The following is a 56,705-nucleotide window of genomic DNA, read 5'->3' as shown; positions in this document are numbered from 1 at the left end:
CGACGGCGAGCGCATCACGCGCGCGGAGCCCGTGATCGGCTATATGCACCGGGGCGCGGAGAAGCTCTTCGAGGCCCGCGACTACCGGCAGATCATCATGCTCGCCAACCGCCACGACTGGCTGTCGGCGTTCTCCAACGAGCTGGGCGTCGTCCTGGCGGTGGAGCGCATGCTGGGCATGGAGGTGCCCGAGCGGGCCGTCTGGACCCGGACCCTGCTCGCGGAACTCAACCGGGTGCTCAACCATTTGATGTTCCTGGGGTCCTACCCGCTGGAGCTGGGCGGGATCACGCCGATCTTCTACGCCTTCACCGAGCGCGAGGAACTCCAGCATGTGATGGAGGAGGTCTCCGGTGGGCGCATGCACTACATGTTCAACCGGGTGGGCGGGCTGAAGGAGGACCTGCCCGCCGGGTGGGCCACGCGCGCGCGTGCCGCCGTCGCCGGTGTGCGCTCCCGTATGGACCGGTTCGACGACCTGGTCCTCGGCAACGAGATCTTCCGGGGGCGCACGCGGGGCGTGGGCGTCCTCGCGCCGGAGGCCGTGCACGCGTACGGCGTGAGCGGGCCGATCGCGCGCGGCTCGGGTGTGGACTTCGATCTGCGCCGCGACGAGCCCTATCTCGCCTACGGCGAGCTGGGGGACGTGCTGCGGGTCGTGACGCGGGAGGAGGGCGACTGCCTCGCGCGCTTCGAGTGCCTGCTGGAGCAGACCCACAATGCGCTGGATCTTGCCGACGCCTGCCTCGACCGGCTCGCCGAGCTGGCGCCCGGGCCGATCAACCAGCGGCTGCCCAAGGTGCTGAAGGCGCCCGAGGGGCACACGTACGCGTGGACCGAGAATCCCCTCGGCATCAACGGCTACTACCTCGTCAGCAAGGGCGAGAAAACCCCGTACCGGCTGAAGCTGCGCTCCGCCTCGTACAACAACATCCAGGCCCTGGTCGAGTTGCTGCCGGGGACGCTGGTCGCGGACATGGTGGCGATTCTGGGGTCGATGTTCTTCGTGGTCGGGGACATCGACAAGTAGGCAGACAGGCAGTGAGTCAGTGCGGGCGGGCCGCGCCCTGTCCCTGCACCAGTACGTTTGGAATTCCAACCGGCTGGATGAGCCAGCCGAAGTCGCCCAGGCCGCCCGTCGCCGTCAGCTCGGCCGCCTGGCCCGCGGTCGCCAGGGCCCGTACGTACTCCGCGGGGCTGGTGGACGCCAGCTCCAGAGGCGGGCGTGTGCCGGTGAGGCCGAGGGTGTGCAGGGCGGCGCGCTGGGTCAGCAGGGCCGCTCCGGGCCGGGCGCAGGCGTCCAGGGCCACATGTGCCGTGATGTCGCAGGAGCCGTCCGGTACGGGCGTCGTCTCGCGGCCCTCGCGGAAGCCGGTGAGGGTGCCGAAGGGCGGCCGGGTCGCCGACGTGTGCGCGTAGTCCACGGCGACCGCGAGGCCACGGTCCAGCGTCGCGACCGCGGCGGCCCAGGCCTCGTCCCTCGGCAGGCCGATCTCGGCCCGCGCCCCCGCCACGCCCCCCAGCGGCCACCACCGCTCCAGCCACTCCGCCTCCGCCCCGGCGACGGGCTCCCCGAGGCGCTCGGTGCCGTCCCGTCGTACGAGGACCCGGCGCGCCACGCCCGCGGGATCGACCTCGGCGATTTCCACGGGGACGTTGTCCAGCCACTCGTTGGCGAACAGCAGGCCCGTCATCCGCGACGGCGGCTCGGGCAGCCACTCGATTCGGTGATCCAGGGCGTCCGGGCGATCGGCGATCTCGATGGCGTACGCACGCGTGCGTGCCGCCACCTCGGCCGGCAGGGCGCCCAGTACACCCGTGATCAGCTCACCCCGGCCCGCCGCCATGTCCACCAGGTCGAGGGCGGGGGGTCGGCCCAGGGCCTCGTCCACCCGGCACAGCAGCTCGGCCACGGCGCGGGCGAAGAGCGGCGACGCGTGGACGGACGTACGGAAGTGACCGGCCGGCCCTTCAGGGCGCCGGTAGAAGCCGCCCGGCGCGTAGAGCGCGGCTTCCGCCGCCGTGCGCCACCCGTGCCACTCACCCGTCGCCTCTGCCGTCACCGGCCCAGGCTAAGCGCACAGGGGAACGCAGCCTCCACCTTGGGGAGTACGCGCGCGGGGTGCGGATCGGCCCTCCGGTTGACCCCTGCACGCATCTCGCTTCCCTACGCTGGGTTACGTGCAGCGCCTCTACGACTTCATCCGCAGGCACCCGACGTGGGTCGACGGCTTCTGGGCCGTCTTCCTCTTCGGGATCTCTGTGGTCACCGTGGCCGTCCGGGGGGAGGCCGGACAGGAGATCGCGGGTACCGACTCCGAGGCGGCCATCATCTCGGTCGTCCTGTTGTTGTGCCTGGTCATCGCGTTGCGTCGGCGTATGCCGGAGAGAATGCTGCTGCTGGCGATCGGCGTGGGACTGGCCCAGCTGGTGCTGAACGTGGCGACGACGCCCGCCAACTTCGCCTTCCTGGTGATCGTCTACACGGTCGCCGCGACCGGCGCGCGCTGGGCCTCCAGGCTCGCGCTCGGCGCCGGGTTGTGCGCGGCGCCGCTGGCGCAGCTGCGCTGGCCGGAGAAGGACTCCAGCGTCATCGGCAACATCGCCCTGATCATCTTCCTCACGGTGCCGTTCGCGCTCGCCTGGGTCCTCGGCGACTCGATCCGCACTCGCCGCGCGTACTACGAGCAGCTGGAGGAGCGCGCGACCCGGCTCGAGAAGGAGCGCGAGGCGCAGTCCAAGGTCGCGGTCGCCGCCGAGCGCGCCCGGATCGCACGCGAGCTGCACGACGTGGTCGCACACAACGTCTCCGTGATGGTCGTGCAGGCCGACGGCGCCGCCTATGTCCTCGACGCCGCCCCCGACCAGGCCAAGAAGGCCCTGGAGACCATCTCCTCCACCGGCCGCCAGGCCCTCGCCGAAATGCGCCGCCTGCTGGGCGTGCTGCGCACCGGCGAGCACCAGGAGAGCGGCGAGTACGTCCCCCAGCCCGACGTCGAGCAGATCGACGAGCTGATCCAGCAGTGCCGCACCTCCGGTCTGCCGGTCGACTTCAAGGTGGAGGGCACCCCGCGCCCGCTGCCCAGCGGCGTCGAGCTCACGGCGTACCGCATCGTGCAGGAGGCGCTGACGAACACGCGCAAGCACGGCGGCCCCAACGCGGGCGCCAGTGTGCGCCTGGTGTACTTCGACGACGGCCTCGGGCTGCTCGTCGAGGACGACGGCAAGGGCGCCCCGCACGAGCTGTACGAGGACGGCGGCGCCGACGGCAGCGGGCACGGTCTGATCGGGATGCGCGAGCGGGTCGGCATGGTCGGCGGCACGCTGGACGCGGGACCGCGCCCGGGCGGAGGATTCCGCATCAGTGCGCTGCTGCCGCTCAAACCAGCACACTGACCTCTGAGCCATGCACCTTGTTGACACCTGTAACGGCCCGGTAGACGGACACGGAAGAGACGGAAGAGGACCCCGATGGCGATCCGCGTGATGCTCGTCGACGACCAGGTGCTGCTGCGCACCGGGTTCCGGATGGTGCTCGCCGCCCAGCCGGACATGGAGGTCGTCGCGGAGGCGGGCGACGGCGTCGAGGCCCTCCAGGTGCTGCGTTCGACCGCCGTCGATGTGGTGCTGATGGATGTGCGCATGCCGAAGCTGGACGGCGTGGAGACCACCCGCCGCATCTGCTCCGAGGACGATGCGCCCAAGGTGCTCATCCTGACCACCTTCGACCTCGACGAGTACGCGTTCTCCGGGCTGAAGGCGGGCGCCTCCGGCTTCATGCTCAAGGACGTGCCGCCCGGCGAGCTCCTCGCCGCCATCCGCTCGGTGCACAGCGGCGACGCGGTGGTCGCCCCCTCCACGACCCGGCGGCTGCTGGACCGGTTCGCGCCCATGCTGCCGTCCGCCGGGAAGGAGCCCCAGCACAAGGAGCTGGAGCGGCTCACCGACCGTGAGCGCGAGGTCATGGTGCTGGTCGCCCAGGGGCTGTCCAACGGCGAGATCGCGGCCCGCCTGGTGCTGTCCGAGGCGACCGTGAAGACCCACGTCGGCCGCATCCTGACCAAGCTGGGCCTGCGCGACCGGGTGCAGGTGGTGGTGCTGGCCTATGAGACGGGGCTGGTCCGGGCCGGCGGGCACGGCTGAGCGGCGAAGTGCGGGGGCGTCACGCGCGCGTGACCCACGGGCACTAGGGTCTGCGCATGCTCCTGTGGATCAACGGCCCCTTCGGGGGCGGCAAGACACAGACCGCACACGAGATCCAGCGTCGGCTGCCCGGCAGCGTCATCTGCGACCCCGAGCACGCCGGGTTCGGTCTGCGGCGCACTCTCCCGCCCGAACTGCGCGGGGACTTCCAGGACTTGGCCTCCTGGCGGCAGGGCGTGGTCGAGGTGCTCGACCTCGCCCTGACCAAGCACGACGGCGTGGTCATCGCCCCCATGACGGTGACGAACTCCGACTACTTCACCGAGACGGTCGGCAGGCTGGGCGAACTCGGCCATGACGTACGGCACTTCAGCCTCCTCGCCCAGCGGGAGACCGTCCTGAAGCGGCTGCGGGAACGCGGCTTCGGGCACGTCCTGCAGTACGTCGCCGGGAAGAACGCCGGGCTGCGCCGGGAGAGTTGGGCGGTGCGGCAGCTCGACCACTGCCTGGAGCGGCTGCGTGAGCCGGAGTTCGCCGAGCATCTGTGGACCGATCACTCGACCGTGCCGAAGACGGCCGACCGCATCGCCGTCCTCGCCGGGCTGCGGCTGCGGCCCAACAACGAGGGCGTGCTGCGGACGCGGCTGCGGCAGGTCGGCGTCGGGATCCGGCACATCCGGTTCGACTGACGGTTCAGGGCACCGCCGGTCACCTCAGGAGCGCCTCCAGGAAGTCGCTGCCGAGCCGGGCCACCACGGTGACGTCGAGCTGGTGCAGGACGTACCGCCCTCTGCGGCGGGTGGTGATCAGGCCCGCCTTCTTGAGGACGCCCAGATGCCGGGATATCTCGGGCGCCGTGATGCCGTGGATCTGGACGAGTTCGCCCGTGGTGTAGGTGCTGCGGGCGAGGTTGCGGCAGAGCTGCATCCGCAGCGGGTGGGAGAGGGCGGTCATCCGCAGGGTGAGCTGGTCGACGGACGGCGGCGCGGCGGGCCCCGCGGAGCTCACCGGGTAGTGCAGGACCGGCTGCCAGCCGTGCCGGTGCAGCACCATCAGGTGCGGCCAGCCCAGGCTGGTCGGCACGAGCAGCAGGCTGCTGTTCTTGATGACGGTGTGGCCCTGGCGCAGCTTGTCGATGCTGATCCGGCCGGCGGCTTCGTCGACGCTCACCGCGGTGGACACCGCGGACAGCGCCTCGGTCAGCCCCTTGTGCCGCAGCAGGTCGGTCTTGTGGCGGGCGTCCGCCGCGAGCTGGTGGCGCAGGCGGGCCCAGGTCTCGGCGAAGAACGCCTCGTCGCAGTCCTGGAGGAACTGCCGCAGCCAGGACCGGATCCGCGGCGGGTCCGCCAGCAGCCGCTCACTGAACCGCAACTGCTGCGGCCCGCGCGCGGCGGCCAGCTCCAGGGCGCGGTGGCGCAGGTCCGGGTCGTCGAGGACGGGCGGCGCCGGTGTCTCGTACGGCAGCGCGCAGGTGAACTCCAAGGCGGCGTCCACGAATTGCTCGTCCGTGAGCTTGTCCAGCTGGTCCAGCTCCTCGGCGAGCGTGGCACCGGGGAGGGCGCTGCCGCCCGGGATGCCGGCGAAGGGCAGGAACAGGTCCGAGAACGTCGTCCGCCACAGGAAGTCGGCCTCGCACATCCGGTCGGCCAGCGGGGAGTCGAGGCCGGCCGTCACACTCGTCACCCAGCCCTGGAGCCCCGGGTGGTGTCCCGGCTCCGACAGCGCGTGCAGCGCCATGCCGAGCTCGGCCAGCGGTGAGGGCACGACGGCCAGCTTCTCCGGCCTCAGCCCCGCGATGTCGATGCTCACGGTCATGCACTCATGGTGCACCCCGCCACTGACAACGCGGCCGTCGATTGACGGCAGCCGTCAATCGACGCGACGCGGTTGCCGTACCCGGCGCAGCCTGGGACGACCGGGGCAGCCGCGGAGCCCGATCACCACCGTCATGTCTCCTACGTCCCGTGAGGCGATCCACCATGAGCATCACGCAGCACCACCTCCTCGACACCTACCGTGCCCGCCAGCTCGGCGAGGCGGCCCCTCCGGCGCCCGGTGCCCATGACTGGCAGGTCATGCGCGAGATCCGCGACCACCGGCAGTTCAGCGCCGTCGTCGCCGGACGCCCGGCCCACGGGCGGATACGGCGGACCCTGGGCCGGTGGCTGCACCTGCGGCCGCGCTCTACCTGGTGACCTCCTCGGTCAGCAGGGCCACGAAGTCGGCGACGGCCCGCCGTACGTCGTCGGCCGTCCACTCCAGGGCGGCGGCCCGTACGTAGACCTCGGTGAAGGCCAGATCCGGCCCCTTGACGTCCCAGGCGTTGGCGAACAGAGCGATCCCCGTCCCCTCGGCCTGCCGGATCGCCGCCTCGGCGAGGACATCGGCGTCGTACGGCAGCCAGACCTGGAACTCGTTCGTGTGCGGCGGTTCGGGGTGCACCCGCGCCCAGGGCACCCCGGCCGCCGCGAACCCCTCGCGCAGCGCGGCGGCGACCACGCGCGCGTGGGCGACGTACTCGGGCAGCCGGGGCAGCTCCCGCTCCAGTCCGGCGAGGGCCGACAGCGCGGTCGGGAACTGCTGGAAGACCGCGCCTCCGTAGCGGTGCCGCCAGGCCTTCGCCTCGGCCACCAGCGTCCCGGGACCGGCGAGGGCGGCGCCGCCGAAGCCGTCGAGGGACTTGTAGAACGACACATAGACGCTGTCCGCCAGGTCCGCGATCTCCTCCAGGGGGCGGCCGAAGTGGACGGTGGACTCCCACAGGCGCGCGCCGTCGAAATGCACCACCGCCTCGCGCTCGCGTGCCGCCTCGACGACCTCGGTGAGCTCCTCCCAGGTGGGCAGCACGAAACCGGCGTCCCTGAGCGGCAGTTCGAGCATCAGCGCCCCGAAGGGCTCGTCGAAGTCCCGTACCTCGGCGGCGGTAGGCAGCCGCGGCTCGCTCGTCACACGGACCGGGCGCAGGCCGCTCACCCGGCTGAACGCGCTGCGCTCATGCACCTCGGGGTGGGCCAGCGCGTGCAGGGCGACGGCCGGGTTCCCGGTACGGCCCGCCCAGCAGCGCAGGGCCACCTGCTGGGCCATGGTGCCCGTCGGGAAGAACGCGGCGGCCTCCTTGCCGAGCAGATTGGCGGTTCTGTCCTCAAGGGCCTCGACGATGCCGTCGCCGTAGAGGTCCGACGTCTCGTCCAGGTCGTGCAGCTCCAGGGCACGCGCCTCGTCCAGCAGCGCCAGGCGCTCGCGCAGGGTGCCGAGAAAGCCGGGGCGCGCGAGCACGCGCCGGGCGCTGCGGTAGGCGCCGATGCGCCGCTCACGGCGCCGCTTGCGCCGCTCGTCGTCCGACGGCTGCTCGGCCGACAATTGCTGCTCTTGCTCCGCCGTATCGCTCATGCCTCGGATCATCCCGTGCGCCTGCCGCCGCGGGCACGCGGATTTCCCCCGCGCCGACGGCGCGTGAAGGCGTGCGATAACCCACAGCCTGTGGACAACCGAACGCCCCTCGAACCAATCGCGTTAACATGACGAGAAATCGTCCGGTACCCCGAGCGGACTGGAACGGGAAGGCCGCCGTCGCGTGAGTACAAGCCAACAGCCAGATCCCAGGGACCGCCCCGCGCGGCTCACCGTCGGTGTCGTCGGCGCCGGCCGGGTGGGCCCCGCGCTCGCCGCGTCCCTCCAGCTCGCCGGACACCGTCCGGTGGCCGTCTCCGGGGTCTCCGACGCCTCCCGGCGACGGGCCGAGCGGATGCTCCCCGAGGTGCCGATGGTGCCGCCCGCCGAAGTGCTCGCGCGCGCCGAGCTGGTGCTGCTGACCGTCCCGGACGACGTGCTGCCCGGCCTGGTCGAGGGCCTCGCCGAGACCGGGGCGATCCGGCCGGGCCAGCTGCTGGTGCACACCTCCGGGCGGTACGGCGCGAAGGTCCTGGACCCCGCCCTGCGCGCGGGCGCCCTGCCGCTCGCGCTGCACCCGGCGATGACCTTCACGGGCACTCCGGTGGACGTCCAGCGCCTCGCCGGCTGCTCGTTCGGCGTCACCGCGCCCGAGGAACTGCGCCTCGCCGCGGAGGCGCTCGTCATCGAGATGGGCGGCGAGCCGGAGTGGATCGCCGAGGAGCGGCGCCCGCTGTACCACGCGGCGCTCGCGCTGGGCGCGAACCACCTGGTGACCCTTGTCGCCCAGTCCATGGAGCTGCTGCGCGAGGCGGGCGTCGCCGCCCCCGACCGCATGCTCGGCCCGCTGCTCGGCGCCGCCCTCGACAATGCCCTGCGCTCCGGCGACGCCGCCCTGACCGGCCCCGTCGCGCGCGGGGACGCGGGCACCGTCGCCGCACACGTCGCCGAGCTGCGCCGGTACGCCCCGCAGACCGTCGCCGGGTATCTCGCCATGGCCCGCGCGACCGCCGACCGCGCGCTCGCGCACGGACTGCTGAAGCCGGAGCTCGCCGAGGACCTCCTCGGGGTACTCGCAGGCGGCAACGGCACCACCGGCGCCGAGGGAGACGCCCGATGACCACCACCCTGCTGCGCACCGCCGGCGAACTGCACGCACGCACGCGTACCGGCCGCCGAGTCGTCGTGATGACCATGGGCGCCCTGCACGAGGGCCACGCCACCCTCATCCGCACCGCGCGCGGCATCGCAGGACCGGACGGCGAGGTCGTCGTCACCGTCTTCGTGAACCCCTTGCAGTTCGGCAAGGGCGAGGACCTCGACCGCTATCCGCGCACCCTGGACGCCGACCTCAAGATCGCCGAACAGGCGGGCGCGGACGCCGTGTTCGCCCCGGCCGCCGACGAGGTCTACCCGGGCGGCGAGCCCCAGGTCCGCATCAGCGCGGGACCCATGGGCGAGCGCCTGGAGGGCTCCTCGCGCCCCGGCCACTTCGACGGCATGCTCACCGTCGTCGGCAAGCTGCTGCACCTCACCCGCCCCGACGTCGCCCTGTACGGCCAGAAGGACGCCCAGCAGCTCGCCCTGATCCGCCGCATGGTGCGCGACCTGAACTTCGGCGTCGAGATCGTCGGCGTCCCCACCGTGCGCGAGGAGGACGGTCTCGCGCTCTCCAGCCGCAACCGCTACCTCTCGGCCAAGGAGCGGCACACCGCGCTCGCGCTCTCCCAGGCGCTGTTCGCCGGCCGCGACCGGCACGCGGCCCAGGAGGCGCTGCGCGCGCGGGCCCGCGAAGTGCCCGCCACGCGTGCGCGTGCGGAGGCGCTCAGCGCCATAGGGGAGTCCCGCGCGGCGGCCGACGCACACGCCGTCTCCAAGGCCGTCCCCGGCGCCGCGGCGGCCATCCGCGCGGCGGCCCGCCTGGTCCTCGACGAGGCCGCCCGACTCGACCCGCCGCTCAAGCTGGACTACCTCGCACTCGTCGACCCCTCGGACTTCACCGACATCGACGACGACTTCACCGGCGAGGCCGTCCTCGCCGTCGCCGCCAGGGTCGGGACGACCCGGCTGATCGACAATGTCCCCCTCACCTTCGGAACCTTCGGAGCCGCCTCGTGACCAGCACAGGCATACGACTGCACGCCCCAGAGCCCGGTTGGTCCATCGACGCGGACGTCGTGGTCGTCGGCTCCGGCGTCGCCGGCCTCACCGCGGCACTGCGCTGCGAGGCCGCGGGCCTGAAGACGGTCGTCGTCACCAAGGCCCGCCTGGACGACGGCTCCACCCGCTGGGCGCAGGGCGGCGTCGCCGCGGCCCTCGGCGAGGGCGACACCCCCGAGCAGCACCTGGACGACACCCTGGTCGCGGGCGCGGGCCTGTGCGACGAGGAAGCGGTCCGCATCCTGGTCACCGAGGGCCCCGACGCCGTGCGTCGCCTCATCGAGACCGGCGCCCACTTCGACGAGTCCGAGGAGGGCGAACTGGCCCTCGGCCGCGAGGGCGGCCACCACCGCCGCCGTATCGCCCACGCGGGCGGCGACGCGACCGGCGCGGAGATCTCCCGCGCCCTGGTCGAGGCGGCACGCGCGCGTGGCGTGCGCACGGTCGAGAACGCCCTCGTGCTCGACCTCCTGACGGACGCCGACGGCCGTACCGCGGGCGTGACCCTGCACGTCATGGGCGAGGGCCAGCACGACGGCGTGGGCGCGGTCCACGCCCCCGCGGTGGTGCTCGCGACCGGCGGCATGGGCCAGGTCTTCTCCGCGACGACCAACCCGTCCGTGTCGACGGGCGACGGCGTGGCCCTCGCCCTGCGCGCGGGCGCCGAGGTCAGCGACCTGGAGTTCGTGCAGTTCCACCCCACCGTGCTCTTCCTCGGCCCGGAGGCGGAGGGCCAGCAGCCCCTGGTCTCCGAGGCCGTGCGCGGCGAGGGCGCCCACCTGGTCGACGCCGACGGCGTGCGCTTCATGCTGGGCCAGCACGAACTCGCCGAACTGGCCCCCCGGGACATCGTCGCCAAGGGCATCCTGCGGCGCATGCAGGAGCAGGACGCCGAGCACATGTTCCTCGACGCCCGCCACTTCGGCGCCGACATGTGGGAGAACCGCTTCCCGACGATCCTCGCCGCCTGCCGTGCCAACGGCATCGACCCGGTCACCACCCCCATCCCGATCGCCCCGGCCGCCCACCACGCCTCCGGCGGCGTACGCACCGACTCCCAGGGCCGTACGACGGTCCCCGGCCTGTACGCGTGCGGTGAGGTCGCCTGCACGGGCGTGCACGGCGCCAACCGGCTGGCCTCCAACTCACTCCTGGAGGGCCTGGTCTACGCCGAGCGCATCGCGGAGGACATCACGGCGTCCCGCGCGGCGGACGGCCTCCACGCGCGCGTGCCGCACCCGGTGCCGTACCCCGAGACCCCCGAGCACCCCCTGCTCACGCCCGAGGCCCGTTTCACGATCCAGCGGATCATGACGGACGGCGCGGGCGTCCTGCGCTCCGCGCACTCCCTCGCCAGGGCCGCCGACCAGCTCCAGCAGCTGCGCACCGAGGCCCGTGACGCCCTCGCCGAGAACGGCAAGACCGCAGAGCCCGGCGTCGACACCTGGGAGGCCACCAACCTCCTGTGCGTGGCCCGGGTCCTGGTCGCCGCGGCACAACTGCGGGACGAGACCAGGGGCTGCCACTGGCGCGAGGACGAGCCCGACCGCGACGACACGGCATGGCGCCGCCACATCGTCGTACGCCTGAACCCGGACCGCACACTGGCCGTGCACACCACCGACACCGCAGACTTCCCCCCGACCCGGCCCCAGGAGCAGTGACAGCAGTGACCACCCCCGACCTTCCCCTCGCCTCGAACGGCGGCTGCGGCGACGACTGCGCCTGCGGTGCCGACGAGGAGTACCTGGAGTGCGGTCTCGACCCCGCGCTCGCCGAGCTCCTCGCCGAGGCGGGCCTGGACCCCGTCGAGGTCGAGGACATCGCCAATGTGGCCATCCAGGAGGACCTGGCGCACGGCGTGGACGTGACGACGGTCGCGACCATCCCCGAGGAGGCCGTCGCCACCGCCGACTTCGTCGCGCGCGAGGCGGGCGTGGTGGCCGGCCTCAGGGTCGCCGAAGCGGTCGTCTCGATCGTCTGCGAGGACGAGTTCGAGGTCGAGCGGCACATCGAGGACGGCGAGCAGGTGGAGGCGGGCGACAAGCTCCTGTCCATCACCACCCGCACCCGCGACCTCCTGACGGCCGAGCGCAGCGCCCTGAACCTCCTGTGCCGCCTCTCCGGCATCGCGACGGCCACGCGCGCGTGGGCCGACGTCCTGGACGGCACCAGGGCGAAGGTCCGCGACACCCGCAAGACGACCCCGGGCCTGCGCGCGCTGGAGAAGTTCGCGGTGCGCTGCGGAGGCGGCGTCAACCACCGCATGTCCCTCTCGGACGCGGCGCTGGTGAAGGACAACCATGTGGTGGCCGCGGGCGGCGTGGCACAGGCCTTCAAGGCGGTCCGCGAGGCCTTCCCGGACCTCGCCATCGAGGTCGAGGTGGACACCCTCCACCAGCTCCGCGAGGTCGTGGACGCGGGCGCGGACCTGATCCTCCTGGACAACTTCACGCCGGGCGAGTGCGAGGAGGCGGTGGCGATCGTGGCCGGCCGGGCCGCCCTCGAAGCCTCGGGCCGTCTGACCCTCGACAACGCCAGGGCCTACGCCGAAACCGGCGTCGACTACCTGGCCGTAGGGGCCCTCACCCACTCCTCGCCGATCCTGGACATCGGCCTGGACCTGCGAGCGGCGGAGTAGGACGGGCATGCTCCTCACAATCGACGTAGGCAACACGCACACCGTCCTCGGCCTCTTCGACGGCGAGGACATCGTCGAGCACTGGCGCATCTCCACGGACGCCCGCCGCACGGCCGACGAGCTCGCGGTCCTCCTCCAGGGCCTGATGGGCATGCACCCGCTCCTCGGCGACGAGCTGGGCGACGGCATCGACGGCATCGCCATCTGCGCGACGGTCCCCTCGGTCCTGCACGAGCTGCGCGAGGTGACCCGCCGCTACTACGGCGACGTCCCCGCGGTCCTCGTCGAGCCGGGTGTGAAGACGGGCGTGCCGATCCTGACCGACAACCCCAAGGAGGTCGGCGCCGACCGCATCATCAACGCGGTCGCGGCGGTCGACCTCTACGGCGGCCCGGCGATCGTCGTCGACTTCGGTACGGCGACGACGTTCGACGCGGTGAGCGCGCGCGGCGAGTACGTCGGCGGCGTCATCGCCCCCGGCATCGAGATCTCGGTCGAGGCCCTCGGCGTCCGCGGCGCCCAGCTCCGCAAGATCGAGGTGGCCCGCCCACGCAGCGTCATCGGCAAGAACACCGTCGAGGCCATGCAGTCCGGCATCATCTACGGCTTCGCGGGCCAGGTCGACGGCGTGGTCAACCGCATGGCCCGCGAGCTGGCGGACGACCCCGATGAGGTCACCGTCATCGCGACGGGCGGTCTGGCCCCCATGGTCCTGGGCGAATCCTCGGTCATAGACGAGCACGAGCCATGGCTGACCCTGATCGGCCTGCGCCTGGTCTATGAGCGCAACGTCTCCCGTATGTGACCCCGTCGGCCGGGCGGTGCTTGTCGGCGCCGGTCGCCGCTGAGGTGACCGGCGTCCAGGCGGCACCCCACCACCGGGCGCCACCCCACCACCTGGGTACCACCCCACGCCACACCCTGTCCCATATGCCGTGTTTGTCTGATTAGCGCGTATCGTCAGGCCATGCCCACGCCATACGGATCCCGCGGTGGCATGGCGTTCGGCGTGGAGGAGCTGCGAGTGCTCCGCCGCGCCCTCGCTCTTGCCCTTCACCCCAGCCCTGCCCCGGCCGAGGACGTCCAGGACTGTCTCCGCCTCGCCGAATCGCTCGACGAGGCCATGCGCGAGGGCGCCCGAATGCGTGCCTTCCTGACGGCCGACCTGGCCCGCTACCGAGCCGCCCTCCCCGGTGCCACGGGCGGCTACCTCGCCCTCCTGGAAGAGGCCCTCGGCGCCGGATACGACCCGACCCCCGACGACCTCGCCGCCCTGCGGGCCCTGCGCGGCAATCCCAGGGCGGCCGCCCTCCTGGGCCGCTGCCGGCCGACCGTCCCCGCCTCCCGCAACCACCTCCAGGCCCTCCCCGGAGGCCTCGCCGTCGGCGCGGTCGGCCTCCCCGCCCAGGCCGCCCTCGCCCAGGAGTCCTCCAAGGAGCCTCGCAAGAAGCCCGCCGAGAAGCCGGCCGCCCCCAAACCCGCCCCGGGCCCCGAACCCACCCCCGCCGCCCCCAAACCGGCCCGCCCCATCCCCACCCCGGGCGAGGTCTTCCCCCGCCGCAGACCCACCCCACCGCCACCGAACCCGCCCCAGCAGCTCGCCGCGGGCTGACACCGGCACCCGACCGCCCGGCCCTCACCGGCCGGGCAACCCCCACCCCGCCCACGCCCCGCCCCCTGGCTACCCTTGGCGCATGGACTATGTCTCCGCACTCCTCCCCCCGGCCGTCATGGCCGTCTTCTTCATCGGCCTGATCAGGGTGATCGTGAAGACCCAGGGCGGAGCCAACAAGGCCAAGGAGGACGCGGCCGTGGACGCCGCCCTCGCGCGCGCGGAGGGCGCCCGCCAGGCCTCCGCGAACCAGGACGCCTGAGACGACCGCCGCCGCCTCAGGGCCGGCGGTGCGCGACACGGCGTACGACTCGAAGCCCGACACTTTCCGAGTCGTACGCCCTTTTTGTTCCCATTTGCCAGAAAAGAGCACGTCCGGCACGCCAACGCCTAGAACTCCCACTATTGTGCTGAGTTGTGCCTCGCCCATTGGGAGAACTCGAAGACGCGGTCATGACGCGGGTGTGGAAGTGGAACCGCCCGGTGACCGTTCGAGAAGTCCTGGAAGATCTCCAGCAGGAACGGTCCATCGCCTACACCACGGTGATGACCGTTTTGGACAATCTCCATCAGAAGGGCTGGGTGCGCCGGGAGGCGGAAGGCCGGGCCTATCGATATGAGGCGGTCTCCACACGAGCCGCCTACGCCGCCGCCCTGATGAACGACGCCTGGTCGCAGAGCGACAACCCCGCCGCCGCCCTCGTCGCCTTCTTCGGCATGATGAGCGAGGAACAGCGCCGGGCCCTGTCGGACGCCGTACGCATGGTCCAGGGCCCGGAAACCGATACCGCAGCGGATACCCGCAGCAGCGATACCGGCACCGATAGCGACAACGCCGATACCGACCCCCTCGATACCGCCGGCGCGGATACGGGCAACCCGCAAACCCGCAGCTCTCAAACCCGGGGCGGCCAAACCCGCGGCACCCAAACCCGTCGCCGCCAAACCCCGGATACCACCCGCGAGAACCCCGCCTCAGCACAGGACCCCGACGGGCGATAGCGTCCGCTCATGTCAGCAGAGAGCCACTCCGCCGAGCCCCCCTCGACGGAGAGCCCAGAAGTCACCGCAAAAGCCATCACCGTCCGACGGGCCCGTACCAGCGATGTCCCGGCGGTGCGTCGTCTCCTTGACGAGTACGTCCGCCGGCGCATCCTGCTCGACAAAGCCACGGTGACGCTTTACGAGGACATCCAGGAGTTCTGGGTCGCGGAACGGGACGACAACGGCGAGGTCGTCGGCTGCGGCGCCCTGCATGTGATGTGGGAAGACCTCGCGGAAGTGCGCACTCTCGCGGTGAAGCCCGGCCTGAAGGGTGCCGGCGTCGGCCACCAGTTGCTGGAGAAGTTGCTGCACACCGCGCGTTGGCTCGGTGTTCGACGGGTTTTCTGTCTGACCTTCGAAGAGGACTTCTTCGGCAAGCACGGCTTCGTCGAGATCGGCGAGACACCTGTCGACACCGATGTCTACGCGGAGCTGCTGCGTTCCTATGACGAGGGTGTGGCGGAGTTCCTCGGTCTCGAACGAGTGAAACCGAACACCTTGGGCAACAGCCGGATGCTTCTGCATCTGTGATCGCCGGGGATCCTCAAGGTCGCGTATTCCGCCCGACCGGCCATGCCCAGGTGCCCTATGTCCGAAACGCGCATGTTTCCGGACGGCGACCGGCCTGTGGGTCTCTCCCGGGGGTTTGTGTTTTTCCAGCAAAAGCGGTTTGCTTTCCGACGTACTGCAGTACTGCATATAACAGGGGACGGCGAAACGGCGGACGCCGCAGACCCCAGGCCCTCAAGTTATCGATGAAAGGAAATCCGGTGGCACAGAAGGTTCAGGTCCTTCTTGTCGACGACCTCGACGGCGGCGAGGCGGACGAGACCGTGACGTTCGCGCTGGACGGCAAGACGTACGAGATCGATCTCACGACTGCCAATGCGGACAAGCTCCGTGGCCTTCTCGAGCCTTACGTGAAGGGTGGTCGTCGTACCGGAGGTCGCGCTTCGGGCGGACGTGGAAAGGCGCGCGCCGCTTCCGGTGGCAGCCAGGACACCGCGCAGATCCGCGCGTGGGCCAAGGAGAACGGCTACGAGGTCAACGACCGCGGCCGTGTTCCGGCGTCCATTCGCGAGGCTTACGAGAAGGCCAACGCCTGATAGCAGGTCGAAGCCCGATCCCCGGCCGACGCCTGATTCAAGGCCGAGGCCAAGGCCTGTACTACGGACGGGCCGTCGGCCCGGCGCACCCGCGCCGCAGCCGCAGCTGGTGGCACTGCGTCGCCACCGTGTCCAGCACCCGCACGAGATCGGGGGCGCCCCCACCGCCCCCGAGGGCCGACAAGGTCGGCAGCGAGGCCTCGACCTCGCCCCCAGGCTCGGGGGGTCGCAGCCACACGGCGGCCCCCTGCACGGCACCGGAGCGCCCCCGGGGCACCTGCCGCACGACGGCGGACCCGGCAGGCCCGGACGGCCGTACGACTGCGGCCGCAGGCGGTTCACCGACGTGATGCCGTACGACCACCGGCGCCGTCACGAACTCCAGTGGCTCCACGACCGTCACCGCCCCGGCCGGCCACGGCGCCGGCGCTTCCATGAGGTCGCCCTCACCCAGCGTCCTCAGGCCCAGGGGCAGCTCCCCCCACTCCAGCCAGCGCAGCACACCGGGCACCTCGTCCGCGCCGCCGACGGCGACGAGCAGCCGCATCCGGTCGCCCCGCACGGCCACGGGGGAGCGGGGCGTCAGATGGCGCAGGGCCGCGCGGCCCGCCTCGGCCGGGACGTCCAGGACGTCGAAGCGCACGCCCACCCGCAGCCGCGGCAGGCATCCGGGGGCCGCGGGCACCACCGGCCAGCCCAGTTCGTTCTCGTACCACCGGCGGACCTGATCGCTCGGATCGAGCGGCCGACGGGGGAAGGGGATCGCGGCGAGGTCCGCGGTGATCGTGGGGCGGGTGCCGACCATGCCAAGTGCAACCGCCGAATGGACGTGCGGGTTACGCTGGGTGAGTCGGTCTGTGCGCAGAGTGTCGAAAGAGGGGGCGCGCGGGGGTGTGGGGTGGCGCAAGGTTGTTCGCCCGTAGCGGAGGGAACCGGGGGGCGCGGCATGGAGTGTCAGTCCCAGCGGGTAAGACATCCCTAGTGGGAGGGGGCGACACGCAGGACAGTGAGTCTCACGTTCGCCATCGGCGTACTGATGGTGAGGGTAACCACCTGGCCTGCGGGAACATCGTCTCGCACCATCGGGTTGGAGCAGATGTCGGCGTTCGGGGTCAGGAGGCCATCGACGGTGTCGGCAGTTGGAATGAGCGGTCCCCGCTTGCGGGACTAAGCTGCGGAAGGACAGGGAGGGGAAGTTCCCCCCACTGCCTGACCGCTCTGAGGAGCGATTAACGATGTTCGAGAGGTTCACCGACCGCGCGCGGCGGGTTGTCGTCCTGGCTCAGGAAGAAGCCCGGATGCTCAACCACAACTACATCGGCACCGAGCACATCCTCCTGGGCCTGATCCACGAGGGTGAGGGTGTCGCCGCCAAGGCCCTTGAGAGCCTCGGGATTTCGCTCGAGGCGGTCCGCCAGCAGGTGGAGGAGATCATCGGGCAGGGGCAGCAGGCCCCGTCCGGGCACATCCCCTTCACCCCCCGTGCCAAGAAGGTCCTGGAGCTGTCGCTCCGCGAGGCCCTTCAGCTGGGCCACAACTACATCGGCACGGAGCACATCCTGCTCGGCCTGATCCGTGAGGGCGAGGGCGTCGCCGCCCAGGTCCTGGTCAAGCTGGGTGCTGATCTCAACCGGGTGCGGCAGCAGGTCATCCAGCTGCTCTCCGGTTACCAGGGCAAGGAGACCGCCACCGCAGGCGGGCCTGCCGAGGGCACCCCCTCGACGTCCCTGGTCCTCGACCAGTTCGGCCGGAACCTCACCCAGGCCGCTCGTGAGTCCAAGCTCGACCCGGTCATCGGGCGCGAGAAGGAGATCGAGCGGGTCATGCAGGTGCTGTCCCGCCGTACCAAGAACAACCCGGTCCTGATCGGTGAGCCCGGCGTCGGCAAGACCGCTGTCGTCGAGGGCCTCGCTCAGGCCATCGTCAAGGGCGAGGTGCCCGAGACCCTCAAGGACAAGCACCTCTACACCCTGGACCTCGGCGCGCTGGTCGCCGGCTCCCGCTACCGCGGTGACTTCGAGGAGCGCCTGAAGAAGGTGCTCAAGGAGATCCGCACCCGCGGCGACATCATCCTGTTCATCGACGAGCTCCACACGCTGGTCGGTGCGGGTGCCGCCGAGGGCGCCATCGACGCGGCTTCCATCCTGAAGCCGATGCTGGCCCGCGGTGAGCTGCAGACCATCGGTGCGACGACGCTGGACGAGTACCGCAAGCACCTGGAGAAGGACGCGGCCCTGGAGCGCCGCTTCCAGCCCATCCAGGTCGCGGAGCCGTCCCTGCCGCACACCATCGAGATCCTCAAGGGTCTGCGTGACCGGTACGAGGCCCACCACCGGGTCTCCATCACCGACGAGGCGCTGGTCCAGGCCGCCACCCTGGCCGATCGGTACATCTCGGACCGCTTCCTGCCGGACAAGGCGATCGACCTGATCGACGAGGCCGGTTCCCGGATGCGCATCCGCCGGATGACCGCGCCGCCGGACCTCCGCGAGTTCGACGAGAAGATCGCGGGCGTGCGCCGCGACAAGGAGTCGGCCATCGACTCCCAGGACTTCGAGAAGGCAGCTTCGCTCCGCGACAAGGAGAAGCAGCTGCTGGCGGCGAAGGCCAAGCGCGAGAAGGAGTGGAAGGCCGGCGACATGGACGTCGTCGCCGAGGTCGACGGCGAGCTGATCGCCGAGGTCCTCGCGACCGCCACCGGCATCCCGGTCTTCAAGCTGACCGAGGAGGAGTCCTCGCGTCTGCTGCGCATGGAGGACGAGCTCCACAAGCGGGTCATCGGCCAGGTCGACGCCGTCAAGGCGCTGTCGAAGGCGATCCGTCGTACGCGTGCCGGTCTGAAGGACCCGAAGCGTCCCGGTGGCTCGTTCATCTTCGCCGGCCCGTCCGGTGTCGGTAAGACCGAGCTGTCCAAGGCGCTCGCCGAGTTCCTCTTCGGCGACGAGGACGCGCTGATCTCCCTCGACATGTCGGAGTTCAGCGAGAAGCACACGGTCTCGCGTCTCTTCGGTTCGCCCCCCGGCTACGTGGGCTACGAAGAGGGCGGCCAGCTGACCGAGAAGGTCCGCCGCAAGCCGTTCTCCGTCGTCCTCTTCGACGAGGTCGAGAAGGCCCACCCGGACATCTTCAACTCGCTGCTCCAGATCCTGGAGGACGGTCGCCTGACCGACTCCCAGGGCCGGGTCGTGGACTTCAAGAACACGGTCATCATCATGACGACCAACCTCGGCACCCGGGACATCTCCAAGGGCTTCAACCTGGGCTTCGCGGCCTCGGGTGACACGAAGAGCAACTACGAGCGCATGAAGAACAAGGTCCAGGACGAGCTCAAGCAGCACTTCCGGCCCGAGTTCCTCAACCGCGTCGACGACGTGGTCGTCTTCCCGCAGCTGACCCAGGACGACATCCTCGCGATCGTCGACCTGATGATCGGCAAGGTGGACGAGCGCCTCAAGGACCGGGACATGGGCATCGAGCTCTCCCAGTCCGCCAAGGAGCTGCTGTCCAAGAAGGGCTACGACCCGGTGCTGGGCGCGCGTCCGCTGCGTCGCACGATCCAGCGCGAGATCGAGGACAGCCTGTCGGAGAAGATCCTCTTCGGCGAGCTGCGCCCCGGTCACATCGTGGTCGTGGACACCGAGGGCGAGGGCGAGACCAAGACCTTCACCTTCCGCGGCGAGGAGAAGTCGGCCCTGCCGGACGTTCCGCCGATCGAGCAGGCGGCCGGTGGCGCGGGTCCGAATCTGAGCAAGGAGGCCTAGCCCCACGGGGTGAGGCGAAGGAAGGGGCCGGTGCTTTCGAGCACCGGCCCCTTTCGCATGGGCTAACGCGAGGAGAGCTCCTCCGGCCGCACCTGTCGGCCGTTGACCACGATCGACAGCCCGGCATGGTCGCCCAGCGGGGCCAGATCGAGTGCGGCGTCCTCTGTGCACTCCAGGGCGAGGAAGGTGAGGTGGGGGAACACCCGCGCCAGATCCCTCGTGGAGCCGCCCCGGCTCACCTCCCGCAGCGTGAGACTGCGGATCGTCGGCAGAGGTTCGAGCTCGCGGGGGCGGCGTCGTATCAGTCCGTCCTTGTCGACGGTCGCCGGTGCGATCTGGCGGGGCAGGTGCAGCGAGGTGAGGGAGAACTCCAGACTGCTGAGCGACGGGGCCCGCGAGGCCGCGAGCAGGAGGGAGTGCGCGTGACAGTCGCCGCGGACGACCAGTTCGCGCAGCTCCGGCCACTGGGACAAGTCGTTGATCATCATCTTCGCCGGACTGCTCACCTGGAGCCGCTCGACGGTCGGGTGTCCCGACGGCAGCGGGATGCTGCTGTCGAGCAGCGTTCCGTCCAGGGACAGGTCGGTCAGCCGGTCGAGTCGCTGGAGAGCGCCCAGTTCGGACTTCTCGATCTCGTTGAGCTCCAGGCGGAGTGTGGTGAGAGGCAGTCCTTCAAGCGCTGAGAAACTCCGGACCCTGGGGCAGACGGTCAGGGACAAGGACGCCAGCCCGGACAGCTTTCGGGCGAAGGAAAGGTCGCCGAGCAGGGGGTTGCCGATCAGTGTCAGGTCACGAATTCCCTGCTCAGGCAGCAGCTTCGCCAGATCCGTGCCGCTGAGGGGCACGTCGATCAGCACATGGCCGAGCGGACCGCAGTACCGCAGCGCCGCGGCCTGGGCCCGGTTGATCACGACGATCCGGGCGTCGTCCAGCGGAACATGCGCGAGGACCTCACGCGCGTACTCCTCGGCTGGATGACGAGGCCAGGCGGAGAGGAGAATTCCGCGGACCTCGGGGGAGGGGTGCTCGGCGAAGCGCCGCAGCAGCGGCAGGGACGGGGGGCCGCCTATGTCCCGGATCAGCTGGACGACCGCCCCCGCCTCCCGCTCGGCGAGCCCCTCGGGACCCGGGACCAGGGGAAGGACGTAGGACCCCAGAGATGTCAGCTTGGCGGCCGCGGTGTCGTCGGGCGGCGGCATCAGCGCCCGGACACGGTCGGCGATCCGCTCCCGTATCTCCTCCTCCAGGACCACCGCGCCGAGCGCGCATCGCGCGGCGAGCACATGGATGTCGCCACGGGTCCTGACGTCCTCGGACTGGTCGCCCTTCCTGATCAGCGCCTCGATCAGCCTGCGCACCTCGCCCCGGTGGCAGTGGCCCACGGCCAGCAGGATGATGTCCTGCCACTCCTCGTCGGTCGCGTGGCTCAGCAGTTCCCCCAGACCGTCGCTCTCCTGGAGCTCCTTCGCCGCCAGATAGTCCTGGAAGGTGCGGTGGATGAACTGGATCGCCGTGTCGTTGCGTTCCTGGAGCAGACCGCTGCGGTTGAGGAGATGGGTCAGTACGGCCTCGGCGGAGCCCTGACGGTGTACCTGGGGCATGCCCCGCATGGCCAGCTCTATCTGATGCCGTGCCTGTTCGTGGTTGAACTCCGCGTAGCCGCTGCGGGCCAGCCAGGCCGCGATGCGCTGGAGCAGCTGCTGGTGCTCCTCGACCCCCAGGGTGATGCCCTCGGGTGCCGCGACCCGGCGCAGGGTGTCCCGGCTGCCAAGCAGCATGGTCAGCGCCGCGTTGTACAGCGACCAGCGGGTCTCCGGCAGAAAGCCCCGGCGGCGCCGGTGCAGCGCACAGACCACAGCGGCCAGCAGCGGGGTACGGGACAGGTGCAACAGGGTCGGATTGCGGCCCAGTTCCTGTTCCAGGGCCCGCTCCAGGGTGTGGAGGTTCTCGTCCTCGGCGGCGGCCCGATGCGGGTCGCGGAAGCCCGCGCACTCAAGGCGCGCGGCGGCATGCCAGGCCTTCGAGAAGGCCAGAACGTCCTCGTCCCGCATGGGCAGCAGCCGTAACTCCTCGAAGTTCTCGGCGGCCAGCCAGTCGGCGGCCACGGCCAGGGGCCGTACGGTGACCAGGCAGCGGTTGTGCGGATACATCGCCAGGAGGTCGGCGAGGCGGTGGCGGGCCTCCTCCCGGTCCGCGGGCGGGACCTCGTCCATGCCGTCGACCAGGAGCAGCGCCCGCCCGGCCTCCAGGACGCGGCGGGCCCAGCCCTCGGGGATCTCGTCGATCTGGAGCTCGGCGACCGCGGCCAGTTCGTGCGGCTTGGGGAAGGCCATCCTCCGGGCGAGCAGGCTGCGCATGGGGATGACGAACGGCACCAGGTCGTTCAGCTCGGCGAGTTCGTGGTCGAGGGCGCCACAGGCGGCGTGTGAGGCGAGCCACCACACCAGCGTGGTCTTGCCCGCGCCGGCTTCACCGCGCAGTACCGCCCGCGGCCGGTCGGCGAGCAGATCGTTGATACGGCGGGGTGTGGAGACGGTCTTGGACACCGGTGCGTCGTCGCCCGCCGCCGAGACCGACAGGGCCTCCAGGCTCAGATACGCGGTGTCGAGGTCCCAGTTGGTCTCGGTCGTGCCCAGTTCGTCGATCCCGAAGATCTCGATCTTGCGGTACCGGGTCTTCAGGGCGCGTGCGTAGTGCCGCTCGAACCATTCGTCCCGGAGGTGATGGCCGGGTACGACCTTTTCGAGCACCGGGGGCACATGGCCCGGCTCGGCACCCATCACATGCCGAGGGAAGCCCGGCGCCTGGAGGATGCGCTGCACCGGGACCGCCTCGATCCGGCGATGATCCCGGCCCTCCGGTACCTGGGTGACCACGCCGATCAGCACGGAGCCGGCGAACACCGGGGCACCGGACAGTCCCGCGAACGGTGATTCGCCCGGCCTCGGGGCGGCGACCGGTGCCCGGTCGAACTCGCAGACCAGCATCGATCTGAGCCGGCCCGCCATCGGCAGGACCGTGCCGGTGAGCTGGTCGTACTCCAACTGGTCGTCCGGACCATGGCGTTGGACGGCGGGGAACCCGACGACCTGGCAGCCGGGCAGCGGATCGGGTGACTCCACGGCCCCCCAGCGCAGCCTCGCCAGTGCCCACCGCACCGGGTCCACCAGCTCCTCGCCGGTGAGCAGGAGAGCCACGTCGCTCTCCTCGTCCTGCCACACCGCCCGGCTGGGCAGGGGCTGTTCGCTCTCGGGGTGGACCGTGCGGATCCACTCCTTGTCGCGCAGCACGTGGGCGCTGGTCAGGACCAGCCGGGGGGACAGCATGATCCCGCTGCCCTGCGATCCGGCCAGTACCACCACGGACCGCTCGACCGCCGAGCGCAGCATCACCGCGGCGCGGGGGTGCCCCGGCCGAACGCCCGGACGCTGCCCTCGGTCTCGTTGCCGACCTTGAGGGGAGCGCCGGTGCGGGCGTCCTGGGCGCGCAAGGTGAAGGAGACCTTGTGGGTACGGCCGTCGGTCCGCGCGCCGTCCGCGCCCGCGTCGACCACCCAGGCCTTCACCCTCGAACTCGCCTTGATCTCCTTGCGGATCTCCACGGTGAATTCCATCTGGATGTCGCCGAGTTCGAAGACGACGTCCTGTCCCGCCGAGCGCCGGGTCGCGGTCAGCAGTTCGTCGCGGATGGTCTGGATGGCGTCCGCGAGTTCGATGCGTGACGCGTCCGCAGCGCTCATGGGACCTCTTCCTGCCGGAATGCGTGATGGGGCCGGTACCCGAAGGTACCGGCCCCACGACGTGCGCGTGCACGGTCTGTCGCCAAGCGTGATCCCGTGCCCGTGGATCAGGAGAGCTGGCCGTTGTAGTCCGGCAGCTTGTACGTCTTCTCGGCGTGGCCGCCCGAGAGGTCGGTGGCGCTGTTGCCGATGTTCGCGATGATCGTGTAGCCCTTGTTCTCGATGTCGACGCGCTGAGCCGTCTTGTAGTCGGCGACGTTCTTGAACAGGTCGAGGAAGCCCCGCACATACAGCCCGGAGACCTTGTAGCCGACGTACTTGAGGTTGTAGTCGGTCACCGAGGAGATGATGCCCGGGCGGGCGGTCACGAAGAACACCGAGACACCGTGCTCCTGGGCGTACTTGGCGACCTCCAGGGCCGGCTTGTTGGCCGGCTGCGGGTAGCTGAAGCCGAAGTCCGTCTCCAGGGTGGTGTTGTCGATGTCGAAGACGATCGCCTGCTTCTCACCCGGCCTGGTGTCGGCCATTCGCTGCTTCAGATAGGGCAGCGCCTGGTTCATGACCGTCTGGCAGTCCTTCTGCCAGGTGTCGTAGTCGACCTCCGCGGCAGCGGTCGCCGAGGCGGTGGCCGAGCTGCTCGTCGCGGTCGCCGCTTCGGCGGGGACGGCGAGGGCCACGAGGGCGGCCGCGGAGACGGTACCGACGGCGATACGGCGCACCCAGGGGCGGCGAAGCGTCATGTGGGGGTTCCTCTCACGTCATGTGCGCTGGAGTTGTCGCGTGCATGTTCGCGGGCGGTGGTGGCTGATGGGGAACCAGTGGGTTACCGGACGGTAGCTCAACTTGAGGCGTCGCTCACATAGTTGGGCACAGCTTTGTTGCCGAAAGATGGGGCGGGCGGCGTAGCGCCCGTCACATTCCGGGGTCTCCCGATTGCGTACGGCGGTGACATGCCGCACAGGCGATTTGTCCGTTACTAGTGGGAATAGTGGAAACAGGGGTGTGGGGTAAAACGGACTTTCCACATGGAAACCGGCGGCACATTTTGGTGTTGGCGCTGGTTCGTCCGTATTGGGCCGTCTGTCAAGATGCGGTGATTTTTGCGCCGGAGTACTAGCCGCTGTCGTAGTTGAGGGGTTTTGGGGTTCGAGGGTGTGGGGGTTACCAAGGGATGGCCATCCGGCGACCGCCTGAGTGCCGGGTGGTTTTCCCTGTCGTCGTCCCCGTGAGGTTTCGAATGTCCCCGCGCTTTTCTCTTCGTTCGCCCCGTACGTCCGCGTTCCGCACCCGTGCAGCTGTGCTGGCCGCCGGACTGGGGGCCTCGGTCGTGCTGGGCGCCGGAGGCGCGGTTGCTGCCGAGATGACCTCCGCCCCCGGTTCCCCGGCCGCCGTAAAGGCCCAGGCCGCCGCCGTGAAGAAGGCTCCCGCCAAGAAGTCCGCCGCCTGGGTCAAGCCGGTGAAGAAGTACACGAAGTCCGCCAGCTTCGCGCAGGCCGGTGGCATGTGGCAGTCCACCCACAGTGGTCAGGACTTCGCCGTGCCGACCGGCACCCAGGTCGTGGCCGCGCACGGCGGCACCGTCGTCAAGGCCGGCGGCAACGGCGCCGGTGACGGTCCGGCCTACGGCAACGCCATCGTCATCAAGCACGGCAACGGGACGTTCTCCCAGTACGCCCACCTGTCGCGCATCGACGTGAAGATCGGCCAGGTCGTGAAGACCGGCCAGAAGATAGCCAGGTCCGGCAACACCGGTAACTCCAGCGGTCCGCACCTGCACTTCGAGATCCGCAAGACCGCCAACTACGGCTCCGCGATCAACCCCGTGTCCTTCCTGAAGACCATGGGTCTGTCGATCTGATTCACCGGGCCGCCCGGGTGCCCTCGTGCGCCTGGGTGACCAGGTCCGTGGCGACCTCGAGGATGGCCTTGCGCTTTTCCTCGGGGTCGCCTTCGAGGTCCCGCAGCACGAACATCCCGGCGTGCATGGTGAACAGGGCGCTGACGCAGCGCACCTGGTCGACCAGGTCGGCGTCCGGGTCGATGATGATGTCCCGCATGCCGAGCATGCGGTTCTTGAACATCTCGCCGATGCTCAGCTCACGGACCGTGGCCTGGTTCTCCTGCATGAAGCGGAACAGGGGCGCCGCGTCGGTCAGGACCTGGCTGTAGCGGCGTACGATCTCCTGCTTGGTCTCCAGCGACTGCGGCTGCCGTTTGCCCCACTCGATCAGGTCCTCGATCGGCTTCGTCAGATCCTCGAAGAGGCTGACGATGATCTCTTCCTTGGTCTTGAAGTGGTAGTACAGGGCCGCTTTCGTGACCTCCAGGCGCTCCGCGATCTCGCGCAGTGAGGTCTTCTCGTACCCCTGCTCGGCGAAGAGTTCGAGGGCCACGTCCTGGATGCGCTGGCGGGTGTCCCCGCGGCGCCGCTGCTTGGTGCCGTCCATGGTGCCACCCATCCTCGTACTTCTCGGCTTTCCATAAAACTTACTTGACGCCCGGCTAGTTACGCATCTACCTTCCTTCAGTGTAGGCAACTTGCCGGGCGGCAAGTAAGTAGCTGGGGGAGTGGGAGTCATGGCGGACACACTGGCAGTGGACACAGGACCGTCGGATCAGGCGAAGCAAGCCGATCAAGCCGACAAGCAGCCGAAGAGCGTACGGGTCGTCCTGCTCGCGCTGATGATCACGATGATGCTGGCGATGCTCGACAACATGATCGTGGGCACCGCGATGCCGACGATCGTGGGTGAGCTCGGCGGCCTCGAACATCTGTCGTGGGTCGTCACGGCGTACACGCTGGCCACCGCGGCCTCCACTCCGCTGTGGGGCAAGTTCGGCGACATGTACGGCCGCAAGGGCGTCTTCATGTCGTCGATCGTGCTGTTCCTGATCGGCTCCGCGCTCAGCGGCATGGCCCAGGACATGGGCCAGCTCATCGCGTTCCGCGCGGTGCAGGGCCTCGGCGCCGGCGGTCTGATGGTCGGCGTCATGGCGATCATCGGTGATCTGATCCCGCCCCGGGAGCGCGGCAAGTACCAGGGCATGATGGCTGGCGTCATGGCGCTCGCGATGATCGGCGGCCCGCTGGTCGGCGGCACCATCACCGACAACTGGGGCTGGCGCTGGGCCTTCTACATCAACCTGCCGCTCGGCGTCATCGCGCTCGCCGCGATCAGTGCCGTACTCCACCTGCCGAAGAAGCGGTCGCAGGCGCGCATCGACTATCTGGGCGCCGGTCTGCTGACCGTGGGCATCACCTCGATCGTGCTGGTCACCACCTGGGGCGGCACCGAGTACGCCTGGACGTCCGCGCGGATCATGGAGCTGATCGGCATCGGAGTCGCCGCGCTGGTCGGGTTCGTGTTCTGGCAGACCAGGGCGGCCGAGCCGATCGTCCCGCTGCACATCTTCCGCAGCCGGAACTTCACGCTGATGTCCCTGATCGGCTTCATCACCGGCTTCGTGATGTTCGGCGCGACGCTGTTCCTGCCGCTGTACCAGCAGTCGGTGCAGGGCGCCTCCGCCACCAACTCCGGGCTCCTGCTGCTGCCGATGCTCGGCGCGATGCTGGTCACCTCGATGGTCGCCGGTCGTGTGACCACGAACACTGGGCGCTACAAGGTCTTCCCGATCGTCGGCAGCGTCGCCATGGTCGTCGGGCTGTACCTGCTGTCGACCATGGACACCGGGACCTCGCGGTTCATGTCCGGCGTGTTCATGGCCGTGGTCGGCCTCGGCATGGGCTGTCTGATGCAGATCACCATGCTGGTCGCGCAGAACAGCGTCGAGATGAAGGACATGGGCGTCGCGTCCTCGTCCACCACGCTCTTCCGTACGCTCGGTTCCTCCTTCGGCGTCGCCATCATGGGCGCCCTGTTCAACAACCGGGTCCAGGACGTCATGGCCGAGCGGGGCGGGTCGCTGGGATCCAAGGTGACCGAGCAGTCGGCGCAGCTGGACGCGGCGAGCCTGGCCAAGCTGCCGGAGGCGGTGGCGGAGGCGTACAAGCACGCGGTCTCGTCCGGCACGCACTCGGCGTTCCTGCTGGGCGCCGTGATCGCGGTGCTGTCGCTGGTCGCGGCCCTGTTCGTCAAGGAGGTCCCGCTGAAGGGCGACGGGCCGAAGGCGGACGTCACGGCGGACGCGGTCTAGGCGGGCCGCGAGGCGGCGCAGGCCGTCGGAGCCCGGCATATGGAGGGCCCTCGGGTTTACGCCCGAGGGCCTTCGCCGTCTCCGCCCGATGTCAGTGGCGCGTGCCACCATCGACGGCATGGACAAAGTGCGGCAGCTGAGGCTGGCCAAGGACGCCATGGATCGGGACTGGGCCGATCCGGGGCTCGACCTGGACGCGGTCGCCGCACACGCCGGGTACTCGCGGTATCACTTCGTGCGGGCCTTCAAGGCGGTGTACGGCGAGACACCCGGGCAGTATCTGACCCACCGGCGAATCGAGCGGGCCGAGGAGTATCTGCGGGTGGCCAATCTGACCGTCACCGAGATCTGCCATCTGGTCGGGTTCAGCAGCCTCGGCACCTTCTCGGCGAAGTTCAAGACGCGGACCGGGCTGTCACCGAGCGAGTACCGCGAGAAGCACGTCGGACGCGGGACGGCGCTGATACCGGGGTGCTACGCGATGCTCTGGGCCGGGGGATTCCGGCAGCGGGAGCAGCGCGAGGAGGGCAATTCTGGAGAAGCGCGGTGACTCTGCCCCTGCCTAACGTGAGGGCGGTAAGCACAAGCGGCAGCACGGGAGAGCAGTCTCATGATCAAGGGCCTGGGCATCACCACCGTATGGACCTTCGACCAGCAGCGCACCAAGGCGTTCTTCACCGAGAAGATCGGCTTCGAGGTGCGCAACGACCTGTCCATGGGCGAGATGAGGTGGGTCACCGTGGGCGCCAAGGACCAGCCGGATGTCGAGCTCGCGCTGATGAGCCTGGACGGGCCGGGCCTCGACCCGGAGTCCTCCGCCGCGCTGAAGACCCTCGTCGGCAAGGGGGTCATCGGAGCGGGTGCGTTCCACACCGATGACTGCCGGGGGGACTACGAGACCTTCAAGGCACGCGGGGTCGAGTTCATCCAGGAGCCGCAGGAGCGGCCGTACGGCATCGAGGCGATCTTCCGCGACGACAACGGCAACTGGTACTCGCTGACGGAGCGGAGCGAGGAGCTGGACTTCGACAAGCCGTTCTAGCCCCCCGGGGGACATCGCTACGGCAGCAGCGGATAGCTCCCCGTGTTCGTCGGCGCGTGCTCCGGGAGCCAGAGGACGGCCACCGCGCCCTCCGCCGGGACCGGGTCAGGGGTGCCCGGTGGGCGAATGTTGCGGAAGGTCAGCCGGGCACCGAGAACCCTGGCCTGACCCGCGGCGATCGTCAAGCCGAGGCCATGCCCGTGGCCCGCGCGGTCGCTGCTGCCGGTGCGGAAGCGGCTGGGGCCGTCGGCGAGCAGGTCCTCCGGGAACCCGGGGCCGTGGTCGCGGACCCGGATGACCCGGCCCTCGACCGTGACCTGGATCGGCGGCCTGCCGTGCCGCGCGGCGTTGGCCAGCAGATTGAACAGCACCCGCTCCAGGCGCCGGGGGTCGGTCGTGACCTCCGACTCATGGACGACCCGCACCTCGATGGCGGGATCCTTCACCGCGACCCGCCGGCTGACGAACTCGCCCAGCAGGATGTCCTGCAACTCGGCCCGCTCCGAGGCGCTGTCCAGGCGGGCCACCTCCAGGACGTCCTCGACGAGGGTGCGCATGGCCTTCGCCCGGTCCAGGACCAGTTCCGTGGGCCGGCCGGGCGGCAGCAGCTCGGCCGCCGTCAGCAGTCCGGTCACCGGTGTGCGCAGCTCGTGCGCGATGTCCGCGGTCACCCGGCGCTCCGCCTCCAGCCGCTGCTGGAGCGCGTCCGCCATGGCGTCCACGGCGCTCGCGAGATCGTCGGTCTCGTCCCGTACGACACCCCCGATGGCGTCCCGCACCCGGACGTCCGGCTCCCCGCTCGCGACCATGTTCGCCGCGGCCGCCGCCTTGCGCAGCCGCCGCGACAGCTGCCCGCCGATGAGCACACCGAGCGCGCTGCCGCCCAGCACGACCGCGATGGACCCGATGATCATGGCCTGGTCGAGGCGGTTGAGGATGTGGTCGCTGCGGTCGGTGAAGCCGGTGCGCAGGGACAGCACATGCCCGTTGTTCAGCGGCACGGCCGCCCAGATGTCGGGCGCGCCGCTCGGCGAGTCGGTCACATACGTGGCCCGACGGCCCTCCTCGACCTTCTCCCGCAGTGCCGCCGGCAGCTCCGGGTCGTCGATCGTGAGGTTGGGGAAGTTCAGCCGCTTGGACTGCTCATAGCTGCGCTGGGCGATCTGGATGCGCTCGTCCGCGAGGTCGCGCGCGCTGTCCAGCATCGACACCCGGGCCTGGTTGTGCACGACGAGGCTCAGCACGATGGCGACGAGCGCGCCGACCAGCGCGATCGCCGCGCTCAGCTTCCAGCGCAGTCCGGTGCGGATGGCGATACGGCCGACCGCGCGCCGGCGCGCACGACCACCGGCGAGCGACCCCATACGGACACCCGCCCCCTGCCCGGCGATCTCCGCCGCTTCCGTGAGGCCGACCCGCCCCGCGCCGGACGTGGCCGGACGTCTGAACATCCCCCGCATGCCGCCCCGCTCAGGCCTTCAGCTTGTAGCCGAAGCCACGGACCGTCTCGATACGGTCCTGGCCGATCTTCTGCCGCAGCCGCTGCACATGGACGTCGACGACCCGGGTGTCCCCGCCCCAGCCGTAGTCCCACACCCGCTCAAGGAGCTTGTCCCGCGACAGCACGGTGCCCGGCGCCGACGAGAACTCCAGCAGCAGCCGCATCTCGGTCGGCGTCAGCGCGACCGGCTGCCCGGCCCGGCGCACCTCCATGCCCTCGGTGTCGACCTCCAGGTCACCGAAGGCCAGCAGCCCGCCGCCGGCCGTGTCACCAGCCTCCTCCACGCGGTCGGCGCGGCCCGCGTGCCCGAAGCGACGCAGCACCGCCCGGATCCGCGCCACCAGCACGGCACCGTCGAACGGCTTGGTCACATAGTCGTCCGCGCCCGCCTCGAGACCCAGCACCACATCGATGGAGTCGGCACGCGCCGACAGCATGATCACCGGCACGGTCGACTCGTCGCGGATACGGCGGCACAGGCTGACCCCGTCGAGACCCGGGACCATCACATCCAGCAGCGCGATGTCGGGCCGGTCCGCCCGGAACGCCTCCAGACCCGAAAGACCGTCGGGCATGGCGGTCACCGCGAAGCCGTCCCGCTCCAGGGCGAGCTGGGTGGCCTCGCGGATGACGTCGTCGTCCTCGACGAACAGAACGTGGGTCTGGTCTGCCATCCCGGTGCTCTCTGTCCTCGTGTGCTTCAGCGTTCTCAAAAGGTCTTGCCAGTCATCTCAGCCGCCGGGCGCCGCCGTCCCGTCGTCGCCGAGATCGCCGTAATCGGTGGTGACGTGGTCCTTGCGGGCGAAACGCCCGGAGACCCACTCGTACGAGACCACTTCCTCGCTGGACGGGTTCGACAGCGCGTCGTCCTGGGCGTACACCTGCTGTGTCACCACAAGGTAGCCGCGATCGATCTCGGCGTAGACCGGAGGCTCCTCGGACTTGAACACATTGCGGTACGAGCCGTCCTTCTCGCGGTACACGTACGACGCCACGCCGACCCCGTCGCCGCAGGACAGCACATTGACCACGATGTCGTCCGCGGGCCCGCCGGTGAGGTCGCCGTACGACACGTCGATGGGGTAGTCGTCGGACACGCACGGCGTCAGCTCACGCTTGACCTGGGTGGAGACCACGGGGTCCGCCTTGACCAGCCGTACGGCCTCCTTGCGGTCCGGGACCGGCGAGGGCGTGGGCGAGGCCGACTTCGATACGGCCGAGCCACCCGCCGCGTCGGCGTGCGCGGGCCCTTCGTCGCGGGCGCCGGTGCCGCCGGTGCCGCAGGCGGAGGCGAAAAGGGCGAGGGCGACGACCACGGCCATCGCCGTGAACGCCGCCTGGAGGTTCCCCCGGACCCGGACGGATCCGGGCCCGGACCCTGGGGCTCCCGGATCCTCGTCCGTGCCCCTGTCACCCGTGTCCGTGTGCCCGGTGCCGCCCGTCGTCGTGCCTAGGCCGCGCAACGCTCCCGCTCCTCACGCTCCAGCGCGCGTGCGTCCAGATCGCGGCTCTCCAGCTCCTCGCGGAGCCGGGCGAGCGCCCGGTGCAGCGTGCTCTTGACCGTTCCGGCCGACATGCCGAGGGCCGCGGCCGTCTCCTCCGTGGACATCTGCTCCCAGTGTCGCAGGACCACGACGCTGCGTTGCTTGGGTGCCAGAACCTTCATGATGTCCATCAGCAGGGCGCGGTCCGCGTGCTGCTCGGTGGAGTCGTCGACCGAGGCGTCCGGGAGCTGCTCGGTGGGCACTTCCTCCAGCTTGCGCGCCCGCCACCACTCGGTCCGCGTGTTGATCATGACGCGGCGCAGGTAGGCGTCCGCGAGCCGCTTGTCCGCGATGCCGTCCCAGCGGTGGTACGTGCGCACCAGCGCGGTCTGGAGGAGGTCCTGGGCGTCGACCGGGTCCGGGACCAGCCGGCGGGCGCTGCGCAGCAGCGCGTCCTGCCGGGTGCGGACGTACTCCTCGAACTCGAGCACCTCTCCCTGCGCCATGTTGACCGCCTCCCGATTCCCCGTCCCCGGACGGCTCTTCCGCCGCCGGTGCCACTGCCTGTGGTTCGTAGTCGTCCCCGCCTGTCGGGTACGGAAATGAAGCTACGGAGGCGTTGTCACGGGGCTGTCCGAAGCAGCCTTCGGCTAGCGCTCGGCTGTCCGTCGGTTATGTAACGGAATCAGGAAACGGACAAAACGGCGGGAGAGTTGGGGTTGGTATGTCGGGATTTGGTCGTTCTGTGGCCATGCGGAGGCTGTGTATCGAGTGTTGCGAAGGGGTCGGGGCTGTGATCTGACTGTGCGTCAGCTCAACGGCAGCCGGTACATCCCGCCCGGCAGCGGCTCGACCAGTCCGTCGGACACGAGGCCGTCCAGGGCGCGGGCGCGCTGCACCGGCTCGTGCCACACCCGGTCCAGTGCCGTCTGCGGGACGGGCACATGGGCGTCGCGCAGTACGGCCAGCAGCTTGCCGCGCACCTGACGGTCGGTCCCGGCGTACGTCTGCCCGCGCCGCGGCGGCCCGTCGTGCTCCGGCTTCCCCGCCAGCTGCCAGGCGCACTGCGCCGAGATCGGGCAGCGATGGCAGGACTCGTTCTTCGCGGTGCACACCAGCGCGCCGAGCTCCATCGAGGCGGCGGCCCAGCGGGCGGCGGTGCCCTCGTCGTCGGGGAGCAGGGCGCGGGCGAGCTTGCGCTCGGCGGCGGTGGTGGCGTTCGGCGGGTACTGCACACCCGTGACGGCACGGGCGAACACACGTCGGACGTTGGTGTCGAGCACGGGATGCCGCTGGCCGTACGCGAACGACGCGACCGCCGCCGCGGTGTACTCCCCGATGCCGGGCAGCGCGAGGAGCTGGGCGTGCTCCGCCGGTACGTCCCCGCCGTGCCGTTCCGCTATGGCGACGGCGGCACCGTGCAGCCGCAGCGCGCGGCGCGGATAGCCGAGCCGGCCCCAGGCGCGAACCGCCTCGCCGGGGGCCTCCTTCGCGAGGTCGGCGGGGCGGGGCCAGCGGGCCAGCCACTGCTCGTAGACCGGCAGGACGCGGTTCACCGGCGTCTGCTGGAGCATGAACTCACTGACCATCACTCCCCAGGCGCCGGCCTCGGGACGCCGCCAGGGGAGGTCACGGGCGTTCTCGTCGAACCAGTCGATGACACTGCTGTGCAGCGGCCGGCCGAGGGAGCCGTCGGAGTTGGCGTCGGGGTGGGTGTGCGGGGGCTTCGTGGGCGCAGTCATGGCTTCCCGATCCTGCCATGTCGGGGGCGGCGGGGTGGGTAGGCGGCGGTGCCGGTGCGTTGGTGGCCGTGGGGCGGGGCGGCTTCCGGCCTCTCCGGAACCCCCTGACGATCGGCAGCAGTCGTACCCCGACCCCTGCTTGTAGCGTCGTCCGGATGGAACGTCCTCGCATATGGCGGGCCTGTCTGCTCTGGGCCGTCCTCGTGCTGCCCGCGCTCACGGCCGACCCGCTGGGGCTGAACGAACCGCGTGCCGTGTGGCGGCAACTCGCCGGGCTCGTCGTGATCGCCGTCGCGGTCGCCCTGGCCCGGCGGCAGCCCCTGGTCGCCTTCGTGTCGACGGCCGTACTGAGCCTCGCCGCCGCCCCCGCGATGTTCACCGTCTCCTACGGCCCGGCGCTCGGCACCTTCGCGCTGCTGCTCGGGCTGCGCGGGGCGCGGGTGCGGCCGGCGGTGGCCGTCTTCGGGGGCGTCGGCCTCCTGGGCACGGCGAGGATCGCGCTGTTCGGGGTCGATCCGGCGCCGGAGTGGGTGGTGCTGACCGGCACGCTGCTGTTCGGCTGTGTCTTCCCATGGCTCGGCGGCCGCTACTGGCGCCAGAGCCGCCGGCTGGCCGAGGCCGGCTGGAGCAGGGCGGCGCGGCTGGAGGGCGAGCAGCGCCTCGCCGAGGAGCGGGCCCGGCTGCGCGAACGGGCCCGGATCGCACAGGACATGCACGACTCGCTGGGCCATGAGCTGAGCCTGATCGCCCTGCGCGCGGGCGCCCTCCAGGTCGCCGCCGACCTCCCCGACCACCACCGCACCGCCGTCGCCGACCTGCGCGCGGCCGCCGCCGACGCCACCGACCGGCTGCACCGCATCATCGGCGTCCTGCGCGAGGAGGACGAACCGGCCTCCCTGACTCCGGCGGGCGAAACGGTCGAGCAACTCATCGCCCGAGCCGCCGAGTCGGGCCTGCCGGTCCGCTGGGAACGACCTGCCGACGCCACGGCGACACACGGCACGACTCCGGGCGACGCCGCGGAACGCGTCCTGTACCGGGTGGTGCGGGAGTCCCTGACCAACGCGGCACGGCATGCGCCAGGGGTGCAGGTGAGGGTGGGGGCTACGCGGGGGGTTGAGGGGGTGGTGGTGACGGTGACCAGTGGTGGTGGGGGGCCGGTGGTCGGTGGTGCGGCGGAAGCTGTGAGTGATGAGCAGGGGGCGGTGGCCGGTGATGTGGCGGACGTCGTGGGTCGTGGGCAGCAGGCGGTGGCCGGCGATGCGGCGGTTGTGATGAGCGATGCTCCGGGGCTGCCGGGTGACCGTGCAGTGGGCGTCGAGAAACGTGCGCGGAGGTCGGCAGGTGACGGCACGGCGGGCGGCGGCGTGCCGGTCACGGCTGCAAGTGATGGCGGGCCGGGCTCGACGTCCGCCCCCACGACCCCCCACACCACCCCGCTTCCCCACAGCCCCACCACCCCCTCCAGCGGCACCGGCCTCCAGTCCCTCCGCGTCGCCGTGGCCGCCGTCGGCGGTGGCTTCGAGGCCGGGCCCCATGGAGACGGCTTCCGTGTCCGGGCGTACGTCCCCGCGCAGCCCTTCGCCCCCGGCCCGCCGCCGGCCCCGTACGCCCCCTTCACCCGCGCCCGTCGTCGAGTGGTCGTCGCCCTCGCGGGTGCCCTCGGCGCGGGGGTCATGCTCGTCGGTGGGGCGTTCGTCTGGTACGCGTACACCGAGACGCACTCGGTGCTGTCGCCCGCCGCATACGCCGAACTGCGTCTCGGGGCGTCGGCCGGTGACATCGCGCGGGTCCTTCCGGAGCGCACCGTGCGCGACGCGCCCGTGGACCGCGCACCCGGGCCACCCCCGCCCCAGAGCGACTGCCGCTACTACCGTGCGAGCGGCGAACTCCTCGTCTCCGTCGACCACTTCAGGCTCTGCTTCGACAACAAGGCGCGGCTCGTCGCCAAGGACGTGATCCCTCGGGCCGGTCTCTCCCAACGCCCCTCCACGGACGAGGAGTTCGTACGGTGATCCGCGTACTGCTGGCCGACGACGAGGCGATGGTCCGGGCCGGTGTGCGCGCCATCCTGACCAGCGGCGGTGAGATCGACGTCGTCGCGGAGGCCGGTGACGGGCGTGCGGCCGTCGAGCTCACGCGGGCGCACCGGCCGGACGTGGCCCTGCTGGACATCCGTATGCCACGGCTCGACGGACTCGCCGCGGCCGAGGAGATCGTACGGACCGCCCCCGGCACGGCCGTCGCGATGCTCACCACCTTCTCCGAACACGCTTACGTGGCCCGCGCCCTCGGCGGTGGCGCCACCGGCTTCCTGTTGAAGTCCGGCGATCCGTACGAACTCATCGCGGGCGTACGGGCGGTGGCGGGCGGCGCGGCCTTCCTGTCGCCGAAGGTGGCCCGGTACGTCATCGACGGCCTGGGCGGCAGCGACGGCCGCCTCGGCCGTGAGGCCACCGCACGCGCACGCGTGGCCGCGCTCAGCCCGCGCGAGCGCGAGGTGCTCGGACTCGTCGGCGCGGGCCTGTCCAACCCGGAGATCGCCGCCCGGCTGCACCTCGTCGAGGGCACGGTGAAGGCGTATGTGAGCGCGGTGCTCGACCGGTTGGCCGTGCGCAACCGCGTACAGGCGGCGATCGTGGCGTACGAGGCGGGGCTGGTGGAGCAGCCGTAGGGCTCGGCCCGTCAGGACGGCCCGCCCGGCCCCGTGAACCACCGTGCGGAAGGCGCCGACGAGGCCCGCATCGCCTGCGCCAGCCGGATCGCCGGACGGGTGCCGAGCCGTACGGCGGCCGTCGCGACGATCGCGCCGAGGAGCAGGCCCGCCACGACGTCATGCGGATAGTGGACCCCGACGAAGACGCGGGAGAAGGCCATCAGGAGCGCGAGCGGTGCCGTCAGCAGGATGAGCGCGTGCCTGGTCAGGGCCAGGGCGATGGCCGCGGCGCCCGCGATGGCGGCGTGGTTGCTGGGGAAGGACCAGTCGCCGGGCGGCGGGCAGACGGAGAGGGAGGCGGTCGCGCCGGCCACCGCCCGGCACGGACGTTCCTCGGTGAAGCCGGACTTGAGCACCTCACTGCACACATACGCCACAGCCGTGGCCAGAGGTGCAAGGACCGCTATCGCGAACGCCCGCGTGGTGTCCCGTCTGGCTCGCCACCACACGGCGACGAACAGCGCGGCGAACAGGAGCAGTCCGGCCTCCGTCCATATCTCGGCCGTGTGCCGTACCCACGTTGGGGTGTGCCGGGCGAAGTCGGTGATGTCGCGGTAGAGCTCGGCGTCCTCGAAGTCCATGGTCACGGACCGTAGGCGGCGGCCCGAAACCGTCACACCCCGCGATCGACAGGTGTCACCCCTGACGGAAGACAGGGGGCGTGAGGCCTCCGGCGGGCGCTTTCCGGAATGATGATCCGGAAAAGTTGTCGTCCGAGGCGGCGGGTGGCGCAGGCTCACGCGCCGATCTCTCGTACAGTTTGCGCCGTGGGATCTCTGCGCAATCCGGTCGGGCCGCTTCCCTCCACCATCTACTGGCGTCGGAGGGCCGTACTGCTGTCCGTGGTCGCCCTGTTGGCGCTTCTGCTGACCTGGGTGCTCACCTCGGGCGGCGGAGGCGGCAAGAACAACGCGGGCGGGTCCGACGGCAAGAATCCCGCGCCCTCGACGATCACCCCGGGCCCCTCGGGCTCCGGTCCGGCGATCAGCCAAGCGCCGGGCGGCCGCGACGAGTCCACCGCGGGTGGCGACTCCGGCGGCGGGTCGGGGTCCGATGACGGCGACGGATCCGGGGACGGTACGTCCTCCGGCGGGTCGGAGGGCTCGGGCAGCGGCTCCGCGGGTGGCGGCGCGGGCGGCGGCGTCGGCGCGGACGACACGGTCGGTTCGGACTCCACGCTGCCCGACTGTGTCTCGGGCCAGATGAACCTGGCGGTGAGCAGCCTCCACAACGCGTACGAGCCCGGCGAGACGCCCGCCCTGCTGCTGAAGGCGACGAACTCCTCCACCTACGACTGCAAGGTCGATCTCGGCCCGAAGAACGCGGTGGTGACGATCACTCAGGCCGGCTCGGAGAACGCCCTGTGGTCCTCCGCCGACTGCCCCGAGGCCTCAGGCAGCCTGCGGTTCCGGGTGCCCGCCGGGGACAGCATCACCTACACCGTGAAGTGGGACCGCAAGGCCAGCGCCCCGCAGTGCGCGACGCCCGCCGCCGGGGCCGCGGGGCCGGGTACGTATCTGGTGGAGGCGAGGACGCCGGGCTTCGGGACGGCGCAGACGTCGTTCGTGCTGGAGAACGACTAGCGGCGCCGCGCACCTCCGCACCCGGCCGTCGACTCAGACGTACCGCTCCAGAATCGAACTCTCCGCCAGCCGCGACAGCCCCTCACGCACGCTCCGCGCCCGCGCCTCGCCGACGCCGTCCACCGTCTGGAGGTCGTCCACGCTGGCGGCGAGCAGCTTCTGCAGCCCGCCGAAGTGCTCCACCAGGCGGTCGATGATCGCTCCCGGCAGCCTCGGCACCTTCGCCAGCAGCCGGTAGCCGCGCGGGGACACCGCGGAGTCCAGTGCCTCCGGCGATCCCGTGTAACCCAACGCCCGTGCCACCGTGGGCAGTTCGAGCAGCTCGGCGTGGGTGAGGGCGTCCAGCTCGTAGAGCGCCTCGTCGACGGTGCGGGAGCGCTTGGCGGTCGGCTCGGGGACGTAGTCACGCACCACGAGCTCGCGCTCGGGCTCCACGCCCGCGATCAACTCGTCCAGCTGGAGGGCGAGAAGACGGCCGTCGGTGCCCAGCTCCACCACATACTCGGCGATCTCGGTCGCGATGCGCCGGACCATCTCCAGGCGCTGCGCCACCGCCGAGACGTCGCGGACCGTCACCAGGTCCTCGATCTCCAGCGCTGACAACGTTCCCGCGACCTCGTCCAGGCGGAGCTTGTAGCGCTCCAGGGTCGCCAGGGCCTGGTTGGCGCGGGAGAGGATCGCCGCCGAGTCCTCCAGGACGCGGCGCTGACCGTCGACGTAGAGCGCGATCAGCCGCATCGACTGGGAGACCGAGACGACGGGGAAGCCGACCTGCTTGCTGACCCGGTCCGCCGTACGGTGCCGGGTGCCCGTCTCCTCCGTGGGGATCGTCGCGTCCGGTACGAACTGCACACCCGCGCGCAGGATCTTCGACAGGTCGGACGACAGGACGATGCCGCCGTCGAGCTTGCACAGCTCACGCAGCCGCGTCGCCGTGAACTCGACATCCAGGACGAATCCACCCGTGCACATCGTCTCGACGGTCTTGTCGAAGCCCAGCACGATGAGCCCGCCGGTGTTGCCCCTCAGGACGCGTTCGAGCCCGTCACGCAGGCCCGTGCCGGGAGCCACCGCGCTCAGTGAGGCGCGCATCAGGCCATCGGCACCGGAACTCCCGCCGGACTTTCCGGGAGCTGCCGCCCGGTCGTTGGCTGCCACTGCACTCCTCCGGTCGCAGGTTCTTCTGGCGCTCCCGTTTCGCACATTCGGTTCGTACGCACGGGCGAGACCAGGGCAAAGTCTACCGGCGGTCCTCCTCGTCCCGTGGGGCCTCTCGCCGACGCGAGCGCGGAAGGACCCGGAGCGCGTCTCCTATGTCGGCCACTTCCAGCACCTTCATGCCGGTAGGGATCTTGCCCGGGTCGCCCGGTACGAGGGCGTGCGTGAAGCCCAGCCGGTGCGCTTCGGCCAGTCTGCGCTGTACGCCGGTGACCCGTCTGACCTCGCCCGCGAGGCCCACCTCACCGATCGCGACGAGGTTCTTGGGGAGAGGTGTGTCACTCGCCGCGGAGGCCAGCGCGAGGGCGACGGCGAGGTCCGCCGCGGGCTCCGAGAGCTTCACCCCGCCGACCGTCGCGGAGTAGATGTCCCGCTTGCCGAGCGCGCTGATCCGGCCGCGCTGCTCAAGGACGGCCAGCATCATCGAGACCCGCGAGGTCTCCAGACCGGACGTCGTACGGCGGGGGGAGGGGATCTGTGAGTCGACGGTGAGCGCCTGGACCTCGGCCACGAGGGGGCGGCGGCCCTCCAGGGTGACCGTCAGGCAGGTGCCCGGTACCGGTTCGTCACGACGGGTCAGGAAAAGTCCGCTTGGGTCGGCAAGGCCCGTGATGCCCTCGTCGTGCAGTTCGAAGCAGCCGACCTCGTCGGTCGCGCCGTAGCGGTTCTTGACGCCTCGCACGAGCCGCAGGCGCGCATGCCGGTCCCCTTCGAAGTGGAGGACGACGTCCACGAGGTGTTCCAGGAGGCGGGGTCCGGCGATGGCGCCGTCCTTGGTGACGTGTCCCACGAGGAGGGTGGACATGCCGCGCTCCTTGGAGGCGCGGATCAGCGCACCGGCCACCTCCCGGACCTGGGCCATGCCGCCGGGCGCCCCGTCGATCTCCGGGGAGGCCACCGTCTGTACCGAGTCCAGGATCAGCAGCGACGGCTTCACCGCGTCCAAGTGGCCGAGCACGGCCGACAGATCGGTCTCCGCCGCGAGATACAGATGGTCGTCGAGGGCGCCGATGCGGTCGGCGCGCAGCCGCACCTGGCTCGCCGACTCCTCGCCGGTGACATAGAGCGTGCGGTGCTCGTCGCTCGCCGACTTGGCCGCCACGTCCAGCAGCAGGGTGGACTTGCCGACGCCGGGCTCGCCCGCGAGGAGCGCGACGGCCCCGGGCACCAGTCCGCCGCCCAGGACGCGGTCCAGCTCGGGTACGCCGGTGGAGCGCGCGGTGGCCTGCCGCCCGTCGATCTGCCCGATCGGCACCGCGGACGACGTCACCCGGCCCGGTGCCGTCGTACGGACCGCGGGCGTGCCGTACTCCTCGACCGTCCCCCACGCCTGGCACTCGGGGCAGCGGCCGAGCCACTTGGCCGTCTGCCAGCCGCACTCGGTGCAGCGGTAGGACGGGCGGTCCTTCGTGGACTTGGTACGGGCAGCCATGCGATGAACCGTAGCCGAGCCCACTGACAACGCCGGGCCGCCGCCTGCCGGATGCCCCCGACTCGTCATGCACAGACCACGGAATCCCGGGTTCCTGTACCCCATTGAGGGATCGTTTCACCCGTATGGATTAAAACTGCTCAAGCGGGCAGAAGGGGCCACCTCAGGGCGCCTACGGTCCACGAATGATGAGCAGCACTCCGGAAACCTCGACCCGCACCGCAGGCGAGCATCGAGCGCACCGGGAGGCGCGTGATCGTGCGGCGGCGCGCACTCTGGCGCAGCGACCGCCCGCGCGCTACGAGCCTTATCTGGACGGGCTGTTCACCTACTGCCTGTCCGTCCTGTGCGACCACGACGCCGCGACCGCCGCCCTCGGCGACGTCCTCGCCCTCGCCGAGCGGCGCGGACAGCGCGTCCCCGAGGCCGCCGCGGACCGGCGCCCCTGGCTGTACGCGCTGGCCCGCTGGGCCTGTCTGCGCAAGCTGGCCGAGGCCAAGCAGAAACGTCAGGGCAGCGCGGGACACGCGGCCGGCCGGCACGGCGCGCACCGGGCGACGGGCACGCGGGACGCCAGGACGGAGGCCACCGAGACCCAGGAGCAGCGGCGCCGCGAACTCGCCCTGCTCGCCTGGCCGGAGGCCGCAGGCACCACCCCGGAGCAGCGCGAGGCCCTCGAACTCGCCGTACGCCACCACCTCGCCGCCCATGAGGTCGCCGCCGTCCTCGGCCTGGACCTCGCCACCGCGCGCGAACTGCTCGCCTCCGCCGCCTGCGAGGTCGAGCGCACCCGCGCGGCCCTCGCCGTCGTGGAGACCGGCGCCTGTCCGAGCGTCGCCCGGCTGACCGGCGACAACCAGGTCGTCCTCGGCACGGCCCTGCGCCGCGAACTCGTCCGGCACGTCGACGACTGCCCGCGCTGCCGCCGCACCGCCGAGCGCGCCATCCCCGGCCGGTGGCCCGGCGCGGCCGTCACCCCCGCCGAACTGCCCATCCTGGAGGCACCCCGCGCGGCCCTGCACATGGCCCTCGCACACCACCCACGCGCGCGTGGCGGAGCGGTACCGCGCTTCGACCGGCGCGGCTTCCCGATGGACCCGAAGGACCGCGCCGCCCGCAGGGACCGGCTACGCGCGCGTGCCGTCACCACGACCGTCGTCGCCACCGTCGTCGCCGCCCCGGTCCTCGCCCTGTGGGCCGCCTATCGCGGCACCCCCACCGCAGACGGCGTCGACGGCGGAGGCGGCGCGGCCACCGCGAGCGAGGCGCACGACCCCGCCGCCCTCGACGGCGAGGCCGCGGGCAGCGGCTACGAGAACGCCGGCAATGCCAGCACCCGCCCCGACGGCCGCTTCCGCGAGGGCCAGGGGACGGACGTCCTCGTGGAGGTCGTCAGCGTCAGCGGAGCGAGCGCCGGACAGCTCGACGTGTCGGCCGACAGCAGCGGCGACACCACGCTCGTCACCCTCACGGCGACGGGGCGCACGCCGGTGCGCTGGTCGGCGAGCACCGGAGCGCACTGGCTGTATCTGAGCCGGTCGGCGGGAACGCTGGCGCCCGGCGAGTCGTTGACGATCAAGGTGTACGTCGACCAGCTGCGCGAGCCGTCCGGCTACTGGAGCGCGCGGGTGGCGATCGCGCCCACCGGTTCCGTCGTCACCATCGAGGGCTACGGCACCGCCCCCAGCCCCTCCGACCCGGGCCAGGGCCCCGGCAGCCCCGTCCCCAGCGATCCGACGGACCCCGGGACCCCGAGCGAGCCGCCGCCCTCGTCCTCCGACCCCGACCCGACACCGACGACGCCGGACCCGACCCCGTCCGACCCGACACCGAGCGAGCCACCGCCCTCGTCGTCCGACCCGACGCCGACCGACCCGTCCGATCCGTCCAGCCCCTCCGACCCCTCCAGCCCTTCCGACCCGACGGATTCGACTCCGCCGCCCAGCGGGAGCGGGGAGCCGAGCCCGTCCGGGCCCTAGGCGATCGGGTGGCCGGCGTTGTCCGTCAGTCGACCGGGTCCGCCGGATGCGGTGCCAGCAGCGGCAGCTGCGACGCCAGCCGCTCCTCGCACAGCTCGACCAGACGGTCGTAGCCCGCCTTGCCCATCAGCTCGATCAGCTCCGGCCGATAGGACACGTACACCGGGTCGCCCGCGCCGTGCGCCGAGGTCGCCGAGGTGCACCACCAGTGCAGGTCATGGCCGCCCGGACCCCAGCCGCGGCGGTCGTACTCGCCGATCGAGACCTGGAGCACCCGGGTGTCGTCGGGCCGGTCGATCCAGTCGTACGTCCGCCGGACCGGCAGCTGCCAGCACACGTCCGGCTTGGTCTCCAGCGGCTCGCGGCCCTCCTTCAGGGCCAGGATGTGCAGCGAGCAGCCCGCGCCGCCCGGGAAGCCGGGGCGGTTCTGGAAGATGCACGAGCCGTTGAAGGGGCGGGTCTGGCGGTCGCCGTCCTCGTCCTCCGAGATCCAGCCGTGCTCCATGCCCTCGTCGTGGTGCTGCCAGATCTCCGGCGTGAGTCTCGCCACATGCCCGGCCACGCGTTTCTCGTCGTCCTCGTCCGAGAAATGGGCGCCCAGAGTGCAGCAGCCGTCGTCCGCGCGGCCCGCCTGGATGCCCTGGCAGCCGCTGCCGAAGATGCAGTTCCAACGGGAGGTCAGCCATGTCAGATCGCAGCGGAAGACCTGCTCGTCGTCCGCCGGATCAGGGAACTCCACCCATGCGCGCGCGAAGTCGAGGCCCTTCTCGTCCGGGACCCCGTTCGGGGCCTGGTCCGGCACCGGGGAGTCCGTCTTGGACTTCTTCGACTTCATGGCTGCCTTCGCCTGCGAAGAACCCTTGCCGGATTTGGCCGCCTTGTCGTTCTTCGCCTTTTTCGTCTTTGGCACGGGACCAGGGTACGGCGTCCGCACCTGCGACTTCGAGGACGGAGGATCGCCCTGGTGGCAGTAGCGTTCCGTACATGAGACTCGGTGTCCTCGACGTGGGATCTAACACGGTGCATCTGCTGGTGGTGGATGCGCATCCTGGCGCGCGCCCGCTGCCCGCGCATTCGCACAAGGTGGAGCTGCGCCTTGCCCAACTGCTCGACGACAGCGGGGCCATCGGTCCCGACGGCGTCGAGCAGCTGATCGGCGTCGTCAAGGAGGCGCTGCAGGCGGCCGAGGACAAGGGCGTCGAGGAAGTGCTGCCGTTCGCGACGTCCGCGGTGCGCGAGGCGAGCAACGCCGATGACGTCCTCGCGCGCGTGCAGGACGAGACCGGGGTCGAGCTGCAGGTCCTCACCGGCGCGGAAGAGGCCCGGTGGACGTTCCTCGCGGCTCGGCGCTGGTTCGGCTGGTCCGCCGGGAAGCTGCTGGTGCTGGACATCGGCGGCGGCTCCCTGGAGATCGCGTACGGCATCGACGAGGAGCCGGACGCGGCGGTGTCGCTGCCGCTGGGGGCAGGGCGCCTGACGGCCGGCTGGCTGCCGGGGGATCCGCCGGACCCCGAGGACATACGGGCGCTGCGGCGGCATGTGCGGGCACAGATCGCCCGTACGGTCGGTGAATTCAGCCGGTTCGGGGCGCCGGACCATGTCGTGGCCACGTCGAAGACGTTCAAGCAGCTGGCCCGCATCGCCGGCGCCGCACGTTCGGCCGAGGGCCTCTACACGCAGCGCGAGCTCAAGCGCGAGTCCCTGGAGGCATGGGTCCCGCGGCTGGCCGGCATGACCACGGCACAGCGCGCGGAACTGCCCGGGGTCTCCGAGGGACGCGCCGGACAGCTGCTGGCGGGCGCGCTGGTGGCCGAGGGCGCGATGGACCTGTTCGGCGTGGAGACGCTGGAGGTGTGTCCCTGGGCGCTGCGGGAGGGCGTGATCCTGCGGAAGCTGGATCAGCTGACGGTGGGGTGACGGTCGCCGCCGGCGGCCGGGCCCTCTTGCCGACGCCCGACGCCCGACGCCCGACGCCGACACCCGGCACCCGCGTGAACCCCGCCACACCCCCACCCCCCACGCTCCCCGTCCGCCCACCCCGCATACCCCCAGTTCGCACAGCTGGCCGGTACTGAGCCCTCCCCGCGGCGGTGTGGTCATCGGTTCCCCCGGCCTCCCTACCGCCCCGTACTCTGTCCCTCGTGGCAGAACCAGTGGTGCGCATCCCGGATGCGAAGGTCGCCCTGTCGACGGCCTCCGTCTATCCGGAGTCGACGGCGACGGCCTTCGAGATCGCCGCGCGCCTCGGGTACGACGGCGTCGAGGTCATGGTGTGGACCGACCCGGTCAGCCAGGACATGGAGGCGCTGCGGCGGCTCAGCGACTACCACCGGATCCCGATCCTCGCCATCCACGCGCCCTGTCTGCTGATCACGCAGCGCGTCTGGTCGACGGACCCGTGGACCAAGCTCCAGCGCGCCCAGGCCGCCGCCGAGAAGCTGGGGGCCTCCACGGTCGTCGTACACCCGCCGTTCCGCTGGCAGCGCCAGTACGCCCGGGACTTCGTCGCCGGCATCTGGCGCATGGCGAACGAGACGGATGTGCGGTTCGCCGTAGAGAACATGTACCCCTGGCGATACCGCGACCGGGAGATGCTCGCCTACGCCCCCGACTGGGATGTGACGAAGGACGACTACCGGCACTTCACGATCGATCTCAGCCATACGGCGACCGCCCGCGCGGACGCCGTCCAGATGATCGACCGGATGGGGGACCGGCTCGGGCATGTGCACCTCGCGGACGGGCGCGGATCGGCGAAGGACGAGCACCTCGTCCCGGGCCGTGGCACCCAGCCCTGCGCCGAGGTGCTGGAGCGGCTCGCGCTGAGCGGCTTCGACGGTCATGTCGTCATCGAGGTCAACACCCGCCGGGCGATGTCCAGCGCCGAACGCGAGGCCGACCTCGCCGAGGCCCTCGCCTTCACCCGGCTCCATCTGGCCTCGCCGGTCAAGGTGCCCCGGCCGTGACCGACACCTCAGCGGGCCGGCGCCGGGGACGGCCCCCGCGTACCGAATCCGCCGACACCCGCGACCGCATCCTGGACGCCGCCCGCGAGGAGTTCTCCGAGCGCGGCTACGAGAAGACCTCGGTGCGGGGCATCGCCAAGTCGGCCGGGGTGGACTCGGCTCTCGTGCACCACTACTTCGGCACCAAGGAGCAGGTCTTCGAGGCGGCCGTGGAGGTCGCCTTCGCCCCTGCCCTGAAGGTGCGGGACGCTGTGCTGGAAGGGCCCCTCGACGATGTCGGCGAGCGCATGACCCGCACCATCTTCGGGCTCTGGGAGAACCCGGTGACCCGTAGGCCGCTGCTCGCGATCGTCCGCTCCGCGGTCAACAACGACGCCGCGGCCGCCGTCTTCCGGCGGCTCGTCACCGCCCAGCTGATGCGCCGCATCGCCGGCGAGATCGACGCCCCCGACGCCCAGCTGCGCGCCGAGCTGGCCGCCGCGCAGCTCGTGGGCGTCGCGATGATGCGCTACGTCATCAAGATCGAGCCGATCGCGTCGGCGGACGTGGAGCAGATCATCACGCGCGTGGCGCCCGTCGTGCAGGGGCACCTCACCGGGTGGCAGCAGGCGGACTCCTGATCCGCGAGATATTCGTCCCGTATTCCGGACACCTCGTCCCGCCCACTGGATGACCGGCGTACGCTCGTTAGCAGTCAGAAGTCTCTGATCGCAGTCTGTGATGTCCCAGGCAGTCCCTGAAGGAGCGAGCGACGATGCCCGAGCTGAGGTCCCGCACAGTCACCCACGGCCGCAACATGGCGGGCGCCCGCGCCCTTATGCGCGCCTCCGGTGTACCCGGTGCGGACATCGGCCGGAAGCCGATCATCGCGGTGGCGAACTCCTTCACCGAGTTCGTGCCGGGCCACACCCACCTCCAGCCCGTCGGCCGGATCGTCAGCGAGGCGATCGTCGAGGCCGGCGGCATCCCGCGCGAGTTCAACACGATCGCCGTGGACGACGGCATCGCGATGGGCCACGGCGGCATGCTGTACAGCCTCCCGTCCCGCGACCTGATCGCGGACAGCGTGGAGTACATGGTCGAGGCGCACTGCGCCGACGCCCTGATCTGCATCTCCAACTGCGACAAGATCACCCCGGGCATGCTGAACGCCGCCCTGCGGCTCAACATCCCCACGGTCTTCGTCTCCGGCGGCCCGATGGAATCCGGCCGCGCCACCCTGGTCGACGGCACGGTCCGCACCCTCGACCTGGTCGACGCGATCTCCGACGCCGTGAACGACAAGATCTCGGACGAGGACATCCTCCGTATCGAGGAGAACGCCTGTCCGACCTGCGGCTCCTGCTCCGGCATGTTCACCGCCAACTCGATGAACTGCCTGACCGAGGCCATCGGCCTGTCCCTGCCCGGCAACGGCTCGGTCCTCGCCACGCACACGGCCCGCAAGGCCCTGTACGAGGACGCGGCCCGCACGGTCATGGACATCACCCGCCGCTACTACGACCAGGACGACGACACGGTCCTGCCGCGCAACGTCGCCACCTTCGCGGCGTTCGAGAACGCCATGGCCCTCGACATCGCCATGGGCGGCTCCACCAACACGATCCTGCACCTGCTGGCCGCCGCCCAGGAGGCGGGCGTCCCGTTCGGCCTGGAGCAGATCAACGAGGTCAGCCGCCGCGTGCCGTGCCTGGCGAAGGTGGCGCCCAACGTCGCCAAGGACCGCACGTACTACATGGAGGACGTCCACCGCGCCGGCGGCATCCCCGCCCTGCTGGGCGAACTGCACCGCGCGGGCCTGCTGAACGAGGACGTGCACGCCGTCCACAGCCCGTCCCTGGCGGACTGGCTGAAGACCTGGGACGTGCGCGGCGGGTCCCCCTCGCCGGAGGCCGTCGAGCTGTGGCACGCCGCCCCCGGCTGCGTCCGCTCCGCCGAGGCCTTCTCCCAGTCCGAGCGCTGGGCGGCGCTCGACGAGGACGCGGAGGGCGGCTGCATCCGCAGCGCCGAGCACGCCTACTCCAAGGACGGCGGCCTCGCGGTCCTCAAGGGCAACCTCGCCGTCGACGGCTGCGTGGTGAAGACCGCGGGCGTCGACGAGTCCATCTGGACCTTCGAGGGCCCCGCGGTCGTCTGCGAGTCGCAGGAAGAGGCCGTCGAGAAGATCCTCAACAAGCAGGTGACGGACGGTGATGTCGTCGTCATCCGCTACGAGGGCCCCAAGGGCGGCCCCGGTATGCAGGAGATGCTCTACCCGACGTCCTTCCTCAAGGGCCGCGGCCTCGGCAAGACCTGCGCCCTGATCACCGACGGCCGCTTCTCCGGCGGCACCTCCGGCCTGTCCATCGGCCATGCCTCCCCGGAGGCCGCGTCCGGCGGCACCATCGCGCTCGTCGAGGACGGCGACCGTATCCGCATCGACATCCCGAACCGCTCGATCGAGTTGCTCGTCGAGGATGCGGAACTCTCCCGCCGCGAGCAGGCGTTGAACGGGACGTACGCTCCGAAGAACCGCGAGCGCAAGGTGTCCGCCGCACTGCGCGCCTACGCGGCGATGGCGACCAGCGCCGACAAGGGCGCGGTGCGGGATGTGACCAAGCTGGGCTGACGCCCGTGGGGGCCCGGCCCCGCGCCGTCAGCCGGACGGCTCCGTCGTCACCAGGCCGCCGGATCCCGGCTGTCGACGGCGAAGACGGTGCCGTCCGGAGCGGCGGCGTAGACATGGCCGTCGGCGAGCAACGGCTCGGGCAGATAGGCGACCACACCGTCCGAGCCGCCGCCGAGCCGGGCCGGCGTCTGGCCCAGCAGCGTGCCGTCGCGGGCGTCCACGGCCAGCAGCCGGCCGTCGGGGGCGCTGACGTACACCCGGCGACCGTCGGTGACCGGCGACGACGTACGGTTCACGGCCGTCTCCAGGCTCCACAGCTGCTTGCCCGCCGCCATGTCGACGGCGACCAGCGAACCGCCGACAGCCCTGAGGTAGACCATGTTCCCGTGGACGGTGCCGGTCGTCTGCTGCAGCGGCAGGGGCAGCGTCACGCGCCGCGTGGACCCGTCGGCGGGGGAGTAGCGGACCACGGCCCGCGTGTCGCTGTAGGCCCCGTCGGCGGCGGTGAGGAAGAGCGACCCGCCCGACGCGCCGACGAGCTCCAGCGTCCCCTTCAGCCGTGCGTCCCAGCGCACCTCACCCGTGGCCGGGTCCACCCCGGTCACCCGGGTGCTCGCCCCGTCGTCGGAGCCCGTCGCCACATACGCCAGCGGATCCCCCGCGAACGACACGAAGTCCGGGTTCCCGTGCCCCGGCACCGACGCCTTCCACCTGGTCTCGCCCGAAGCGGCGTCCAGGCCTGTCACCGTGCCGTCGGCGCCGGTGACCAGCAGCATGCCCTTGGCGCTCGCCGACGCGTTGTACGCGGGCAGGTCCCGGTGCCAGCGCGCCTCGCCCGTGGCGGGATCGAGCGCCTGAAGCCGGCTGCCGGGCCCCGACGACGGCTGTACGAGGCCGCCCGCCACAGTCGGCGTTCCGCCCACGCGCGACGCGCCGAGGGGGTGCCGCCACAGCAGCCCGCCGTCCCGAGGATCGAGCGCGTAGACGAGCCCGGACTGCGCGCACAGCAGCTTCCCCGCGCCGTACGCACACTGGGGCGTGCCCTTCTTGGGCGCCGGTGCCGCCGACCACGCGCTGAACCCGGCCGACGCGGTGCTCGGCGTGCCGTTCTGCGGCGTCGGGCCGTCTGAGCCGAGGAGCTGCACCGAGGCCAGCGCGGCGATCGTGACGAGCCCGAGGGCACCGGCGCCGAGCGCCACCAGCCTGGCTCTGCGTCTGCCGGGCCGGGGGCGGGGCGCCTCGCCGCCCGCCAACTCCGGCTGCCCATCCGGTGCCTCGTCGCTCCCGTCGCCCGTACTGGTCCGCTGGGCCGGGATGAACGCCTGTGTGTCGTACGACGCCGACACCGACCGCAGATGCCGCATCAACTCGTCCGGCGTGGGCCGGTCCTCGGGCTCCTTGGCGAGGCAGCGCAGCACCAGCGGCGCGAGATTCGCCGGCAGCCCGGTCAGATCCGGCTCGTCATGCACGACCTGGTAGGCCACGACATACGGACTGTCCGAGTCGAACGGCCCCCGCCCCGTCGCCGCGTGCACCAGCACCGACCCGAGCGCGAAGATGTCGGCGGCCGGACCGACCTCCCGGGGCCGCCGGAACTGCTCCGGCGCCATGAACGGCGGCGTACCGATCAACTTCCCCGTCTCGGTCCGCAGTTCACTGTCCTTTGGCCGAGAAATACCGAAGTCGATGACCTTCGGCCCGTCCTCGGCCAGCAGCACATTGCTCGGCTTCAGATCCCGGTGCACCACGCCGACCCGGTGTATGTCCCGCAGCGCCTCGGCCAGCCCGGCCATCAGCCGCCGCAGCTGCGCCGGGTCCATCGGGCCATTCCGCTTCACCTGATCGGCAAGGGTCGGGCCGGGGATGAACAGCGTGGCCATCCAGGGCCGTTCGGCCTCCGGATCGGCGTCCACGACCGGAGCGGTGAACGCCCCGCTGACCTTCCTGGCCGCCCCCACCTCCTGCCGGAAACGCCCCCTGAACTCGGGATCCCTGGCGAACTCCGCATGCACGACCTTCACCGCGAGCTGCATCCCCGAGGTGCTCCGCGCCAGATGGACGACGCCCATGCCGCCCGAGCCCAGACGTTCCTCCAGGCGGTAGTGACCGGCGTACTCGGGAAGTTCCGCTTCAGCGCCCGCTCCGGCGTTCCGCTGTGGCGCCATGGGACCACCCCCGTGCTGTTCGTCGGCGCGCGCGACGCACGGAGCCTAGTCGATGACTCGTACGAGACAGAGACGGCTTGCTAGCCTCCATGTTCCCAACGCGCACATGTGTGCGTGGCGTGATTTAGGGGAATCAACGGGACCCCATGGCAGTCATGGGGATCAACGGGGGAGGAACGATCATGTCCGCAGATCGCGTCGAAGAGGTCGAAAGATCCGAGGAGTCCGGGGGCGCCTCGGCAGACACCGCGACAACCATGGCGGCAACAGCCACCATCCGCACCTACCCGGTCGCCCCGGGCCACCGCCTCAACGTCCGCCGAGGCCCCGGCACCCAGTACGCCATCGTCCGCGTCCTCCCCGAGGGCGCCCGCGTCCCGATCTTCTGCCAGACCCCGGGCACGTACGTGACCGGTCCCTACGGCACATCGAACATCTGGGACAACATCGACGACGGCGAGTTCGTCGCAGACGCGTACGTGAACACGGGCAGCGACGGTTACATCCGTCCCCGTTGCTCTTGAACCGAGGCGGGTTCCGGCTCGCCGGGGCCGGAACCCAGCCGGCCCCGGTTCGCCGGAACCCGTACTGAACCCGCGACCACGTCGGAGCGATAATCGACGAGTGAGCGAGAAGAACGGCACCCCGGCCCACCCCACCGGCTCCACGGGCCCCCGCCCCGAGCCCCTGCGCTTCTTCGGCACGACCTGGGTCGACCACGATCACGGTTACACCGCCCGCCGCATCGGCGTGGCCATCGGCTCCTTCGTCACCACCGCCGTCTCCTGCCTGGTCCTGCGCTTCGCCTACCAGGGCATCGAGATCGCCGCCATCGGCAGCTTCGTCACCGTCCTGGTCGTCGCGATGTTCGCGATCTGCAGCGCCCTCGCCTTCCGCCACACCTGGGACGGCTTCACCAAGCGCCCGGACCCCGACCGCCACGCCTCCCTCCGCGGCCTGCTGGCCATCGGCTTCGTCGGCTCACTCCTCGCCTACTTCTTCCGCTCCCTCACCGAGGCCCCCGGCGAGAAACTCCACCGCGAGGAATACGAGACGGCCCGCGAACAACACGAGAGCCGCACGACCCGCCGCACCGGAAACCCGGCGAAGAAGCGCCGCCGCCCCTAGGCGAACCACCTCTCCGCAAACTCGGTGCACCCCGCAGCGACCAGAGCCACCATGTCGGTATGACCGCCCCTTCCCACGCCGACCGCGCCAGCTCCTTCAACGCCGCCGCAGCCCAGTACGCCGCCAACCGCCCCTCCTACCCACCCGCCCTCTTCGACACGATCGAGGAACTGGCCGACCACCCCCTCACCGGCGCCCGCGTCATCGACATCGGCGCGGGCACCGGCATCGCCACCGCCCTCCTCAGCCGCCGCGGCGCCGACGTCCTGGCCGTGGAACCCGGCGAGGGCATGGCGGCCCAGTTCCGCAACGCCCACCCCGACATACCGATCGTCCGAGGCAACGGCAACGCCCTCCCCCTGGCCGACGCCTCCGCCGACTTCCTCACCTACGCCCAGGCCTGGCACTGGACCGACCCCACCCACTCGGTACCGGAAGCCCTCCGCGTCCTGCGCCCCGGCGGCGCACTGGCCCTGTGGTGGAACACCACCCCGCTGGACATCCCCTGGCACATCGAGCAGGCACGCCGCATCGAACGCCGATTCGGAGTCCACCCCGCCGTCGAACAGAACGGAAGCGGAGCCAAAGCCGCCCTCGCCGACCCGACCGGGAACCTCGACTTCACCCACCGCAAGGTCCGCTGGAGCCGCCGAGTCCCCATCGACACACACCTGGCCAACATCGGCAGCCACTCGATCTTCCTGGTCCACGGCACAGAGGCGAGCACCGCCTTCCTCACCGAGGAGAAGCGCCTCCTCCTCAACGCCTTCCCCGGCGGAATCATCGAAGAGACCTACGACGTCGACCTCCTCGTAGCCACCACCCCCTGACCTCCCTCGCTCTCACCCCCACCTCGCGCCTGCCCTCCACCCCGATCCGGGTAAGGGCGGGCGCTTCGCGTTACCCCCGACCCCGCGGGTACCCGCATCCCGCCCCCGGCCGTCCAGCCCGCCCGACGCTTGACGCCACAGCCCCGTCCGAGGATTATTCATCGCATGATGAATTATTCGTCCACCCGCTCAGACCCGCCGGAAACCCCCGACACCGCCGCCGCCATCCGAGCCGAATCCCTGAACGTCGTACGCGGCCCCCGCCAGGTACTCCGCGACCTCGAATTCACCGTCCCCCGCGGCCAGATCACCGGCCTGCTCGGCCCCTCCGGCTGCGGCAAGACGACCCTCATGCGAGCGATCGTCGGCACCCAGGCCAAGGTCACCGGCACCCTCGACGTCCTCGGCCGCCCCGCCGGCCACCCCACCCTGCGCACCCGCATCGGCTACGTCACCCAAGCCCCCTCCGTCTACGACGACCTGACGATTCGCCAGAACCTCGACTACTTCGCCGCGATCCTCGACCCCGGCCACACCGCCGCCGACCGACGCCACGAGAACGTCACCCGCGCCATCGCCGACGTCGACCTCACCAGCCACACCGACGCCCTGGCCGGCAACCTCTCCGGCGGCCAGCGCAGCCGCGTCTCCCTCGCGGTCGCCCTCCTCGGCACCCCCGAACTCCTCGTCCTGGACGAACCCACGGTCGGCCTCGACCCGGTCCTGCGCCGCGACCTGTGGAACCTCTTCCACGACATCGCCGCCTCCCGCGGCGCCACCCTCCTCATCTCCTCCCACGTCATGGACGAGGCCGAGCGCTGCCACCGCCTCCTCCTCATGCGCGAGGGCCAGATCCTCGCCGACGACACCCCCGACGCCCTCCGCACCCGCACCGGATCCGAGACGGTCGAGGCGGCCTTCCTGCACCTGGTCGACGAGGCGGTCGCGGCTGCCGCCCGCGCGAAGGAGACCACGCGATGACCACGACGACGAGCACGACCACCACGCCCCGGCCCGCCCCCACCGGCGCCCTGAGCCCCGCCCGCACGACCGCCACCGCGGCACGGGTCCTGCGCCAACTGCTCCACGACCCGCGCACCATCGCGCTTATGCTCCTCGTCCCCTGCGTGATGCTGTTCCTGCTGCGCTACGTCTTCGACGGCAGCCCACGCACCTTCGACAACATCGGCGCCTCCCTCCTCGGGATCTTCCCGCTGATCACGATGTTCCTGGTCACCTCCATCGCCACCCTGCGCGAACGCACCTCGGGCACCCTCGAACGCCTCCTCGCCATGCCCCTCGGCAAGGGCGACCTCATCGCCGGCTACGCCCTCGCCTTCGGCACCCTCGCGATCATCCAGTCCGCCCTGGCAACCGGACTCGCCCTCTGGTTCCTCGGCCTGGACGTCACCGGCAGCCCCTGGCTGCTCCTCCTCGTGGCCCTCCTCGACGCACTGCTCGGCACCGCGCTCGGTCTCTTCGTCTCGGCGTTCGCGGCCTCCGAATTCCAGGCCGTCCAGTTCATGCCGGCCGTGATCTTCACCCAGCTCCTCCTCTGCGGCCTGTTCACTCCCCGCGACAACATGCACCCCGCCCTCGAAGCCATCTCCAACGTCCTCCCCATGTCCTATGCGGTCGACGGCATGAACGAGGTCCTCAAGCACACCGACATGACCGCCAACTTCGTCCGCGACGCCCTGATCGTGGCCTGCTGCGCCCTGCTCGTCCTGGGCCTGGGCGCGGCGACCCTGCGACGCAGGACGGCATGACCACCACGGGACCGGGCCCGGCGTCGCCCGATCCGTCCGCCCACCGGACACGCCACCTCGAAGAGGAGCCCTCGGTGGGAGGATGAACCCGGACGACGCAACCCCCGGAGGGCACCCCAGCCATGACCCAGAAAGTCGCAGTCCTCGGCACCGGCAAGATCGGCGAAGCCCTGCTCAGCGGAATGATCCGCGGCGGCTGGGCCCCGGCCGACCTCCTGGTGACGGCCCGCCGCGCTGAACGAGCCGAAGACCTCCGCACCCGCTACGGAGTCACCCCGGTCACCAACGCGGAAGCCGCCAAGACGGCCGACACCCTCATCCTCACGGTCAAGCCGCAGGACATGGGCACCCTCCTGGACGAGCTCGCCCCGCACGTCCCCGCCGACCGCCTGGTCATCAGCGGAGCCGCAGGCATCCCCACCTCCTTCTTCGAGGACCGACTCGCCGCCGGCACCCCAGTCGTCCGCGTCATGACGAACACGCCCGCCCTCGTCGACGAGGCCATGTCCGTCATCTCCGCCGGCAGCCACGCCAGCGAAGCCGACCTCGCCCACGCCGAGGAGATCTTCGGCGCCGTGGGCAAGACACTCCGCGTCCCCGAGTCCCAGCAGGACGCCTGCACCGCCCTCTCCGGCTCCGGCCCGGCGTACTTCTTCTACCTGGTCGAAGCCATGACCGACGCCGGCATCCTCCTCGGCCTGCCCCGCGACAAGGCGCACGACCTGATCGTCCAGTCCGCGATCGGCGCCGCGACGATGCTCCGCGACAGCGGGGAACACCCCGTCAAGCTCCGCGAGAACGTGACGTCCCCCGCCGGCACCACCATCAACGCCATCCGCGAACTCGAGAACCACGGCGTACGAGCCGCCCTCATCGCCGCCCTCGAAGCCGCCCGCGACCGCAGCCGCGAACTGGCCTCCGGCACCAAGTGACCACCCGGCCGCCCCCTGCCCCAGGGGGCGGCCGATGCCTAGGCAGTCACCCCGATATCAGCGGTCGCCGGCACACTCGCTGCCGCCGGCAGCAACCCGATCGCCCGATAGGCCGCGTCCACGGTCGGCCGCGCCATCGCCCGAGCCCGCTCCGCACCATCCCGCAGCACCCCCTCCACATAGCCAGGATCCGCGCACAGCTCCCTGTGCCTCTCCTGCACGGGCCTGAGAACCTCGACCACGGCCTCCGCGGTGGCCGACTTCAAAGAGCCGTACGACTCATATACACCGCTCAGCTCCGATGGGTTCCCACCCGTACAGGCAGCCAGGATCTCCAGCAGATTCGCCACCCCCGGCTGAGCGTCCCGGTCGTACACGACCTCCCGCCCGCTGTCGGTCACGGCCCGCATGACCTTCTTCCGCACCACATCGGGCTCATCGAGCAGATAGACGATCCCCGGCCCGGAGTCATCGCTCTTGCCCATCTTCGAGCCCGGCTCCTGCAGATTCATGACCCGAGCCGCGACCTGCGGCGGCGTCGCCCGAGGCACCACGAACGTATGCCCGTACCGCTGGTTGAACCGCACCGCGAGATCCCGCGCGAGCTCCACATGCTGCGTCTGATCGTCCCCGACCGGCACCTGGTCCGTCCCGTATGCCAGGATGTCCGCCGCCATCAGCACGGGATACGTCAGCAGCGACAGCCGCACACTCCTCCCGCGCTCCCGCTCACGCGCCGCCTTCTCCTTGTACTGGATCATGCGCCGCATCTCGCCGTCCGTGGCCACGCACTCCAGCACATAGGACAGCCGCGCGTGCTCATCCACATGACTCTGCACGAACACGGTGCACAGCTCCGGATCCAGCCCCGACGCCAGCAACAACGTCGCCGCCTGCCGACTGAGCCTGCGCACCCGCGCCGGATCGTGGTCCACGGTCAACGCGTGCAGATCGACGATGCAGAACAGCGCGTCGGCCTGGTACTGATCCACATCAGCCCACCGCCGCATAGCCCCCAGGTAGTTCCCCAGCGTCAGATGCCCGGTCGGCTTGACCCCACTGAAGACCCGCGTCATCTCTACTCCACCTCCTGGTCGAGACCGCCGTCCCCGGCCGGCCGACCCTCTGGAGGGAGATACGAGAACGGCCGCCGAGGCGGCGGCCGTTGAGTGCATACGTAAGCGCGGCCGCCGTCAGGCGGCCCACCACAGTTGGGCGTACGTACGCGTCGTCATACGTCCCAGAGTACGCCCCCGGGGTGCCACACGGAGTGAAGTTGACACGCCCCGAGCCGAACCGTAGTGTTCTCCGAGTTGTCCGACGTGAGCGCCGACTCCGGTCGGTCCCCGGACAGCCACTCCGTAAGTCCCAACCACTATTCGACGACAGTCGATCTGTCTGCCGTCGTTTCATTGGCATGCGTATTTACGGAATGAGGAATCCGCGTTCGACAGAGCGCAGCCCCCGATTAGCTCGGGAGCGAGGAGTCCGCTAAAGTCTCACTCGTCGGAACGGCCCAAGGGACCGGGAAGACAAGCCCTACTGACTGGGAGTCAGGCCCGAAAGGATCTGATAAAGTCGGAACCGCCGGAAAGGGAAACGCGGAAGCGGGAACCTGGAAAGCGCCGAGGAAATCGGATCGGGAAACGGTCTGATAGAGTCGGAAACGCAAGACTGAAGGGAAACTGCCCGGAGGAAAGCCCGGAAGGGTGAGTACGAAGGAAGCGTCCGTTCCTTGAGAACTCAACAGCGTGCCAAAAGTCAACGCCAGATATATGTTGATACCCCGTCTCCGGCGTCTGCCGGGGCGAGGTTCCTTTGAAATAACACAGCGAGGACGCTGTGAACGGTCCGGGCTT

53 protein-coding genes (1 of these 53 running past the window's edge) are annotated in these 56,705 nt (G+C 70.8%); 34 read left to right on the top strand and 19 right to left on the bottom strand.

Going from position 1 to position 56,705, the window contains the following annotated elements; all coding sequences use genetic code 11:
- Nucleotides 1-1,030, top strand: partial view of an NADH-quinone oxidoreductase subunit D gene (locus tag IE325_RS38885; RefSeq protein WP_190074898.1) — the 3' portion only. The gene continues 122 nt to the left of window position 1, outside the view; 1,030 of the gene's 1,152 nt are visible here — the last part of the coding sequence; its start codon lies off the left edge, out of view; it ends in the stop codon at nt 1,028-1,030.
- A 16-nt stretch (nt 1,031-1,046) separates the two neighbouring features.
- Here IE325_RS38885 and IE325_RS38880 read toward each other — a convergent pair whose 3' ends face one another.
- A complete protein-coding gene (locus IE325_RS38880; protein WP_190074897.1) occupies nt 1,047-2,063 on the bottom strand; it encodes an SAM-dependent methyltransferase in 1,017 nt (338 codons plus the stop codon).
- A gap of 118 nt (nt 2,064-2,181) precedes the next feature.
- Here IE325_RS38880 and IE325_RS38875 point away from each other — a divergent pair, with 118 nt between their 5' ends.
- From IE325_RS38875 to IE325_RS38865, 3 genes are all read left to right on the top strand, one after another.
- Entirely contained in the window at nt 2,182-3,396 is a 1,215-nt protein-coding gene (locus tag IE325_RS38875; RefSeq protein WP_190074896.1) for a sensor histidine kinase, read from the top strand.
- Nucleotides 3,397-3,471: 75 nt separating this feature from the next.
- Nucleotides 3,472-4,143: a response regulator gene (locus tag IE325_RS38870; RefSeq protein ID WP_190074895.1), complete on the top strand. Its 672-nt coding sequence runs from the start codon at nt 3,472-3,474 to the stop codon at nt 4,141-4,143.
- A gap of 56 nt (nt 4,144-4,199) precedes the next feature.
- Entirely contained in the window at nt 4,200-4,832 is a 633-nt protein-coding gene (locus tag IE325_RS38865) for an AAA family ATPase (RefSeq protein WP_190074894.1), read from the top strand.
- A gap of 19 nt (nt 4,833-4,851) precedes the next feature.
- Here IE325_RS38865 and IE325_RS38860 read toward each other — a convergent pair whose 3' ends face one another.
- Entirely contained in the window at nt 4,852-5,958 is a 1,107-nt protein-coding gene (locus tag IE325_RS38860; protein ID WP_190074893.1) for a DUF5937 family protein, read from the bottom strand.
- A gap of 164 nt (nt 5,959-6,122) precedes the next feature.
- Between IE325_RS38860 and IE325_RS38855 the strand changes: the two genes are divergently transcribed.
- A complete protein-coding gene (locus IE325_RS38855; RefSeq protein WP_190074892.1) occupies nt 6,123-6,338 on the top strand; it encodes a hypothetical protein in 216 nt (71 codons plus the stop codon).
- On the opposite strand, the gene IE325_RS38850 is transcribed toward IE325_RS38855, so the two are convergent.
- A complete protein-coding gene (locus IE325_RS38850) occupies nt 6,328-7,533 on the bottom strand; it encodes a threonine aldolase family protein (RefSeq protein ID WP_229912344.1) in 1,206 nt (401 codons plus the stop codon). The genes IE325_RS38855 and IE325_RS38850 overlap by 11 nt on opposite strands.
- Nucleotides 7,534-7,717: 184 nt before the next feature.
- Here IE325_RS38850 and IE325_RS38845 point away from each other — a divergent pair, with 184 nt between their 5' ends.
- From IE325_RS38845 to IE325_RS38800, 10 genes are all read left to right on the top strand, one after another.
- Nucleotides 7,718-8,653: a Rossmann-like and DUF2520 domain-containing protein gene (locus IE325_RS38845; RefSeq protein ID WP_190074890.1), complete on the top strand. Its 936-nt coding sequence runs from the start codon at nt 7,718-7,720 to the stop codon at nt 8,651-8,653.
- Nucleotides 8,650-9,651 (top strand): pantoate--beta-alanine ligase, encoded by a 1,002-nt coding sequence (gene panC, locus IE325_RS38840; RefSeq protein ID WP_190074889.1) that lies wholly within the window; start codon nt 8,650-8,652, stop codon nt 9,649-9,651. Before IE325_RS38845 ends, panC begins: the two co-directional genes overlap by 4 nt.
- Entirely contained in the window at nt 9,648-11,357 is a 1,710-nt protein-coding gene (locus IE325_RS38835; protein WP_190074888.1) for an L-aspartate oxidase, read from the top strand. Before panC ends, IE325_RS38835 begins: the two co-directional genes overlap by 4 nt.
- Nucleotides 11,358-11,362: 5 nt before the next feature.
- Entirely contained in the window at nt 11,363-12,334 is a 972-nt protein-coding gene (nadC, locus tag IE325_RS38830) for a carboxylating nicotinate-nucleotide diphosphorylase (RefSeq protein ID WP_190074887.1), read from the top strand.
- Nucleotides 12,335-12,341: 7 nt separating this feature from the next.
- Nucleotides 12,342-13,139 carry a type III pantothenate kinase gene (locus IE325_RS38825; protein ID WP_190074886.1) on the top strand — a complete coding sequence of 266 codons (798 nt, stop codon included), beginning with the start codon at nt 12,342-12,344 and terminating at the stop codon, nt 13,137-13,139.
- A gap of 192 nt (nt 13,140-13,331) precedes the next feature.
- A complete protein-coding gene (locus tag IE325_RS38820; protein ID WP_190075001.1) occupies nt 13,332-13,946 on the top strand; it encodes a hypothetical protein in 615 nt (204 codons plus the stop codon).
- Nucleotides 13,947-14,028: 82 nt separating this feature from the next.
- Nucleotides 14,029-14,208: a hypothetical protein gene (locus tag IE325_RS38815; protein WP_190074885.1), complete on the top strand. Its 180-nt coding sequence runs from the start codon at nt 14,029-14,031 to the stop codon at nt 14,206-14,208.
- Nucleotides 14,209-14,363: 155 nt separating this feature from the next.
- Nucleotides 14,364-14,948 carry a BlaI/MecI/CopY family transcriptional regulator gene (locus IE325_RS38810; protein WP_268256385.1) on the top strand — a complete coding sequence of 195 codons (585 nt, stop codon included), beginning with the start codon at nt 14,364-14,366 and terminating at the stop codon, nt 14,946-14,948.
- 9 nt (nt 14,949-14,957) lie between these two features.
- Entirely contained in the window at nt 14,958-15,521 is a 564-nt protein-coding gene (locus tag IE325_RS38805; protein ID WP_190074883.1) for an amino-acid N-acetyltransferase, read from the top strand.
- Nucleotides 15,522-15,760: 239 nt separating this feature from the next.
- A complete protein-coding gene (locus IE325_RS38800; protein WP_007498879.1) occupies nt 15,761-16,096 on the top strand; it encodes a histone-like nucleoid-structuring protein Lsr2 in 336 nt (111 codons plus the stop codon).
- Nucleotides 16,097-16,157: 61 nt separating this feature from the next.
- On the opposite strand, the gene IE325_RS38795 is transcribed toward IE325_RS38800, so the two are convergent.
- Nucleotides 16,158-16,901: an SCO3374 family protein gene (locus IE325_RS38795; RefSeq protein WP_190074882.1), complete on the bottom strand. Its 744-nt coding sequence runs from the start codon at nt 16,899-16,901 to the stop codon at nt 16,158-16,160.
- 430 nt (nt 16,902-17,331) lie between these two features.
- On the opposite strand from IE325_RS38795, the gene IE325_RS38790 reads away from it, so the two are divergent.
- Nucleotides 17,332-19,857 carry an ATP-dependent Clp protease ATP-binding subunit gene (locus IE325_RS38790; RefSeq protein ID WP_190074881.1) on the top strand — a complete coding sequence of 842 codons (2,526 nt, stop codon included), beginning with the start codon at nt 17,332-17,334 and terminating at the stop codon, nt 19,855-19,857.
- 62 nt (nt 19,858-19,919) lie between these two features.
- Here IE325_RS38790 and IE325_RS38785 read toward each other — a convergent pair whose 3' ends face one another.
- From IE325_RS38785 to IE325_RS38775, 3 genes are all read right to left on the bottom strand, one after another.
- Nucleotides 19,920-23,246 carry an NACHT domain-containing protein gene (locus IE325_RS38785; protein ID WP_190074880.1) on the bottom strand — a complete coding sequence of 1,109 codons (3,327 nt, stop codon included), beginning with the start codon at nt 23,244-23,246 and terminating at the stop codon, nt 19,920-19,922.
- On the bottom strand, nt 23,246-23,596 hold the full coding sequence (locus IE325_RS38780) for a trypco2 family protein (RefSeq protein WP_190074879.1): 351 nt from the start codon (nt 23,594-23,596) through the stop codon (nt 23,246-23,248). Before IE325_RS38780 ends, IE325_RS38785 begins: the two co-directional genes overlap by 1 nt.
- Nucleotides 23,597-23,703: 107 nt before the next feature.
- Entirely contained in the window at nt 23,704-24,336 is a 633-nt protein-coding gene (locus tag IE325_RS38775; RefSeq protein WP_190074878.1) for an HAD family acid phosphatase, read from the bottom strand.
- 497 nt (nt 24,337-24,833) lie between these two features.
- Here IE325_RS38775 and IE325_RS38770 point away from each other — a divergent pair, with 497 nt between their 5' ends.
- Nucleotides 24,834-25,454 carry a M23 family metallopeptidase gene (locus IE325_RS38770; protein WP_190074877.1) on the top strand — a complete coding sequence of 207 codons (621 nt, stop codon included), beginning with the start codon at nt 24,834-24,836 and terminating at the stop codon, nt 25,452-25,454.
- A gap of 1 nt (nt 25,455) precedes the next feature.
- On the opposite strand, the gene IE325_RS38765 is transcribed toward IE325_RS38770, so the two are convergent.
- Nucleotides 25,456-26,055 carry a TetR/AcrR family transcriptional regulator gene (locus tag IE325_RS38765; RefSeq protein ID WP_190074876.1) on the bottom strand — a complete coding sequence of 200 codons (600 nt, stop codon included), beginning with the start codon at nt 26,053-26,055 and terminating at the stop codon, nt 25,456-25,458.
- 118 nt (nt 26,056-26,173) lie between these two features.
- Here IE325_RS38765 and IE325_RS38760 point away from each other — a divergent pair, with 118 nt between their 5' ends.
- The 3 genes from IE325_RS38760 (at nt 26,174) to IE325_RS38750 (ending at nt 28,793) form a co-directional block, all read left to right on the top strand.
- Nucleotides 26,174-27,751 (top strand): MDR family MFS transporter, encoded by a 1,578-nt coding sequence (locus tag IE325_RS38760; RefSeq protein ID WP_190074875.1) that lies wholly within the window; start codon nt 26,174-26,176, stop codon nt 27,749-27,751.
- A 118-nt stretch (nt 27,752-27,869) separates the two neighbouring features.
- Nucleotides 27,870-28,301 (top strand): helix-turn-helix transcriptional regulator, encoded by a 432-nt coding sequence (locus tag IE325_RS38755; protein ID WP_190074874.1) that lies wholly within the window; start codon nt 27,870-27,872, stop codon nt 28,299-28,301.
- A 60-nt stretch (nt 28,302-28,361) separates the two neighbouring features.
- Nucleotides 28,362-28,793, top strand: a complete 432-nt coding sequence (locus IE325_RS38750; protein ID WP_190074873.1) for a VOC family protein — start codon at nt 28,362-28,364, stop codon at nt 28,791-28,793.
- A gap of 17 nt (nt 28,794-28,810) precedes the next feature.
- Here the strand turns inward: IE325_RS38750 and cseC are convergent, their stop codons facing one another.
- From cseC to IE325_RS38725, 5 genes are all read right to left on the bottom strand, one after another.
- Nucleotides 28,811-30,253, bottom strand: coding sequence for a two-component system sensor histidine kinase CseC (gene cseC / locus IE325_RS38745; RefSeq protein WP_190074872.1), 1,443 nt, complete (start codon nt 30,251-30,253; stop codon nt 28,811-28,813).
- A 10-nt stretch (nt 30,254-30,263) separates the two neighbouring features.
- On the bottom strand, nt 30,264-30,968 hold the full coding sequence (gene cseB, locus IE325_RS38740) for a two-component system response regulator CseB (RefSeq protein ID WP_190074871.1): 705 nt from the start codon (nt 30,966-30,968) through the stop codon (nt 30,264-30,266).
- Between the two features lie 57 nt (nt 30,969-31,025).
- On the bottom strand, nt 31,026-31,757 hold the full coding sequence (locus tag IE325_RS38735) for a hypothetical protein (RefSeq protein ID WP_190074870.1): 732 nt from the start codon (nt 31,755-31,757) through the stop codon (nt 31,026-31,028).
- Nucleotides 31,745-32,284, bottom strand: coding sequence for a SigE family RNA polymerase sigma factor (locus tag IE325_RS38730; RefSeq protein ID WP_003999062.1), 540 nt, complete (start codon nt 32,282-32,284; stop codon nt 31,745-31,747). The genes IE325_RS38735 and IE325_RS38730 overlap by 13 nt, the downstream gene beginning before the upstream one ends.
- A 303-nt stretch (nt 32,285-32,587) precedes the next feature.
- Nucleotides 32,588-33,520: an HhH-GPD family protein gene (locus tag IE325_RS38725; RefSeq protein WP_190074869.1), complete on the bottom strand. Its 933-nt coding sequence runs from the start codon at nt 33,518-33,520 to the stop codon at nt 32,588-32,590.
- Between the two features lie 155 nt (nt 33,521-33,675).
- On the opposite strand from IE325_RS38725, the gene IE325_RS38720 reads away from it, so the two are divergent.
- Nucleotides 33,676-35,535, top strand: coding sequence for a sensor histidine kinase (locus IE325_RS38720; protein WP_190074868.1), 1,860 nt, complete (start codon nt 33,676-33,678; stop codon nt 35,533-35,535).
- Nucleotides 35,532-36,194, top strand: coding sequence for a response regulator transcription factor (locus IE325_RS38715; RefSeq protein ID WP_190074867.1), 663 nt, complete (start codon nt 35,532-35,534; stop codon nt 36,192-36,194). Before IE325_RS38720 ends, IE325_RS38715 begins: the two co-directional genes overlap by 4 nt.
- A gap of 11 nt (nt 36,195-36,205) precedes the next feature.
- Here IE325_RS38715 and IE325_RS38710 read toward each other — a convergent pair whose 3' ends face one another.
- Complete coding sequence (locus IE325_RS38710; RefSeq protein WP_190074866.1) at nt 36,206-36,817, bottom strand: phosphatase PAP2 family protein; 612 nt, start codon at nt 36,815-36,817, stop codon at nt 36,206-36,208.
- 186 nt (nt 36,818-37,003) lie between these two features.
- Between IE325_RS38710 and IE325_RS38705 the strand changes: the two genes are divergently transcribed.
- Nucleotides 37,004-37,819 carry a hypothetical protein gene (locus IE325_RS38705; protein ID WP_190074865.1) on the top strand — a complete coding sequence of 272 codons (816 nt, stop codon included), beginning with the start codon at nt 37,004-37,006 and terminating at the stop codon, nt 37,817-37,819.
- A 33-nt stretch (nt 37,820-37,852) separates the two neighbouring features.
- Here IE325_RS38705 and disA read toward each other — a convergent pair whose 3' ends face one another.
- A complete protein-coding gene (gene disA / locus IE325_RS38700; protein ID WP_190074864.1) occupies nt 37,853-38,977 on the bottom strand; it encodes a DNA integrity scanning diadenylate cyclase DisA in 1,125 nt (374 codons plus the stop codon).
- An 82-nt stretch (nt 38,978-39,059) separates the two neighbouring features.
- Complete coding sequence (radA, locus tag IE325_RS38695) at nt 39,060-40,469, bottom strand: DNA repair protein RadA (RefSeq protein WP_190074863.1); 1,410 nt, start codon at nt 40,467-40,469, stop codon at nt 39,060-39,062.
- Nucleotides 40,470-40,654: 185 nt separating this feature from the next.
- On the opposite strand from radA, the gene IE325_RS38690 reads away from it, so the two are divergent.
- Nucleotides 40,655-42,448, top strand: coding sequence for a BACON domain-containing protein (locus tag IE325_RS38690; RefSeq protein ID WP_190074862.1), 1,794 nt, complete (start codon nt 40,655-40,657; stop codon nt 42,446-42,448).
- A 25-nt stretch (nt 42,449-42,473) separates the two neighbouring features.
- Here the strand turns inward: IE325_RS38690 and IE325_RS38685 are convergent, their stop codons facing one another.
- Entirely contained in the window at nt 42,474-43,358 is an 885-nt protein-coding gene (locus tag IE325_RS38685) for a DUF3109 family protein (RefSeq protein WP_190074861.1), read from the bottom strand.
- 74 nt (nt 43,359-43,432) lie between these two features.
- Here IE325_RS38685 and IE325_RS38680 point away from each other — a divergent pair, with 74 nt between their 5' ends.
- The 4 genes from IE325_RS38680 to ilvD all read left to right on the top strand — a co-directional run bounded on the left by IE325_RS38680 (nt 43,433) and on the right by ilvD (nt 48,022).
- Nucleotides 43,433-44,365, top strand: coding sequence for a Ppx/GppA family phosphatase (locus IE325_RS38680; protein WP_190074860.1), 933 nt, complete (start codon nt 43,433-43,435; stop codon nt 44,363-44,365).
- A 224-nt stretch (nt 44,366-44,589) separates the two neighbouring features.
- Nucleotides 44,590-45,414: a sugar phosphate isomerase/epimerase family protein gene (locus IE325_RS38675; RefSeq protein ID WP_190074859.1), complete on the top strand. Its 825-nt coding sequence runs from the start codon at nt 44,590-44,592 to the stop codon at nt 45,412-45,414.
- Nucleotides 45,411-46,034, top strand: coding sequence for a TetR/AcrR family transcriptional regulator (locus IE325_RS38670; RefSeq protein WP_190074858.1), 624 nt, complete (start codon nt 45,411-45,413; stop codon nt 46,032-46,034). The genes IE325_RS38675 and IE325_RS38670 overlap by 4 nt, the downstream gene beginning before the upstream one ends.
- 134 nt (nt 46,035-46,168) lie before the next feature.
- Nucleotides 46,169-48,022, top strand: coding sequence for a dihydroxy-acid dehydratase (gene ilvD, locus IE325_RS38665; RefSeq protein ID WP_190074857.1), 1,854 nt, complete (start codon nt 46,169-46,171; stop codon nt 48,020-48,022).
- Between the two features lie 47 nt (nt 48,023-48,069).
- Here ilvD and IE325_RS38660 read toward each other — a convergent pair whose 3' ends face one another.
- Nucleotides 48,070-50,187 (bottom strand): serine/threonine-protein kinase, encoded by a 2,118-nt coding sequence (locus IE325_RS38660; RefSeq protein WP_190074856.1) that lies wholly within the window; start codon nt 50,185-50,187, stop codon nt 48,070-48,072.
- A 182-nt stretch (nt 50,188-50,369) separates the two neighbouring features.
- On the opposite strand from IE325_RS38660, the gene IE325_RS38655 reads away from it, so the two are divergent.
- The 6 genes from IE325_RS38655 to proC all read left to right on the top strand — a co-directional run bounded on the left by IE325_RS38655 (nt 50,370) and on the right by proC (nt 54,846).
- Nucleotides 50,370-50,711 (top strand): SH3 domain-containing protein, encoded by a 342-nt coding sequence (locus tag IE325_RS38655; RefSeq protein WP_190074855.1) that lies wholly within the window; start codon nt 50,370-50,372, stop codon nt 50,709-50,711.
- Nucleotides 50,712-50,811: 100 nt separating this feature from the next.
- Nucleotides 50,812-51,315: an EamA/RhaT family transporter gene (locus IE325_RS38650; RefSeq protein WP_190074854.1), complete on the top strand. Its 504-nt coding sequence runs from the start codon at nt 50,812-50,814 to the stop codon at nt 51,313-51,315.
- 59 nt (nt 51,316-51,374) lie between these two features.
- A complete protein-coding gene (locus tag IE325_RS38645; RefSeq protein ID WP_190074853.1) occupies nt 51,375-52,145 on the top strand; it encodes a class I SAM-dependent methyltransferase in 771 nt (256 codons plus the stop codon).
- A 165-nt stretch (nt 52,146-52,310) separates the two neighbouring features.
- A complete protein-coding gene (locus IE325_RS38640; RefSeq protein WP_190074852.1) occupies nt 52,311-53,126 on the top strand; it encodes an ABC transporter ATP-binding protein in 816 nt (271 codons plus the stop codon).
- On the top strand, nt 53,123-53,914 hold the full coding sequence (locus IE325_RS38635; RefSeq protein ID WP_190074851.1) for an ABC transporter permease: 792 nt from the start codon (nt 53,123-53,125) through the stop codon (nt 53,912-53,914). The genes IE325_RS38640 and IE325_RS38635 overlap by 4 nt, the downstream gene beginning before the upstream one ends.
- Before the next feature lie 122 nt (nt 53,915-54,036).
- A complete protein-coding gene (gene proC, locus IE325_RS38630) occupies nt 54,037-54,846 on the top strand; it encodes a pyrroline-5-carboxylate reductase (RefSeq protein ID WP_190074850.1) in 810 nt (269 codons plus the stop codon).
- A gap of 38 nt (nt 54,847-54,884) precedes the next feature.
- Here the strand turns inward: proC and trpS are convergent, their stop codons facing one another.
- Entirely contained in the window at nt 54,885-55,922 is a 1,038-nt protein-coding gene (gene trpS / locus IE325_RS38625; protein ID WP_190074849.1) for a tryptophan--tRNA ligase, read from the bottom strand.
- Nucleotides 55,923-56,705 lie beyond the last annotated feature (783 nt).

It is taken from the genome of Streptomyces lanatus, from assembly GCF_014655715.1.
GTDB lineage: Bacteria > Actinomycetota > Actinomycetes > Streptomycetales > Streptomycetaceae > Streptomyces > Streptomyces lanatus.
Note: the sequence above shows the minus strand (reverse complement) of the source record. Positions and strands in the feature narration are given on the sequence as shown.

Coding starts and splice junctions, on each gene's coding strand:
- IE325_RS38725 (WP_190074869.1), bottom strand. CDS start 33,520: ATGACTGCGCCCACGAAGCCCCCGCACACCCACCCCGACGCCAACTCC.
- cseB (WP_190074871.1), bottom strand. CDS start 30,968: ATGGCAGACCAGACCCACGTTCTGTTCGTCGAGGACGACGACGTCATC.
- IE325_RS38865 (WP_190074894.1), top strand. CDS start 4,200: ATGCTCCTGTGGATCAACGGCCCCTTCGGGGGCGGCAAGACACAGACC.
- trpS (WP_190074849.1), bottom strand. CDS start 55,922: ATGACGCGGGTCTTCAGTGGGGTCAAGCCGACCGGGCATCTGACGCTG.
- IE325_RS38655 (WP_190074855.1), top strand. CDS start 50,370: ATGTCCGCAGATCGCGTCGAAGAGGTCGAAAGATCCGAGGAGTCCGGG.
- IE325_RS38805 (WP_190074883.1), top strand. CDS start 14,958: ATGTCAGCAGAGAGCCACTCCGCCGAGCCCCCCTCGACGGAGAGCCCA.
- IE325_RS38640 (WP_190074852.1), top strand. CDS start 52,311: ATGATGAATTATTCGTCCACCCGCTCAGACCCGCCGGAAACCCCCGAC.
- IE325_RS38760 (WP_190074875.1), top strand. CDS start 26,174: ATGGCGGACACACTGGCAGTGGACACAGGACCGTCGGATCAGGCGAAG.
- IE325_RS38720 (WP_190074868.1), top strand. CDS start 33,676: ATGGAACGTCCTCGCATATGGCGGGCCTGTCTGCTCTGGGCCGTCCTC.
- proC (WP_190074850.1), top strand. CDS start 54,037: ATGACCCAGAAAGTCGCAGTCCTCGGCACCGGCAAGATCGGCGAAGCC.
- IE325_RS38775 (WP_190074878.1), bottom strand. CDS start 24,336: ATGACGCTTCGCCGCCCCTGGGTGCGCCGTATCGCCGTCGGTACCGTC.
- ilvD (WP_190074857.1), top strand. CDS start 46,169: ATGCCCGAGCTGAGGTCCCGCACAGTCACCCACGGCCGCAACATGGCG.
- IE325_RS38770 (WP_190074877.1), top strand. CDS start 24,834: ATGTCCCCGCGCTTTTCTCTTCGTTCGCCCCGTACGTCCGCGTTCCGC.
- IE325_RS38870 (WP_190074895.1), top strand. CDS start 3,472: ATGGCGATCCGCGTGATGCTCGTCGACGACCAGGTGCTGCTGCGCACC.
- cseC (WP_190074872.1), bottom strand. CDS start 30,253: ATGCGGGGGATGTTCAGACGTCCGGCCACGTCCGGCGCGGGGCGGGTC.
- IE325_RS38750 (WP_190074873.1), top strand. CDS start 28,362: ATGATCAAGGGCCTGGGCATCACCACCGTATGGACCTTCGACCAGCAG.
- IE325_RS38660 (WP_190074856.1), bottom strand. CDS start 50,187: ATGGCGCCACAGCGGAACGCCGGAGCGGGCGCTGAAGCGGAACTTCCC.
- IE325_RS38855 (WP_190074892.1), top strand. CDS start 6,123: ATGAGCATCACGCAGCACCACCTCCTCGACACCTACCGTGCCCGCCAG.
- IE325_RS38690 (WP_190074862.1), top strand. CDS start 40,655: ATGATGAGCAGCACTCCGGAAACCTCGACCCGCACCGCAGGCGAGCAT.
- panC (WP_190074889.1), top strand. CDS start 8,650: ATGACCACCACCCTGCTGCGCACCGCCGGCGAACTGCACGCACGCACG.
- IE325_RS38710 (WP_190074866.1), bottom strand. CDS start 36,817: ATGGACTTCGAGGACGCCGAGCTCTACCGCGACATCACCGACTTCGCC.
- IE325_RS38825 (WP_190074886.1), top strand. CDS start 12,342: ATGCTCCTCACAATCGACGTAGGCAACACGCACACCGTCCTCGGCCTC.
- IE325_RS38850 (WP_229912344.1), bottom strand. CDS start 7,533: ATGAGCGATACGGCGGAGCAAGAGCAGCAATTGTCGGCCGAGCAGCCG.
- IE325_RS38645 (WP_190074853.1), top strand. CDS start 51,375: ATGACCGCCCCTTCCCACGCCGACCGCGCCAGCTCCTTCAACGCCGCC.
- IE325_RS38730 (WP_003999062.1), bottom strand. CDS start 32,284: ATGGCGCAGGGAGAGGTGCTCGAGTTCGAGGAGTACGTCCGCACCCGG.
- IE325_RS38820 (WP_190075001.1), top strand. CDS start 13,332: ATGGCGTTCGGCGTGGAGGAGCTGCGAGTGCTCCGCCGCGCCCTCGCT.
- IE325_RS38795 (WP_190074882.1), bottom strand. CDS start 16,901: ATGGTCGGCACCCGCCCCACGATCACCGCGGACCTCGCCGCGATCCCC.
- IE325_RS38765 (WP_190074876.1), bottom strand. CDS start 26,055: ATGGGTGGCACCATGGACGGCACCAAGCAGCGGCGCCGCGGGGACACC.
- IE325_RS38790 (WP_190074881.1), top strand. CDS start 17,332: ATGTTCGAGAGGTTCACCGACCGCGCGCGGCGGGTTGTCGTCCTGGCT.
- IE325_RS38680 (WP_190074860.1), top strand. CDS start 43,433: ATGAGACTCGGTGTCCTCGACGTGGGATCTAACACGGTGCATCTGCTG.
- IE325_RS38780 (WP_190074879.1), bottom strand. CDS start 23,596: ATGAGCGCTGCGGACGCGTCACGCATCGAACTCGCGGACGCCATCCAG.
- radA (WP_190074863.1), bottom strand. CDS start 40,469: ATGGCTGCCCGTACCAAGTCCACGAAGGACCGCCCGTCCTACCGCTGC.
- IE325_RS38785 (WP_190074880.1), bottom strand. CDS start 23,246: ATGCTGCGCTCGGCGGTCGAGCGGTCCGTGGTGGTACTGGCCGGATCG.
- IE325_RS38860 (WP_190074893.1), bottom strand. CDS start 5,958: ATGACCGTGAGCATCGACATCGCGGGGCTGAGGCCGGAGAAGCTGGCC.
- IE325_RS38755 (WP_190074874.1), top strand. CDS start 27,870: ATGGACAAAGTGCGGCAGCTGAGGCTGGCCAAGGACGCCATGGATCGG.
- IE325_RS38815 (WP_190074885.1), top strand. CDS start 14,029: ATGGACTATGTCTCCGCACTCCTCCCCCCGGCCGTCATGGCCGTCTTC.
- IE325_RS38635 (WP_190074851.1), top strand. CDS start 53,123: ATGACCACGACGACGAGCACGACCACCACGCCCCGGCCCGCCCCCACC.